Origin of the sequence: Faecalibacterium sp. OF03-6AC, assembly GCF_003478175.1 — a bacterium.
Lineage (GTDB): Bacteria > Bacillota > Clostridia > Oscillospirales > Ruminococcaceae > Faecalibacterium > Faecalibacterium taiwanense.
On the sequence record NZ_QUEN01000001.1, the window covers coordinates 1 to 57,671 of the forward strand.

The 57,671-nt window shown below is 57.1% G+C and carries 48 protein-coding genes and 1 other annotated feature (1 of these 49 running past the window's edge); of the genes, 10 read left to right on the top strand and 38 right to left on the bottom strand.

Translation table 11 applies throughout. The features are described from left to right. Nucleotides 1–170: 170 nt before the first annotated feature. The 9 genes from pheT to DXA66_RS00045 form a co-directional block, all read right to left on the bottom strand. Complete coding sequence (pheT, locus tag DXA66_RS00005; RefSeq protein WP_118525993.1) at nucleotides 171–2,582, bottom strand: phenylalanine--tRNA ligase subunit beta; 2,412 nt, start codon at nucleotides 2,580–2,582, stop codon at nucleotides 171–173. Between the two features lie 18 nt (nucleotides 2,583–2,600). Next, nucleotides 2,601–3,623, bottom strand: coding sequence for a phenylalanine--tRNA ligase subunit alpha (gene pheS / locus DXA66_RS00010; RefSeq protein WP_097777645.1), 1,023 nt, complete (start codon nucleotides 3,621–3,623; stop codon nucleotides 2,601–2,603). Nucleotides 3,624–3,702: 79 nt separating this feature from the next. After that, nucleotides 3,703–3,941 (bottom strand) — a binding site (T-box leader). Between the two features lie 121 nt (nucleotides 3,942–4,062). Next, a complete protein-coding gene (locus DXA66_RS00015) occupies nucleotides 4,063–5,733 on the bottom strand; it encodes a glucosyltransferase domain-containing protein (RefSeq protein ID WP_243088995.1) in 1,671 nt (556 codons plus the stop codon). A gap of 46 nt (nucleotides 5,734–5,779) precedes the next feature. Next, a complete protein-coding gene (locus DXA66_RS00020; protein ID WP_118525997.1) occupies nucleotides 5,780–7,405 on the bottom strand; it encodes a glucosyltransferase domain-containing protein in 1,626 nt (541 codons plus the stop codon). Nucleotides 7,406–7,524: 119 nt separating this feature from the next. Next, nucleotides 7,525–8,706: an FprA family A-type flavoprotein gene (locus DXA66_RS00025; RefSeq protein WP_118525999.1), complete on the bottom strand. Its 1,182-nt coding sequence runs from the start codon at nucleotides 8,704–8,706 to the stop codon at nucleotides 7,525–7,527. 99 nt (nucleotides 8,707–8,805) lie between these two features. After that, nucleotides 8,806–10,140, bottom strand: a complete 1,335-nt coding sequence (locus DXA66_RS00030) for a DNA recombination protein RmuC (protein WP_118526001.1) — start codon at nucleotides 10,138–10,140, stop codon at nucleotides 8,806–8,808. Nucleotides 10,141–10,202: 62 nt separating this feature from the next. Further along, nucleotides 10,203–11,273: an alpha/beta hydrolase gene (locus DXA66_RS00035; RefSeq protein ID WP_243088996.1), complete on the bottom strand. Its 1,071-nt coding sequence runs from the start codon at nucleotides 11,271–11,273 to the stop codon at nucleotides 10,203–10,205. A 15-nt stretch (nucleotides 11,274–11,288) separates the two neighbouring features. Next, nucleotides 11,289–12,365 carry an alpha/beta hydrolase gene (locus DXA66_RS00040; protein WP_243088997.1) on the bottom strand — a complete coding sequence of 359 codons (1,077 nt, stop codon included), beginning with the start codon at nucleotides 12,363–12,365 and terminating at the stop codon, nucleotides 11,289–11,291. Between the two features lie 21 nt (nucleotides 12,366–12,386). Beyond that, on the bottom strand, nucleotides 12,387–13,454 hold the full coding sequence (locus DXA66_RS00045) for an alpha/beta hydrolase (protein WP_243088998.1): 1,068 nt from the start codon (nucleotides 13,452–13,454) through the stop codon (nucleotides 12,387–12,389). A gap of 206 nt (nucleotides 13,455–13,660) precedes the next feature. On the opposite strand from DXA66_RS00045, the gene DXA66_RS00050 reads away from it, so the two are divergent. Beyond that, nucleotides 13,661–14,179: a GNAT family N-acetyltransferase gene (locus DXA66_RS00050; protein ID WP_005945939.1), complete on the top strand. Its 519-nt coding sequence runs from the start codon at nucleotides 13,661–13,663 to the stop codon at nucleotides 14,177–14,179. Nucleotides 14,180–14,258: 79 nt separating this feature from the next. Here the strand turns inward: DXA66_RS00050 and DXA66_RS00055 are convergent, their stop codons facing one another. From DXA66_RS00055 to DXA66_RS00065, 3 genes are all read right to left on the bottom strand, one after another. Continuing rightward, a complete protein-coding gene (locus DXA66_RS00055; RefSeq protein WP_044954220.1) occupies nucleotides 14,259–14,789 on the bottom strand; it encodes an HD domain-containing protein in 531 nt (176 codons plus the stop codon). A 35-nt stretch (nucleotides 14,790–14,824) separates the two neighbouring features. Continuing rightward, nucleotides 14,825–15,265, bottom strand: a complete 441-nt coding sequence (locus DXA66_RS00060) for a hypothetical protein (protein WP_005945935.1) — start codon at nucleotides 15,263–15,265, stop codon at nucleotides 14,825–14,827. A gap of 114 nt (nucleotides 15,266–15,379) precedes the next feature. Then, nucleotides 15,380–16,159: an alpha/beta hydrolase gene (locus tag DXA66_RS00065; RefSeq protein ID WP_118526003.1), complete on the bottom strand. Its 780-nt coding sequence runs from the start codon at nucleotides 16,157–16,159 to the stop codon at nucleotides 15,380–15,382. Between the two features lie 202 nt (nucleotides 16,160–16,361). On the opposite strand from DXA66_RS00065, the gene htpG reads away from it, so the two are divergent. From htpG to galT, 4 genes are all read left to right on the top strand, one after another. Continuing rightward, the gene (gene htpG, locus DXA66_RS00070) at nucleotides 16,362–18,290 is read left to right on the top strand and encodes a molecular chaperone HtpG (protein ID WP_118526005.1); all 1,929 of its coding nucleotides are present in this window, start codon (nucleotides 16,362–16,364) and stop codon (nucleotides 18,288–18,290) included. Between the two features lie 158 nt (nucleotides 18,291–18,448). Then, on the top strand, nucleotides 18,449–19,558 hold the full coding sequence (locus DXA66_RS00075) for a 5-bromo-4-chloroindolyl phosphate hydrolysis family protein (RefSeq protein WP_118526007.1): 1,110 nt from the start codon (nucleotides 18,449–18,451) through the stop codon (nucleotides 19,556–19,558). Nucleotides 19,559–19,893: 335 nt separating this feature from the next. Further along, nucleotides 19,894–21,180, top strand: a complete 1,287-nt coding sequence (locus DXA66_RS00080) for a galactokinase family protein (protein WP_097777636.1) — start codon at nucleotides 19,894–19,896, stop codon at nucleotides 21,178–21,180. After that, complete coding sequence (gene galT / locus DXA66_RS00085; protein WP_097775378.1) at nucleotides 21,177–22,676, top strand: UDP-glucose--hexose-1-phosphate uridylyltransferase; 1,500 nt, start codon at nucleotides 21,177–21,179, stop codon at nucleotides 22,674–22,676. Before DXA66_RS00080 ends, galT begins: the two co-directional genes overlap by 4 nt. A 190-nt stretch (nucleotides 22,677–22,866) precedes the next feature. Here galT and DXA66_RS00090 read toward each other — a convergent pair whose 3' ends face one another. Further along, nucleotides 22,867–23,604, bottom strand: coding sequence for a YebC/PmpR family DNA-binding transcriptional regulator (locus tag DXA66_RS00090; protein ID WP_044954219.1), 738 nt, complete (start codon nucleotides 23,602–23,604; stop codon nucleotides 22,867–22,869). Between the two features lie 181 nt (nucleotides 23,605–23,785). After that, complete coding sequence (locus tag DXA66_RS00095; RefSeq protein WP_118526009.1) at nucleotides 23,786–25,333, bottom strand: RsmB/NOP family class I SAM-dependent RNA methyltransferase; 1,548 nt, start codon at nucleotides 25,331–25,333, stop codon at nucleotides 23,786–23,788. 105 nt (nucleotides 25,334–25,438) lie between these two features. Between DXA66_RS00095 and DXA66_RS00100 the strand changes: the two genes are divergently transcribed. Continuing rightward, entirely contained in the window at nucleotides 25,439–25,621 is a 183-nt protein-coding gene (locus tag DXA66_RS00100; protein ID WP_097777633.1) for a hypothetical protein, read from the top strand. 278 nt (nucleotides 25,622–25,899) lie between these two features. On the opposite strand, the gene DXA66_RS00105 is transcribed toward DXA66_RS00100, so the two are convergent. The 13 genes from DXA66_RS00105 to DXA66_RS00165 form a co-directional block, all read right to left on the bottom strand. Beyond that, nucleotides 25,900–26,304: a Mini-ribonuclease 3 gene (locus DXA66_RS00105; protein ID WP_097775375.1), complete on the bottom strand. Its 405-nt coding sequence runs from the start codon at nucleotides 26,302–26,304 to the stop codon at nucleotides 25,900–25,902. Between the two features lie 9 nt (nucleotides 26,305–26,313). Next, nucleotides 26,314–27,597: a GTPase ObgE gene (obgE, locus tag DXA66_RS00110; RefSeq protein ID WP_097777632.1), complete on the bottom strand. Its 1,284-nt coding sequence runs from the start codon at nucleotides 27,595–27,597 to the stop codon at nucleotides 26,314–26,316. A 243-nt stretch (nucleotides 27,598–27,840) separates the two neighbouring features. Continuing rightward, a complete protein-coding gene (gene rpmA, locus DXA66_RS00115; RefSeq protein WP_005945908.1) occupies nucleotides 27,841–28,092 on the bottom strand; it encodes a 50S ribosomal protein L27 in 252 nt (83 codons plus the stop codon). Between the two features lie 14 nt (nucleotides 28,093–28,106). Further along, a complete protein-coding gene (gene rplU, locus DXA66_RS00120; RefSeq protein ID WP_044954216.1) occupies nucleotides 28,107–28,418 on the bottom strand; it encodes a 50S ribosomal protein L21 in 312 nt (103 codons plus the stop codon). Nucleotides 28,419–28,566: 148 nt separating this feature from the next. Continuing rightward, nucleotides 28,567–29,619, bottom strand: coding sequence for a prolipoprotein diacylglyceryl transferase (gene lgt, locus DXA66_RS00125; protein WP_118526011.1), 1,053 nt, complete (start codon nucleotides 29,617–29,619; stop codon nucleotides 28,567–28,569). After that, nucleotides 29,616–30,926 (bottom strand): EF-P 5-aminopentanol modification-associated protein YfmH, encoded by a 1,311-nt coding sequence (gene yfmH / locus DXA66_RS00130; RefSeq protein ID WP_118526013.1) that lies wholly within the window; start codon nucleotides 30,924–30,926, stop codon nucleotides 29,616–29,618. Before yfmH ends, lgt begins: the two co-directional genes overlap by 4 nt. After that, nucleotides 30,913–32,208, bottom strand: a complete 1,296-nt coding sequence (locus DXA66_RS00135) for a pitrilysin family protein (protein WP_243088999.1) — start codon at nucleotides 32,206–32,208, stop codon at nucleotides 30,913–30,915. Before DXA66_RS00135 ends, yfmH begins: the two co-directional genes overlap by 14 nt. 39 nt (nucleotides 32,209–32,247) lie before the next feature. Further along, the gene (locus tag DXA66_RS00140) at nucleotides 32,248–33,060 is read right to left on the bottom strand and encodes a D-alanyl-D-alanine carboxypeptidase family protein (protein WP_118526017.1); all 813 of its coding nucleotides are present in this window, start codon (nucleotides 33,058–33,060) and stop codon (nucleotides 32,248–32,250) included. Nucleotides 33,061–33,402: 342 nt separating this feature from the next. After that, nucleotides 33,403–34,602 (bottom strand): aspartate kinase, encoded by a 1,200-nt coding sequence (locus tag DXA66_RS00145; RefSeq protein ID WP_005945897.1) that lies wholly within the window; start codon nucleotides 34,600–34,602, stop codon nucleotides 33,403–33,405. 92 nt (nucleotides 34,603–34,694) lie between these two features. Continuing rightward, nucleotides 34,695–35,600, bottom strand: coding sequence for a homoserine kinase (gene thrB, locus DXA66_RS00150; protein WP_005945895.1), 906 nt, complete (start codon nucleotides 35,598–35,600; stop codon nucleotides 34,695–34,697). 28 nt (nucleotides 35,601–35,628) lie between these two features. Next, entirely contained in the window at nucleotides 35,629–36,864 is a 1,236-nt protein-coding gene (locus DXA66_RS00155; protein WP_005945893.1) for a homoserine dehydrogenase, read from the bottom strand. Nucleotides 36,865–36,894: 30 nt separating this feature from the next. Then, nucleotides 36,895–37,335: an ACT domain-containing protein gene (locus DXA66_RS00160; RefSeq protein ID WP_005945891.1), complete on the bottom strand. Its 441-nt coding sequence runs from the start codon at nucleotides 37,333–37,335 to the stop codon at nucleotides 36,895–36,897. 180 nt (nucleotides 37,336–37,515) lie between these two features. After that, the gene (locus DXA66_RS00165; protein ID WP_118526019.1) at nucleotides 37,516–40,041 is read right to left on the bottom strand and encodes a transglycosylase domain-containing protein; all 2,526 of its coding nucleotides are present in this window, start codon (nucleotides 40,039–40,041) and stop codon (nucleotides 37,516–37,518) included. Between the two features lie 269 nt (nucleotides 40,042–40,310). Here DXA66_RS00165 and DXA66_RS00170 point away from each other — a divergent pair, with 269 nt between their 5' ends. Both DXA66_RS00170 and DXA66_RS14190 read left to right on the top strand, forming a co-directional pair. Then, nucleotides 40,311–40,685: a hypothetical protein gene (locus DXA66_RS00170; RefSeq protein WP_097775368.1), complete on the top strand. Its 375-nt coding sequence runs from the start codon at nucleotides 40,311–40,313 to the stop codon at nucleotides 40,683–40,685. 132 nt (nucleotides 40,686–40,817) lie between these two features. After that, nucleotides 40,818–40,988 carry a hypothetical protein gene (locus DXA66_RS14190; protein ID WP_154255643.1) on the top strand — a complete coding sequence of 57 codons (171 nt, stop codon included), beginning with the start codon at nucleotides 40,818–40,820 and terminating at the stop codon, nucleotides 40,986–40,988. A 54-nt stretch (nucleotides 40,989–41,042) separates the two neighbouring features. Here DXA66_RS14190 and DXA66_RS00175 read toward each other — a convergent pair whose 3' ends face one another. Together DXA66_RS00175 and DXA66_RS00180 are read right to left on the bottom strand one after the other, a co-directional pair. Then, the gene (locus DXA66_RS00175) at nucleotides 41,043–42,821 is read right to left on the bottom strand and encodes a Na/Pi cotransporter family protein (protein ID WP_118526021.1); all 1,779 of its coding nucleotides are present in this window, start codon (nucleotides 42,819–42,821) and stop codon (nucleotides 41,043–41,045) included. A gap of 588 nt (nucleotides 42,822–43,409) precedes the next feature. Further along, complete coding sequence (locus DXA66_RS00180; RefSeq protein ID WP_097777622.1) at nucleotides 43,410–43,862, bottom strand: CBS domain-containing protein; 453 nt, start codon at nucleotides 43,860–43,862, stop codon at nucleotides 43,410–43,412. 439 nt (nucleotides 43,863–44,301) lie between these two features. Here DXA66_RS00180 and DXA66_RS00185 point away from each other — a divergent pair, with 439 nt between their 5' ends. Then, nucleotides 44,302–44,652 carry an Asp23/Gls24 family envelope stress response protein gene (locus tag DXA66_RS00185; RefSeq protein ID WP_005945874.1) on the top strand — a complete coding sequence of 117 codons (351 nt, stop codon included), beginning with the start codon at nucleotides 44,302–44,304 and terminating at the stop codon, nucleotides 44,650–44,652. A gap of 60 nt (nucleotides 44,653–44,712) precedes the next feature. Then, a complete protein-coding gene (locus DXA66_RS00190) occupies nucleotides 44,713–46,407 on the top strand; it encodes a DAK2 domain-containing protein (protein ID WP_097777621.1) in 1,695 nt (564 codons plus the stop codon). Between the two features lie 116 nt (nucleotides 46,408–46,523). Here DXA66_RS00190 and DXA66_RS00195 read toward each other — a convergent pair whose 3' ends face one another. The 9 genes from DXA66_RS00195 to DXA66_RS00235 all read right to left on the bottom strand — a co-directional run. Further along, nucleotides 46,524–50,777 carry a PolC-type DNA polymerase III gene (locus tag DXA66_RS00195; protein WP_118526512.1) on the bottom strand — a complete coding sequence of 1,418 codons (4,254 nt, stop codon included), beginning with the start codon at nucleotides 50,775–50,777 and terminating at the stop codon, nucleotides 46,524–46,526. Between the two features lie 112 nt (nucleotides 50,778–50,889). After that, nucleotides 50,890–51,963, bottom strand: coding sequence for a flavodoxin-dependent (E)-4-hydroxy-3-methylbut-2-enyl-diphosphate synthase (gene ispG, locus DXA66_RS00200; protein ID WP_256372179.1), 1,074 nt, complete (start codon nucleotides 51,961–51,963; stop codon nucleotides 50,890–50,892). After that, complete coding sequence (locus DXA66_RS00205) at nucleotides 51,960–53,072, bottom strand: RIP metalloprotease (protein WP_118526023.1); 1,113 nt, start codon at nucleotides 53,070–53,072, stop codon at nucleotides 51,960–51,962. The genes ispG and DXA66_RS00205 overlap by 4 nt, the downstream gene beginning before the upstream one ends. Before the next feature lie 15 nt (nucleotides 53,073–53,087). Then, the gene (dxr, locus tag DXA66_RS00210; RefSeq protein ID WP_097777617.1) at nucleotides 53,088–54,239 is read right to left on the bottom strand and encodes a 1-deoxy-D-xylulose-5-phosphate reductoisomerase; all 1,152 of its coding nucleotides are present in this window, start codon (nucleotides 54,237–54,239) and stop codon (nucleotides 53,088–53,090) included. A gap of 14 nt (nucleotides 54,240–54,253) precedes the next feature. Beyond that, nucleotides 54,254–55,114: a phosphatidate cytidylyltransferase gene (locus DXA66_RS00215; protein ID WP_118526025.1), complete on the bottom strand. Its 861-nt coding sequence runs from the start codon at nucleotides 55,112–55,114 to the stop codon at nucleotides 54,254–54,256. 117 nt (nucleotides 55,115–55,231) lie between these two features. Continuing rightward, nucleotides 55,232–55,945 (bottom strand): polyprenyl diphosphate synthase, encoded by a 714-nt coding sequence (gene uppS, locus DXA66_RS00220; protein WP_118526027.1) that lies wholly within the window; start codon nucleotides 55,943–55,945, stop codon nucleotides 55,232–55,234. A gap of 92 nt (nucleotides 55,946–56,037) precedes the next feature. Then, on the bottom strand, nucleotides 56,038–56,592 hold the full coding sequence (frr, locus tag DXA66_RS00225) for a ribosome recycling factor (RefSeq protein WP_005945866.1): 555 nt from the start codon (nucleotides 56,590–56,592) through the stop codon (nucleotides 56,038–56,040). Nucleotides 56,593–56,673: 81 nt separating this feature from the next. Next, a complete protein-coding gene (gene pyrH / locus DXA66_RS00230; RefSeq protein ID WP_097801719.1) occupies nucleotides 56,674–57,384 on the bottom strand; it encodes a UMP kinase in 711 nt (236 codons plus the stop codon). Between the two features lie 131 nt (nucleotides 57,385–57,515). Further along, nucleotides 57,516–57,671, bottom strand: the 3' portion of a protein-coding gene (locus tag DXA66_RS00235) for a DNA alkylation repair protein (RefSeq protein ID WP_118526029.1). Its footprint extends 540 nt past the window's final position; 156 of the gene's 696 nt are visible here — the last part of the coding sequence; the start codon falls outside the window, past its right edge — the gene reads right to left on this strand; it ends in the stop codon at nucleotides 57,516–57,518.

Genomic DNA, 57,671 nt, shown 5'->3' on the forward strand with positions numbered 1-57,671 from the left:
ATAATACCACACCCCCGCCTCCTTGTCAACACTTTTTGACAGATTTTTTCATCTTTTTTCTTGCGCTGCTGAAAAACGTTCATTTTCTTGTATTCAACGTTCTCTTTTTACGCAAAAAAGCCGCCTGCACATTCCTGCACAGACGGCCTTATATTACTTCTATAATAGAGTTAGCGGATCTCGATGCCCAGCTTGAACTTCAGGTTGCCGAGGATCTTCTTGACCACGCGCTCCACTTCCTCAGCGGAAACTTCCTTCTTCGGGTCGGACAGAGACAGGGTGAACGCCATGCTCTTCTTACCCTCGCCCAGATTTGCGCCGCGGTAGATATCGAACAGCTTGATCTCACCCACCAGAGGGCTGGCCTTCTTGATAGTCTCTTCGATCTCGCCGCAGGTGGTCTTTTCATCGCAGACCAGTGCCAGATCACGCTTGACAGCAGCATAGGGACTGAGCGGCTGATAGCGCAGCTCACCGTCCACGCAGGACATCAGAGCCTCGTAGTCCAGCTCACCCAGATAGATATTCTGGCTGTCCTTCTGATCCTTTGCAATTTCCAGCTCGCCGTTGATCTCGTTGGACAGCTTGCCAAACGCGCCCAGACGCTTGTCACCGCAGTAAACAGCAGCGCTGATGCCGGGGTGCAGCCACGGGGTCGTCTCGCGCTTATAATCAAAGCTCAGGCCAAAGCCGGCTGCCAGTGCTTCCAGTGCACCCTTGACCGTGAAGAAATCTTCTTCGGGGCCGAATGCACCAATGCAGAGGGTCTGGCGCTCGTGCGGATGCTCGTTGATGGGCAGTTCCTTGGCAAGATACACCGGTGCCATCTCGAACAGACGGCCCTCCGTGTTGCCCTTCTTGAGATTGTCCACAATGACATTCAGCATGGAGGGAGCCAGCAGGGTGCGCATGATGGACAAATTCTCGCTGATGGGGTTCAGGATGCGGATGGCCTTGCGGGCTTCATCATCCGCCGGAATGTGCAGCATATCCAGTTCTGCGTTGGAGTAGAAGGCCAGCGTGGAGGCCTCATAGAAGCCCTGTGCGGCCAGCAGACGCTTGGTCTTGAGCTGCTGCTTCTGGTCGTAGTTCAGACCGCCGTTTGTAACGGAGGCGGTGTTCAGGAAGGTGGGCACGATGTGGTCGTAGCCGTACTCACGGATGACCTCCTCGGCCAGATCCGGGAAGCTCTCCACGTCCTCGCGGTACAGGGGTGCGGACACGTCCCAGCTTCCATCGGCCTGTACATCCACCGTGAACTCCAGACGCTGCAGAATGTCGATCATGGTCTGATCCGGCACGGTGATACCCAGCACGCCGCAGATCTTAGCCGGAGTGGTAACGATGTGCTTGCGCTCCATCGGGCGGCCATCGGTCAGGTCATATTCCAGTGTGGTGATGTCGCCGCAGTCCAGCTCTTGGATCAGGTGCAGGGCACGGGCAAGGCCCAGTTCAGGAGAGTGACGGTCCACGCCCTTCTCGTAGCGGGCAGAAGAGTCGCTGTTCTGGCCCAATGCGCGGCTGGTCTTACGCACGCAGTCGCGGGCGAAGGTGGCACACTCAAACAGCAGGCTGGTGGTGTTCTCATCCATGCCGGAGTTTGCGCCGCCCATGATGCCGGCAAGTGCCACCGGCTTTTCGGCATCACAGATGACCAGATTGTTGGGGTTCAGAGTGAACTCCTTCTCATCCAGCGTGACGATCTTTTCGCCCGCATGGGCGCGGCGCACATCGATGGTGCGGCCGGCGACCTTGTTCAGGTCAAAGGCGTGCATGGGCTGACCCATTTCCAGCAGGGTGTGGTTGGTGATATCCACCACGTTGCTGATGGAGCGCAGGCCGCACAGAGCCAGATGGCGCTTCATCCAGCGGGGAGACTCGCCCATGCGGATGTTGCGCACATAGTGTGCCATATAGCGGGGGCACAGGTCCGGAGCCTCCACCTTGACGGTGATGGGCGCATCCGGCTCGCAGACGGCCTTGTAGTCCATGGCGGGCATGTGCAGGGGCTTGCCCAGAACGGCAGCCACCTCACGGGCAATGCCCAGGACAGACTGGCAGTCCGGGCGGTTGGCGGTGATGGAGATATCAAAGATATAGTCGTCCAGACCCACCACCGGCGCAATGTCGGTGCCGGGGACAGAATCCTCGGGCAGGATGAGCAGGCCGTAGACCTCAGAGCCCGGGAACAGGTCGTCGTTCAGGCCCAGCTCTTCGCCGGAGCACAGCATACCGTTGGACTCCACGCCCTGCATCTTGCGGGCCTTGATCTTGATGCCGCCGGGCAGGGTGGAGCCATCCAGAGCAGCGGGCACGCAGTCGCCCAGCTTCATGTTAGCGGCACCGGTGCTGATGCGGATGTCGTGGCCGTAGTCGCCACAGTCCACCACACACTTGGTCAGGTGGGTGCCCTCCTGCTTTTCCATCTCCACGATCTTGCCGACGACCACCTTGCTGATGCCGGCATCCAGCGGGATCAGCTCTTCGACCTCAAAGCCGCAGGAGAAGAGCTTTTCTTCCAGTTCCTGCGCAGTAACGTCGATATCTACAAATTCTTTTAACCAGCTGAAAGGTACTTTCATTGTCTCTTCTCTCCCCTCTTATTCGTGGAACTGCTTGAGGAACTGCAGGTTGTTCTCGAACATCAGGCCGATGTTGTTGATGCCATACTTCAGCATGGCGATACGCTCGATGCCGATGCCGAAGGCGAAGCCGGAATACTCGTCCGGGTCGATACCGCAGTTCTCCAGCACCTTGCGGTTGACGACACCGCCGCCCAGCACCTCGATCCAGCCGGTGTGCTTGCACAGCGGGCAGCCCTTGCCGTGGCACTCGAAGCAGCTCACGTCCACCTCCACGCTGGGCTCGGTGAACGGGAAGTAGGAGGGACGCAGGCGGGTGCGGGTGTCAGCGCCGAACAGCTTCTGCACGAAGGTATTCAGTGCGCCCTGCAGGTCGCCCAGCGTGATGCCCTTATCCACCACCAGACCTTCCATCTGGTGGAACATGGGGCTGTGGGTGGCATCGGAGTCAGAGCGGAACACACGGCCGGGCATCAGGATCTTGATGGGCGGCTTCTGAACGTCCATGGTGCGGATCTGGCCGCCGGAAGTCTGGGTACGCAACAGGAACTCCTCCGACAGGTAGAAGGTGTCCTGCATGTCGCGTGCCGGGTGATCCTTGGGCACGTTCAGGCGGGTGAAGTTGTGGTCATCGTCCTCGATCTCCGGGAAGGTGCCCACCGAAAAGCCCATGCCGGAGAACACGTCGATGATCTGGTTGGTGATCAGGGTCAGCGGGTGCAGGCCGCCCATGGGGCGGGTCTTGGCGGGCAGCGTGATATCCACCGTCTCCGCAGCATTGCGGGCAGCAAGCTCTGCCTGCTTCACCTGTTCTGCAGCAGCATCATAATCTGCCTGCACCTTTGCCTTGAGTTCATTGATGATCTTGCCCATAGCGGGGCGTTCTTCCGGCGCGACGGTGCGCAGATTCTTCATCAGGGCAGGGATCTTGCCGTTTTTGCTGAGGTACTCCTGCCAGAAGGAGGCCAGCGTTTCCTTGCCGGACACCTGACCAAGGCTTTCAGCGGCCTGTTTTGCCAGCTCGTCGATCATTGCTTGCATGGATGTTCTCTCCTTTATTCTTCGTGTTGATGAGCGGAGTGCAACAAAAAAGCTCCGTCCCCTGCCCGATTTCTCAGGCAAAAGGGACGAAGCTGTTGATTCTTAGCTCCGCGGTACCACCCGGTTTCCACCCGTGCACAGATGCCGGGCGGCTCTCAGAACGCCGTAACGGGGCGTGGCCGTTCTGTACTACTGCTGTTTCGCACAGACCGCTCAGGAGCGAACTTCAGCACAGATACACCCGGAAGCCCTCTCAGCCGGTGAAGCTTCTCTCTTTGCCGTGTACGCCATGCCTACTCTCTCCGTCGCTGCGTTTGGGAGTATTCAGGTTTTATAACCAAGAACTATGTTACCACATTTTGCGGTGGTTTGCAAGGGCTGTGCAGTCGCTTTCCGCAAAAATCGCGTTCGGTGGAGGTTTTTCACAAAGCCGCAGCCATTATGAATCGTTTATGTCATCCATTATGAGCTGAAACAATTCTCCCAGGTCGATCAGTGGCGCAAACTCTTTATCAACTTTGTAATCATCTGAAATTTTTACCACGACCACACCGTCGATCTGCTGGATATATCCTTCCTGCGGATAGACTGGCATCTGTTCCAGCTCTGTTCTGCTGTACAGTTCTCCGTACTGTTCCACCGAGCAATGCTTGAGTTTTGCCGGAGTAATATCCCTGAAAACCGCTTTCCAAGACGCTCTGGCCGAGTAATCGTTCAGCCAGAAGCGGCCCATCTGCGCATACGGATTTGCATAGAGGTAATACTCCCTCTTCATAAAACTGGAGTTCGAGCTGGGTCTGCCCACAAACAGTACCGGCAGCTGCTCGTTATCGTCAAAATATCCGCTGCTCATCAGGTCGTCCGCGATGTGATCCGACATGCTCTTGAGTGTTTTTCTTCCCTCATACATAGCTTCCTGATCGATCACAGCAGAGCAGACATTGCCATAGACGACCAAAACCGCAAGTACTACAGCCCCTGTCCGGGCAGCACGTACATACTTTTTTACCATATGCTGATTTGTGCGCGTCCCTTCAAGCAGCAGCAGACATACCGGCACGAACAGATTCAATCCTTCGCCCATCTGCAAAAGCCAGACCGCCTCGCTTGTGATCAGCATGATGGCATTGCACATGATGGGCAAAACGATCAGCGCTGCCACTCCCAGAAGGATATATTCCCAATTTTTCCGGTGAAGCATTTTTCTGAAGCGGTTCAGCAGTCCGATGCTCAGCGCCAGAAATACCAAAACGAAAAAGCCCACCGGCTGCAGAATGTTATGCCGATAGTAATTCTGAAAAAAGTAAGCTCCAAACAGTTGGTAGGTCTCTGCAATGGCATTGGGCAGATTTTTCAGTATAGAAAGTACCGAAACATCCGCTCCTCCATTATAACTTGCCATCTGCCATCCACATGCCCATACGATCAGCTTTGTGAGCAGGAAATACAAAACCATTCCTGCAGCTGCGCTGCAAAGACTTCTTCCAATGTGGGCATGGACCTTTTCTCTGTCCACATTGCGGAACAGAAGCAGCAGAAGATATGTCAGCAGGAGCAGACAAAAGTTATCAAGGCTCGTCTGATAGCACGCAAGGCTCATGACCAGAAGCAGTGCTCCCTGTACGACCGCTTTTCTAAAATCTGCGGCACGAACCACACGCTCTGCCGCCAGAACAGAAAACAAAAAAGAGCAGCCAAACACCGGCGACTGAAACCGATATGACAGCTGTATTCCAGTGACCGTGCTGGCCAGAACAGCCATACCCGCCAGATAGGTCACGACAGAATCCTTCTCTGTAAAAAACTTCCGAAGCAGGGTAACAGCCAGCGCCGACATGGAAAGCGTCAGCAATGAATTGAAAGGTTCCGTCTGGATGCCAAACCGCAGCGCATCGATCACCGGCCAGAGCCATCGGCCCGTGACTACCTGCCAATAGCCGCCGAAGAACCATGTATTGTTCCACAATCCGTCAAATGTATTGGTCAGCCGCTGGCTGATCAGCAGGAAAAACACTACCGCCGAAAACAGCAGCATCACCAGAAAATATCTTAGATCCGATATATCCAGCCCAAGGTCGTCCGGTTTCTGTACATCGATTTTTTCTTTCATCGTTATTTTCTCCATCTGTCCTGTTTTATGTTCTCAGGCTCATTTGTTATTCATCGATCAGATAATCCTCTGAAATTTTGATCACATATACGCCGTCCATTTCCTGCATGGAGCCTTTCTCAGGGAATGTCGGCATTCGTTTGATTTCTTCTGTCCGGATCAGTTCGTCATATACCTCATCACTGCACAGCTCCAACTGCATCGGTGTGAGGTCACGAAACACCGCATTCCATGAATAGCGCATTGTGGCAGCATTTTCTTTTTTGAAAAGGCCCACCTGTGCGTAGTCGTTTGCATCCCAGTAGATAACGTGTGTCCGGAACAGTGGGTTTGCACTGGGGCGGCCTACCAGCATCACCGGCAGTTTTTCCGGCAAATCATAATAGCCCTCTGCCACCAGCTCACTGGCCACAAGGTCCGCGATTTGTTTTGTTGCCTTGCGTCCCTCATACATCGCCTGCTGATCGATAGCCGACATGAATACGCTCCCGTAAACGACAGCAGCCGCCGTAAGCAGGATCAGTGCTTTTTCTGCTTTATTCCAGCATTTGCGGAACGCATCACAGGCTGTTTCTCCCTCCTGGCTGCTGTCCAATAGCCAGAAACAGACCGGCAGGAACAAGGCCAGACCTCCGGACATGGGAATATAAAACGACGCCTGCGAGGTTGCCACCATAAATACCGTGCACATCATGGGCAGCACCAGCAGCGCTGCTGTGCCATAGAAAGTGTTTTCCCAATCTTTCCGGCGTATGAGCCGAACCAGTCTGCACGCAAGCGCGGCACCCACCACACAAAAAATCAAAGCAAATACAACTGCAGTTTCCTGCAGCATATTGTGTTTTACAAGGGTGCCAAAGAAATACCGATAAAAAAGCTCATAGCACTTTTCAACGCTGGAAGGAAGATTTTTCAGAATTCCAGACACTGAAATATCTGCACCACCCTGGTAATCGGCCATCGCCGTTCCCGTCGCCCACAGTGTAATCTTTAAGATCATCAGATACAGCACTGCGCCGGATGCAGCACTTGCCAGGCTTTTGCAAATATATTCCCGAATCTTTTGTTTTTCTCCATTCTGGAAAAGCAGCAGGAGAAAATAGGCCAGCAGCACCAGACAGAAACAGGCAAGGTTCGTCTGGTACAGGCCAAGGCTCAGTGCCAAAAGCACCGCTGCCGGCACAATGCTGCTTACGGCTGATTTTCCCCGGATCACGTGCTCTGTAGCCAGCATTGCAAAGAAAAACGAAAATCCGTACTCCGGTGCAATGAAGTGAAACGAAAGATAGCACCCGACCACAACATTGGAAACATAGCATAAACCTGCGAGCCAGTCAATGCAGGATGTTCTCATCCATGCCGGTTTGAAGAGCATATGAAGCCTGGTGACTCCAAGAGAAACCAGCACCAAGCACACCACCGCATTGATGGGTTCTAGCTGCAGACTGAAACGCATAAAACTGGTCACCAGCCAGAACCATCGCCCATTGGAAAGCTCCCATGCTCCCGCCATGTACTCAGCCGTTGTCCACAGACCATCCACTGTGTTCGTCAGCTTCAAACTGATCAGCGGAAAATAGACCATCACCGCAAAGCCCAGCATCACAAAGAAATATTTCTTATCCAACTCCCGCAGCCAGTGTCTGATATCCGCTTTTATTTTTACAGACATGATATTCCTCCATCCATAAACTTCTGCTTTTCAGTATATCAAACTCTTCCACATGGTTCAATAAAAAAATCCCCTGCCGGGCAGTCGGCAGAGGATCTTGCGTTTTTTTCCAGAGTGCTTTATTTTGCCACGATTTCTGCAGCCAGTGCATCCATCTGCGCTTCGGCAGCAGCATTGGCAGCACTGCGGATGGTGACCACAGTATCACACACGGTGATGTTCTTCATGCTTTCCAGCTCGGCGCGCATGAGCTTTGCGGCCATGGGTGCCCATGTGCCATTCTCCATCAGACCCACCGTGCGGTTCTGGAAGTTCTTGGTCTTGAGGTGGGTCAGCAGATTTTCCATCGGCGGGAAGAGGAAGCCGTCGTAGGTGGCGCAGGCCAGCACGATCTTTCCGCAGCGGAAGGCTTCGGTGACGGCATAGGACACATCCGTGCGGGTCAGGTCCACCTCCACGACCTTTGCGCCCTTTGCACGCAGCTTTTCGGCCATGAGGTGGGCTGCTGCACGGGTGTGGCCGTGGATGGAAGCACTTGCCACAAGGATCTTTTCCGGCTCCTCAGGCTTGTAGCTGGACCAGATGTCGTAGTAGTTCAGGTACTTGCCCAGATCTCCGGTCAGCACCGGGCCGTGCAGCGGGCAAATGGTCTGGATGTCCAGAGCCGCGGCCTTTTTCAGCAGCGCCTGCACCTGCGGGCCGTATTTCCCCACGATGTTCAGGTAGTAGCGGCGGGCTTCGCTGGCCCAGTCGGCCTTTTCGTCAAACTTTGCCACAGCGCCAAAGCGACCGAAGCCATCCGCGGAGAACAGCACCTTTTCGGTGGATTCATAGCTGACCATGACCTCCGGCCAGTGCACCATGGGGGCAAACACAAAGGTCAGGGTGTGGGTGCCAAGGCACAGGCTCTCGCCGTCCTTCACCACTACACGGCGCTCCTTGGCAATGGCATCAGCGCCAAAGAACTGCTCCATATACAAAAAGGTCTTGGCGTTGCCCACCACCTGCATCTCAGGGTAGAGTGCCGCCAGCTTTGCAATGTTGGCACCGTGGTCCGGCTCCATGTGGGAGACTACCAGATAATCCGGCTTACGGCCTGCCAGAGCTTCGGACAGGTTTTCCAGCCACGGCTCGGTAGCGCGGGCATCCACCGTATCCAGAACGGCGGTCTTTTCGTCCAGAATGACATAGGAATTATAGCTCACGCCGGTGGGCACCGGATACTGGCTCTCAAACAGGTCAATGGTGGTATCGTCCACGCCCACACCCAAAATGGCTTCGCTGATTTTCTTCACACTCATAGCTTTCCGTCTCCTTTTTATGATATGCCGCAGACTGCAGCAATTATTTCTAAGAACAGTTCCTATTATAGCACATTGTTAGAAATTTCGCAAGAGATATTATTCTTCTCCATTTTCCGGCAGCTTTGCCGTTACCGGCCTGCCCGGCTCAGCATCCAGTTCCAGCAGAGCGGCAGCAGCGCTTTCGTCCATGGTCTGCACCGCGCGCAGCTTGCGGCTGATGGCACGGCTGCGCACGCCAATGAGATTATCCAGTTCTTCGTCGGTCTGGCGCAGGCGCTGCTGCATCTTGGAAAGCCCCTGCCCGAACTTGTCAAATTCGGTCTTCACTGCACCCAGAAGCTGCCATACCTCACCGGAGCGCTTCTGGATGGCAAGGGTCTTGAAACCCATCTGCAGGCTGTTGAGCAGCGCTGCCATGGTGCTGGGGCCTGCAATGTTCACCTGATAGTCCCGCTGCAGCACTTCCAGCAGGCCCGCGTTCACCACCTCGGCATACAAACCCTCGAAGGGCAGGAACAGGATACCGAAGGCCGTGGTATAGGGCGGCTCCACATATTTTTCCCGGATGTCTTTGGCCTCGGCCCGCAGCACCAGTTCCAGTGCGTGGCGGGCGTTCTCCACAGCCTGCGCGTCGCCGGATGCCTGCGCGTCCTGCAAATGGGCATAGGTATCGCCGGGGAACTTGGAGTCGATGGGCAGCCAGACCGTGCCGCCGTCCGCGCCGGGCATCCGGATGGCGTACTCCACCCGCTGGGTGCTGCCCGGAATGGTGGCCACGTTGGTGTCGTACTGTTCCGGGGCAAGGATTTCTTCCAGAATGGCTCCCAGCTGGATCTCGCCCAGAATACCGCGGGTCTTCACACCGGAAAGCACCTGTTTCAGCCCGCCCACATCAGCGGCAAGGTTCTGCATTTCGCCAAGACCCTTGTACACCTGTTCCAGTTGGTCGTTCACCGCCTTGAAGCTTTCGGTCACCCGCTTCTGTAACGCATCCTGCAGCTGTTCGTCCACAGTATGGCGGATCTCGTCCAGCTTCTGGGCGTTCTGGGCCTGCAGGGCAGTCATGCCCTCGGCAAGGGTGCGGCGCATCTCTTCCAGCTTGCGGGCGTTGGAGGCTTCCAGCCCCTGCAGGCGCTGTTCCATGGTCTGCTGCTGGGTACCCTGCCCTGCGGCAAGGGCGGTGCTCATGCTCTGCACCGAAGCCTGCAGTGTTTCACTGATGTGGCCCATAGCGGCAAGGTTCTGCTGCGCCATCTCTGCCAGCTTCGCGTCCATCTGGCGGTTCTGCGCTTCCAGCTGCTGACGCAGCCATTCCTTCCGTTCTGCATCGTCCCGGTTTGCGGCAGGCTTTGCCGAGCGGTACAGCAGCAGGGCCATCATCAGGCAGATGGCCACCAGAAGCACCGTGTAAAGAAACGCTAAAAATTCCATAATGTCTCCTATTGCAAAATCCGGGCTGTGCAGCTGCAAAGCCCGGATCTGCGTACTTTATATTATTTTGTCTGTTCTTCCCAGAAGGCAGCGGCTTCGTCCAGCCAGCCATCCGCAGCCGTGCCGCGGCCAAGGCTGATGCCATGGGCTGCGTGGTCATATACCACTTCTTTGTAAGGTACGCCATGCGCGGCCAGTGCCTTGCTGAGGGCTGGCCCCTGCAGCGGCCAGCACAGCAGGTTCAAGGTCAGGTCATCCCTGCCATACCAGAAATACACCGGCGGATAGTCCTCTGTGATCAGGTCGGCAAGGCTGTATTCATAGTAGAACCGGCCGCACACAAAGGGGTCTGTGCCCACACGGTAGATCGGTGTGATCTCGGCAAACTGCACGATGGGATACGCCAGGATCACTGCGCCGGGCTTGGGCAGGCCATAGTTTTTATAGCCCAGAGCGTCCGATGCAAACAGGCCCGCCAGATGTCCGCCGGAAGAATAGCCGATCAGGGCATAACTTTCCGTCTGCACGCCGAACCGCTGTGCGTGGCCGGTGATGTACTTCACCGCCCGTGCAATGTCCTCCACGGGTCCGTTGTTGTCGTTATCCGGGTAGGCGCGGTAGCGCATCACGAACACCGCATAGCCTTTCTGGTGCAGCTGGTAAGCTGTGGAGATGCACTCCTTTAACTCCGCCGTGCGGTTGAGGATGTTGCCGGAGAGCACCAGCGCATACTTTGCATCCGGCGTGCTGGCCGGGTAGTAATAGAACTCCACATTGTTGCGGGAGCTGTCCTCGGCGATCTCCTGCTCCGAGTAGAGCTTATAGGTGATCTGCACGCCCGCATTGTAATTGCGGATAAGCAGGTTCAGACCATCGGCACAATCCTGTGCCACATAGCTGCTCACATATTTTTCCAACGTCTGGTCATTGCACCAGTCCTCAGTGCCGGGCAGGTTCTGCTCCTTGGAATAGGTCCAAACGCCTGCGCCAAGGATGCTGGGGTTCGAGCGGATCTCGCCCATGGTGGTCTGCGGCGTGATATCCGGCTCGCCATACTCTGCTGCAAATGCAGGCAGCGCCATCATCAGCAGCAGACAGATACAGGCTGCTGCGGTGCATATCCTGTGTTTCAACTCAGTATCTCCTTTTCAGCCGACCTGTTCCTCCCAGAAGGCAACTGCTTCATTCAGCCAGCCCTCCGCATCGGTGCCTTTGCCTGCGGCCACTGCATGGGGAGCATCATCATACACATGGTAGATATGCGTCACATGGTTGCGGGCCAGTGCCTTTTCCAGCACAGGCCCCTGCGCCGACCAGCACATGGTCATAAGGGTCATATCGTTTTTGCCGTACCAGTGATAGGTAGGCGGGTAATCCGGTGTGATGTAATCCGACAATGTCATTTTATAATACCGCTGCTTGCACACGCCGGGGTCCAGCAGGATATTATAGACCGGTTTGAACTCCAGAAAGGTGTTTACCGGGTAGCCCAGCAGCATGGCACCGGGCTTTGGCAGGCCGTAATTTTTGTAGCCCACCGCGTCGGTGCCGAACAGTCCGGCGATCTGCCCGCCTGAGGAATAGCTTACAATGGCATAATCCTCCGCCTGCACGCCAAACTGTCCTGCATGTTCCGTGATATATTGCACCGCGCGGACCACATCCTGCAGCGGCGCATTGTTGGAAGCCTTCATGCCGATGCGGTAGCGCAGCACGAACACCGGGTAGCCCATTTCGTGCAGGTTCCATGCAGTGGAAATGCCCTCGCGGATCTCCGCACTGACCACGATCGCATTACCGCCGATCACCAGCGCATATTTCTGGTTCGCCTGCGCCCCTTCTGCCGGCAGATAATACAGTTCCACACCGTCCCGGCTGGTATCCTGCGCGATCTCCTCCGCCGTATAAAGCGGGAAGGTCACCCGCTGCCCAGCGTTATAGGTGCGGATCAGATAGTTCAGTCCATCCGCCGCATCCTGTGCCGTCCAGTGATTGGAAAGGCGGCTCAGCGGCTGCGCGTCCCAGTACATCCGGTCCAGCACACGGTCCTGATCCAGCGAGTAGGTGTAGATGCCCGCACCCACAATGCCGGGGTTGGAGCGGATCTCTGCCATTTTGGTGTGCGGTGTGATGTTGGCCTGACCAAGCTCCTCCGCAAACGCCGGCTGTGCCAGCAGGATCATCAGGCCAATACCAAACATCACCGTGCTCAATCGTTTTCTCACAGCAATCCCCCGTTTATCTCTTTATTTGCACTGTTTTTCCCAGAATGCCGTTGCCTGCCGGATCCAGCCGTCCGCATCGGTGTGGTGGCCCGGGCCAATGGCGTGGGGTGCGTTCTCGTACACATGGCACTCATAAACAGCCCCGCTCTCCCGGAGCTTGCGCTCCAGCAGCGGCCCCTGCTGGGAGTAGCACATGCGCTGCATATAAAGATCATTTTTGCCGTAGAAGAAATAGGTAGGGGTAAAGTTTTCGTTCACCACATCCGAAATATCGGTCCAGTAGTAACGCCAGCCAAGCACCAGCGGGTCAATGGCCAGCTGATACAGCGGCTTCACCTCAAAGAAATCGTTGATGGGGTAACCCAGCAGCAGCGCTGCAGGCTGTGGGAGGCCAAATGCCTTATAGCCGAACTTTTCGTTGTCCGAGCCGATCAGGCCCACGATGTGTCCGCCGGAAGAAAAGCCCATCAGCGCATAGTTTTCGCGCTGAACGCCAAACTGATCTGCATTTTCGGTCAGGTACTTTACGGCGTTGGCAATATCGTACAGTGGCGCATTGTCGGATGCATTCAGGAAAGAGCGGTACCGCAGCACAAAGGCCGCATAGCCCAGCTCGTGCAGCTGGTTGGCAATGGAAGCACCCTCGTTCAGCTCTGCGGTGGTGTTGCCGCCGTTGCCGGGCACCACGATGGCGTACTTTGCGTTGGCTGTTTTAGCCGGGAAATAATACAGCTGCACCATGCCCAGAGAAGAATTTTCCGCAATTTCTTCCGGGGTATACACCTGCCATGTGATCTGTACGCCCCTGTTGTAGTTTTCGATCACAAGGTTCATGCCTTCGGCGGCATCCTCGGCAGCCGCGTAGCTTACATAGCCCTCAATGGGCGTATCATCGTACTGCGTGCTGCCCTCGATCCATTCGTTGCAGTAGGTATAGTAGCCGGAGCCTTTGATGCTGGGGTTCTCCCGCAGCTCTTTCATGGTCGTCTTTGTTGTGATGTTCGGCTCGCCGTACTCTGCAGCAAATGCCGAAAGCGATACGCACGCCAGCATTCCCAGCGCGCACACCACCGTTCTGATCCACTTCATTTTGGGACATCCTCCGTTCTGCAGCGGCGTATCCTGCCGTGCTTTTCTTTGTTATGATTTATTGTATCACAAACCTTCCGCTTGTCAAAGAAATTTCTGTGCAGTACGGCGCTTGTACCGCACCGCAAATTCTGCTATACTGGAGCCGGATATTTTTTGAGAGTTGAGGGCGCGGAAAGCTATGCACTTTCTGCCGGGATCGAAATATGAGCAAAATCGAGATCCGGCCCATGGAGCCGGAAGACTGGAGCGCTGTTTCCAGAATCTATTTAGAGGGCATTGCTACAGAACATGCCACTTTTCAGACCACCTGTCCGCCGTATTCTGCGTGGGATGCTTCCCACGCAAAAGAATGCCGACTGGTACTGCTGGCCGACGGCGTGATCGCCGGGTGGACGGCGTTGCGCCGGGTGGACCCGCGCTGGTGCTACCGCGGCGTTGCCGAGGTGAGTATTTACGTGGGTGAGCAGTTCCGGGGCCATGGCCTTGGCTATCACCTGCTGACCGAGCTGTGCCATCAGGCAGAAAAGGCCGGCTACTGGACACTGCAGTCCACCGTGCTGCAGGACAACGCTGCCAGCCGCGCCCTGCACACAAAATGCGGCTTTCGCTTAGTGGGCCGCCGGGAACGCATTGCCCGCGACTGTCACGGCCGCTGGCTGGACACATTCTTAATGGAATACCGCGCTGCTGCCAATGAACCGGAAGGCTATAAAAAGCTGTAAGATACAAAAGAACTCCGCGCCCTGTGAGGTGCGGAGTTCTTTTTTGTCCATTGATAAAATGATAAAGGTAAAAACAGGCTTACCACTCTTCGCCGTCGATGTCCACGCTGCCGTCCACCACGGCCCCGGCGCGGGAACGCTGGAACATGCTTTCTACCACAGCGCAGTACTTATCGGCCAGACAGACGATGACTGCTTCGCGGCAGGTGGGCACATGACGGAAGGTCAGCGGCCACATGTGGCTTGCAATGATGCTCTGTTCCTTTCTGGTAATGCTGAACACCCGCTTTGCATTGACGCAGGCATAACCCGGATGGGAGAAGCCGTGCATCTCAAACAGGCGGCGCAGGCCGTGAAAGGTACCGGTGGTGTGCCAGTCGTACAGATAAAAATCATGCAGCAGGGCACCCACTGCCAGCGAGGTCTCGTCAGCGTGCAGATGCAGACGGCGGTTGAGCCAAAAGCTCACCAGCGCCACATTCTTGCAATGCTGGTAGGTGGTGACAGAACCGTGCTGGATGTACTCCCGCATCCGCTGCACATCCGGGTGATGATCATATTTTTCTACGATGGCATAAAGCTGTTCGCGCTCGATCTCAGAAAGCTGCATGCTGCAAAATTTCCTTTCGCTTTAAGGTGATGTTTTCAGGAGCGGAGCTGGACCGGATTGGAATTACCGAAGTTCTCTGCACTGGAAGGGTTCTCCCGCTTGAGGGAAAAATCTACCAGATACTGCTTGCCGTCGCCCAGTTCTTCCAGCTGGGCCAGTTTTGCCTTTGCGGCGGCTTCGTCCGGGTACCACTGGATCAGGAAGAAATTTTCTTCCTCTACACCGTAGTACAGCCACTGGCCGTCGGCACGCAGCCAGTCGTCCAGATGATCCACCTCTTCGCCGTCCGGCAGGCCAAGGCCTTCTTCGGCATAAAGGTTTTCCGGTTCCACCTGCAGCATTTCGATCACCTGAATAGAGCTTTGCAGGTATTCGTCCTGCGAGACCGTCTTGTCCGAAAGCTCCCATCCGGTGAGAAAAGCCTGCATCATCAGGTCGCGCACAGAGATGCGCGGCAGGGTCGGGTCCATAACCATAGGTATTTCCTTCTTCCTTTAGTTTGTCCCTGCTGACCAGTATACGTCAAAGGCTTATGCAAGTCAACAGTTTAATTGTGAATTTTTTGTAGGTTCGTTCAAATATATCCAGACTTAACAGACGGAAAAGGCAAAAGTGTCTCCCAGCCATTCCACTGCCAGTTCCACCCAGTGATGCCGGTGGCGGCTGGGCTGGTCCACCTCTGCCGTGCTGATGCTGGTACCGTGCACCCCCTTTTCAAACAGATGCGCCTCGCAGGGCACACCCGCCCGGTGCAGAGCGTTCACCAGCATCAGGGTGTTCTCCACCGGAACGGTGGCATCCTCCATGGTGGTCCATACGAACACCGGCGGCGTCTGCGGCGTGATCTTATCCTCCAGCCCGAACACCTGCTGTGCCGCCGGGTCAGTGCTGCCCGCCAGCTGCACAAAGCTGCCGCAGTGGGCATACTGCCCTGCCGTGACCACCGGATAGCCCAGAATGACCGCATTGGGCCGGGGCTGGGCCGCTTCGCCGGGAATGTCCAGCACAGCACCGGAAAGGGCCAGGTGGCCGCCCGCTGAAAAGCCGCACACGGCAATTTTTTCCGGCAGGATATGCCACTGGGCCGCGTACTGTCGCACAAGACCGATAGCCTCGGCCAGCTGGCGCAGCGGCATGTAGTCCTTTGCCTTTTCGCAGATGGCGTAGTCCAGCACAGCGGTGTGGTACCCCGCCGCCGCAAACTGCAGCGCCACCGGGTCGCCCTCGCGGGCACTCACATGGGTATAGCCGCCGCCGGGCACCACCAGCACCAATGGCCGGTCAAGCACATTCGGCATCCGCTCACAGCAATCACGCAGATAAACGGTCAGCGTCCCACCGCCGGCCAGTTCCAGCTGCTTCAGCTGCATGATATTTCCTCCTTTTACAGCATCCTTTGCGGTTCATTATAGCACAAAACGAACCATTTTTTAAACTTTTTATGAAAGCTCTTGATTTTTGCTTTTTGTCGGTGTATATTAGCACTCGAAAGTCACGAGTGCTAAGCATTCAAAAGTAATATTCTCTTCCGAGTGCTTGGTATCGAATACAGATAAAAAGAGGTTTTGCATTATGGCTAAGAAAGAATTTCAGGCTGAAAGCAAAAAGCTGATGGATATGATGATTAACTCCATCTACACCAATAAGGAAATTTTCCTGCGCGAGCTGATCTCCAACGCATCGGATGCCATCGATAAGCTCTATTATAAGAGCCTGACCGATCCTTCTGTGGGCATGAACAAGGGCGATTTCCGTATCCTCATCACCCGCGATAAGGAGAACCGCATCCTGACCATTGAGGATAACGGCATCGGCATGACCAAAGAGGAACTTGAGCAGAATCTGGGCACCATTGCTCACTCCGGTTCTCTGGATTTCAAGAAGTATAACAAGGACGAGAACATCGATATCATCGGCCAGTTTGGTGTCGGCTTCTACTCTTCCTTCATGGTAGCCGATAAAGTCACCGTCATTTCCAAGGCTTATGGCTCGGATGAAGCATGGCAGTGGGAGTCCTCCGGTGTGGACGGCTACGAAATGACCCCCGCCCAGAAGGACACTGCAGGCACCCAGATCATCCTGCACATCAAGCCGGATACTGAGACGGACCACTACGACAACTTCCTCGATGAATACGGCATCGTGGCCATCGTGAAGAAGTACAGCGACTATGTGCGCTATCCCATCCAGATGGAGCGCCAGCACGAGCGCCAGAAGCCGGAACCCGATCCCAAGCCGGAGGACTATAAGCCCGAGTGGGAGACTTACACCGAGCTGGAAACTCTGAACAGCATGGTGCCCATCTGGAAAAAGCAGAAGAGCGAAGTGACCGACGAGGAGTACGCGAACTTCTATAAGGAAAAGTTTGGTGATTATACCGACCCCGCCCGCGTCATCGTCAGCCGCACCGAGGGCACTGCAAATTATAATGCCCTGCTGTTCGTGCCCAGCCACCGTCCCTACGACTTCTACACCAAGGATTATGAAAAGGGTCTGGCCCTGTACGCATCCGGCGTGCTCATTATGGAGAAGTGCGCCGACCTGCTGCCCGATTACTTCAGCTTCGTCAAGGGCATTGTGGACAGTCAGGATCTGAGCCTGAACATCAGCCGCGAGATGCTGCAGAAGGACAACCAGCTCAAGCTGATCCACAACGCTCTGGAAAAGAAAATCAAGAACGAGCTGCACGCCATGCTGGCCAATGACCGCGAGAAGTACGAGGAATTCTGGAAAGAGTTCGGCCGTCAGATCAAGTTCGGTGCTTACTCCGACTACGGCATGCACGCCGAGCTGCTTCGCGACCTGCTGCTGTTCTGGTCCGCCAAGGAGCAGAAGATGGTCACTCTGCAGGAGTATGTGGACAAGATGCCCGCTGAGCAGAAGTATATCTACTTTGCTGCCGGTGATTCTACCGACCGTCTGGCAAAGCTACCCGCCGCTGAGCTGGTCATGGATAAGGGCTATGACGTCCTGCTGCTGACCGAGGACGTGGATGAGTTCTGCCTGCAGATCCTGCGCACCTATCCCCGCAAGGATGCCGAAGGCAAGGATAGCACCGTGGAGTTCAAGAACGTCAACAGCGGTGATCTGGGCCTTGAGACCGAGGAAGAGAAGAAGGCCGCCGAGGACGCTACCGCTGAGAACAAGAACCTGTTCGATGCCATGAAGGACGCTCTGGACGGCAAGGTGAAAGAGGTCAAGGTCTCTACCCGCCTGAAGGATCACCCTGTGTGCCTGAGTGCTGACGGCCCGCTGTCCATTGAGATGGAAAAAGTGCTGTCCAAGCAGCCCGGCAGCGAAGGCGTAAAGAGCGATAAGGTTCTGGAACTGAATGTCAACCACCCCGTGTTCGCCGTGCTGAAGGCCGCACAGGAGGCCGGTGACACCGACAAGCTCAAGAAGTACAGTGCTCTGCTGTACGCACAGGCTCAGCTGATCGAAGGCCTGCCGGTGGATGATCCCGCCGCCTACGCCGAGGCCGTCTGCAGCCTGATGAAGTAACTTTTTCCGGCAGGCAGCAGACTTACTCTCCTGCCGCTTCCACGCACATCAATATTTACCCCTTAACAAAAAGGCCGTGCTCCGCTATAATAGAGTGGAACGCGGTCTTTTTCTGTTCTTTTGCCGGACAGTCAGGATAAATTGAGAGGTTTTTGCTCATGCAGCCCAAAAAACATTATTTTGCCCACATCCCCACCATTGCCATCTTTATTGTGTTTGCCATGTCGGCACCGCTGGGCGTGCTGCTGTTCATCTTAAAAAGCATCGATGAAAACGCCGAAAAAGAGGAAAAGGCTGCTGCACAGGCGCAGGCAGACTATCGTTCCGACCTCGGCCCCGCATCTGCGCAGACGGCCCCCCAGCAGGAAAACGAGCCAGCCTACGGCCACGATGTTCCCACCAAAGAGCAGAAGGACGCTCAAAACTGGCACAAGACCATTGCCGTGATCTGCACCATTCTGGGTGCTATCTTCCTGTTTACCGGTGCGGAGGAACTGATCGACTGCCTGTTCGACTTTCCGGACTTCGACGATCTGCTCCCTGCATTGGCCACGACCATTGGCGGAGCCGGCGCACTGTGGACCGGCCTGCGCATGGACCGCACCCGCAAGCTGGAACGCCTGTTGGACAAGATCGCAGGCGACCGCGACAATATTCCGCTGGACGAGCTGTTTGCTGCCGCGGGCATCGATGCCGCAAAGGGCCGCACCGTGGTGGAAAGTGCTATTTCCCACGGTTACTTCGGTGCAGATGCTTACATTGATAACCGCACCAATACTCTGGTAGTGCGCGGCGCGGCTCCCCAGCCGCCCCGGAAACCGAAGCCTGCGCCCGCCCCAGAACCTGCACCAGCGGACCAATATACCGCAATTCTGCAACAGCTGCGGCAGGTCAACGATGCCATCCCGGACCCCGTGATGACCACCAAGATCAGCCGTCTGGAAGCGGTCAGTGCCCGCATCTTTGAGCTGGCAAAGCAGGACCCCGGCAAAAAGGCTCAGCTGCAGAAATTCATGGACTACTATCTGCCCACCGCCCTCAAGCTGCTGAACACTTACGCCAGCCTTCCTGCGCAGGATGTGCAGGGGGAAAACATCGCCGATGCCAAAAAGAACATCGAGCGCAGCATGGACCTGATGGTGACCGCCTTTGAAAATCAGCTGGACAAGCTGTTCCAGTCCGACGCACTGGACGTTTCGGCAGATGTGGCCGCGCTGGAAGGGATGCTGAACATGGACGGCCTGACCGGAAACGAGTTTACAAAATAATATTTTCGGAAACAGGGAAAAGGCCCATGAGCTTTTTCCCTGTTTTTTCAAAGCGCAAATCTCCATGTTGTGCAGGCCTCGTCCGTCCCACGCAAAACCGCGGATTTGCAGGCATTTTTGCCAATGGTTTTTCCGTTTTATATCTAATTTTATTTCAACCGTCAAATTCCACTCTGTGCGCCAATTTCAGTCTTTTTGCAACTTTTCATCCAGATGCAACAATAACACATGGTTTTTTCTGTCCGGATTTTATATGATAAGGACAGAAGTGTGCAGAGCATCCTGTATGCGGCTCTGCACTGCAGTTCCAACCCGCTCAAAAGGAGGATTATCCTATGATGAAATCTGTTTCCGCATGGAAGCAGGAGCTTTCCAGCGGCGCTCACGCTGCCCGGCTGGCAGCACTTTACTGCTGTGCGCCCGAAGAAACTCCTGCACAGGCTGCCCGCTACGAAGCTGTTCTGAATGGTCTGGATGCCACCTTTGGCCCCCATGCTGAAGCTGGCCTTTACAGTGCCCCCGGCCGCACCGAGATCGGCGGCAACCACACCGACCACCAGCATGGCCGCGTGCTGGCCGGCAGCGTGAATATTGATATGATCGCTGCCGCCGCGCCCAACACCCTGAACCAGCTGCGCGTGCAGAGCGAAGGCTACGACCTGTGTGTGATCGGCCTTGATGACCTTGCTGCCCGCAAGGAAGAGGAAAACACTACCCTCTCTCTGTTGCGCGGCGAATGCGAAGCCTTCCGTCAGCGCGGCGCAAAGCTGGCCGGTCTGGATGTGTACATTTCCTCCAACGTGCCCAAGGGCAGCGGCGTTTCTTCCTCCGCCGCCTTTGAAGTGCTGATCGGCGTGATCCTGAATGACTGCTTCATGACCGATAAAGTCTCCCCCATCGAGATCGCGCAGATCGGCCAGTGGGCAGAGAACGTCTACTTTGGCAAGCCCTGCGGCCTGATGGATCAGATGGCTTCCAGCGTTGGCAACATTATTACCATTGATTTTGCGGACCCTGCCCACCCGGATGTGGAGCCGGTGGCCGTGGATTTCTCCAAGGCAGGCCTTGCCCTGTGCATTCTGGATTCCTGCGCAGATCATGCCGACCTGACCGACGAATATGCCGCTGTGCCCGCCGAGTGCCGCGCTGTGGCTGCTGTGTGCGGCGGCGAAGTGCTGCGGGATGTGCCGTTCGAGACCTTCCTTGCAAAGCTTCCGGAGTGCCGCAAGCAGTGCGGCGACCGTGCTGTGCTGCGCGCCTTCCATATCTATGCCGATAACGACCGTGTGGCAAAACAGGTAGCTGCCCTGCGCGAGGGCGATTTTGACACTTTCCTGCGTCTGGTCAACGAGTCCGGCCACAGCAGCTGGGAATACCTGCAGAACGTGATCCCCGCCGGTTACAAGGAGCATCAGGAGATGGGCGTGACCATTGCAGCTGCCAAGCATTATCTGAACGGCAAGGGCGCTGTGCGCGTGCATGGCGGCGGCTTTGCCGGTACGGCTCAGGCCTTTGTGCCGGTGGAAATGCTGGCCGACTTCAAGGCCCACATGGAAGCCATCCTTGGTGAGGGCCGCTGCCATGTGCTGAGCATCCGCCCGGAAGGAGGCGCAGTGCTGTGATCTCTACCGCCATTCAGCAGCTCGTGAATTACGGGCTGGACACCGGCCTTATCCTGCCCGATGATGAAATTTACATCCGCAACCAGCTGCTTATGACCATGCAGCTGGACGACTTTACCGCGCCGGAGGGCGAGGTGTGCTATACCGATCTGGAAAGCATCCTCAAAACGCTGGTAGATGATGCCGTTGCCCGCGGTGTGTGCGAGGACAACTCCACCGCCCGCGACCTGTTCGACACAAAGCTCATGGGCGTATTGACCCCGCGGCCCAGCATCGTGCGCGCCAATTTCGAGGAGCGCTACGAAAGCGAAGGCCCTCAGGCCGCGACCGACTGGTTCTATAAATTCAGTCAGGACACCGATTATATCCGCCGCTACCGCATCAAGCGCGACCTGAAATGGGTCACCAAGACCCCCTACGGCGATCTGGATATCACCATCAACCTCTCGAAGCCCGAAAAAGACCCTAAGGCCATTGCCGCCGCCAAACTGGCTCCCCAGAGCGCCTACCCCAAGTGCCAGCTCTGCGCCGAGAACGAAGGCTATGCAGGCCGCATGAACCATCCCGCCCGCGAGAATCACCGCATCATCCCTCTCACCATCAATGACAGCGCTTGGAACCTGCAGTACAGCCCCTATGTCTACTACAACGAGCACTGCATCGTGTTCAACAACCAGCACACTCCCATGAAGATCGAGCGTGCTACCTTCCGCAAGCTGCTGGATTTCGTGGGCCTGTTCCCCCACTATTTCGTGGGCAGCAACGCCGACCTGCCCATCGTGGGCGGCAGCATTCTCAGCCACGACCATTTCCAGGGCGGCCACTATGAATTCGCTATGGCAAAGGCTCCCGTCGAGAAGAAGTGGGTCTTCCCCGGTTTTGAGGATGTGGATGCCGGTATCGTGCACTGGCCCATGAGCTGCATCCGCCTGACCAGCGAGGATGATGCCCGTCTTGTGGAGCTGGCCGATAAAATTCTGACCGCATGGCGCGGCTACTCGGACGAAAAATGCTTCATCTTTGCCGAGACCGACGGCGAGCCACATAACACCATCACCCCCATTGCCCGGATGCGGGACGGCAAGTATCAGCTGGATCTGGTGCTGCGCAACAACATCACCACCCCGGAGCATCCGCTGGGCGTGTTCCATCCTCATGCAAAGCTGCATCACATCAAAAAAGAAAACATCGGCCTGATCGAGGTCATGGGCCTTGCCGTGCTGCCCAGCCGCCTGAAAAAGGAGCTGTTTGAGCTGGCCGATGCACTGGTGGCCCGCACCCCGGTGAGCCAGTACCCGGAAGAACTGCAGAAGCACGCCGAGTGGGCCGAGGATATTCTTGCCCGCCACCCGGAACTGAACGGCGACACCGTGCACCTCATCCTGCAGGACGAGGTGGGCCATGTGTTCGCTCAGGTCTTGGCCGATGCCGGTGTCTATAAAATGGACGAGGCTGGCCGCGCAGGCTTTGTGCGGTTCCTTGCAAGCGTGCAATAATCTATTAAAAACGCTCTCCCCCTTTCCCCCGCCGGTATGCCTTGCCGACGGGGGATTTTTGTTGTTCAGTGGAGGTCCCAAGCCGTTTTCAGTCCCGTAACACAGCACAAAAAAGCCGCCTTTCGTGCCAATTAGCACAAAAAGCGGCTTTTTATCGTCTTATTTCAGGAGCAAAGGGCCTTGCGGAAGGTTATTCCGGCAGATCCTCTTCGTTCTCCAGGCTGTGCCAGACGTTCTGGACATCATCATTGTCTTCCAGCGCATCCAGCAGCTTGCCCATCAGCTTCAGCTGGTCGGGGTCGGTCAGGCGGGTGGTGGTCATGGGCACCATGGCCAGATCGTCGGAGAGGATCTCGTAGCCCTTCTCCTCCATGGCCTTGACCACAGCAGAGTAGTTCTCGGGATCAGTGGTGATCTCGGCTGCATCCTCGCTGGCATCGAAGTCCTCGGCACCAGCATCCAGAGCATCCATCATAGCCTCGTCGGCATCCTTATCTTCCAGAGAGATGTCAATGACACCCTTCTGGCTGAACAGGAAGCCCACGCAGCCCATAGCACCCAGATTGCCGCCGTTCTTGTCGAAGTAGTGGCGCAGGTCGGCAGCGGTACGGTTGCGGTTGTCGGTCAGGGTCTCCACCATGACAGCAACGCCGCCGGGGCCGTAGCCTTCGTAGGTGATTGCTTCGTACTCGGTCTTATCGCCGCCCTCGGCCTTCTTGATGATGCGCTGGATGTTATCGTTGGGCACGCTCATGCGCTTTGCCTTGGCGATCAGGTCAGCCAGCTTGCTGTTGGAAGCAGGGTTCGGGCCGCCGGTACGCACGGCAACGCTGATCTCGCGGCCGATCTTGGTAAAGACCTTTGCCTTTGCGCCATCGGTCTTTTCCTTCTTGCGCTTAATATTGTTCCATTTGCTATGTCCAGACATGGGAAAGAGCCTCCTGTATATTCTCAAATCTCCGCCTGCGGGCAGACGGGCTGTGGTCGCCCGCATTGTGGCAGCACACAAAATCTAACTCTATTATTGTAGCACAACCGGGCAGAGCGTTCAAGCCTTATCCGCCCGGTTTTCAGCATTCTGCGCGGAAAAATGCGCTTTTTCTGCCCGTTCACAGCAGCCGCAGCGCCTTGGGATAATGGTTTTTCACCCGCCCGCCGGACACCTTGCCGCCGCCCAGCGGCCAGCCGTCCACCGTCACGCAGCACCAGCCGTCAGCAGCGATGCGGGCTTCCACCTCACGGCCGGAAAGATACTCCACGCAGCGCGGGTCATCAAGAGTGAGTTCTTCGCGGTTTACACACTGTGCGCCAAATGCCGTGAACAGATGGTGCTCCGGCACAAAGCGGCCTTTCTGCACGCTGCCCACAAATACGCCCGCCCGCAGCACATGCAGGTTCGTCTGCGGGAACGGCACCGGCAGCAGCACACCGCCGCCGTGCACCACAGCCGGGCGGTCTGCCAGCGCCGGGAAATACTGCCCGGCAAACGCGTGCCATGCTGCAAGGCTCTGGGCAGGACTTGTCTCCCCTGCCTGTGCTTCGCGGCTGCGCTTTTCACCCTGCACCGCTTCCCGGCAGGCACGGACATTCTCGCGGCGGGATGCACGGGCATCCGCAGCCTTGGCAGGCTTGCCGCCCTTCCCCTTGGCCTTTTTGCCCGCAGTTTCCGCTGCTGCCAGCCAGAGCTGTTCTTCGGCAGTGTACTCGCCCTCTGCGGGCAGAACGCGCGGAGTGCCAGCTTTGACGAGCCGGGCCATAAAGTGGCCCTCGCCGCCCTGACAGGGCCAGATACGGCGCACCTTGCTCACATCCAGCGGCAGACCGCCGGTGCGGTTGGCTTCGCCCTCACTGCCAAAGGTGTAGTCCACATTGCCAAGCGCATCCGCAAGGGTGAACTCCGGGTGGCGCTGCAGGAATGCCGCCACCTGTCCCTCGTCCTCCTCAGGTGCAAAGGTGCAGGTGGAATACACCAGCTGCCCGCCCGGGGCCAGCACAGCGGCTGCACAGTCCAGAATTTCTGCACCCAGCTCAGCACACTGCTTCACCAGCGCTTCACAGTGCTGCTGACGGGCCACCGGCTCCTTGCGGAACATTCCCTCGCCGGAACAGGGCGCGTCCACCAGCACCCGGTCAAAAAATTCCGGCAGCGCATCCGCAATGCGGGCAGGTGCTTCGTTCAGCACCACTGCATTGGGCACGCCCATGCGTTCCAGATTGCTTTTCAGGATATCCGCACGAGCTGCAACGTATTCGTTGCTCACCAGCACACCCCGGCCCTGCAGCGCCGCCGCCAGCTGGCTGCTTTTGCCGCCGGGCGCGGCGCACATGTCCAGCACACGCATCCCGGGCTGCACGCCCAGCAGCGGTGCCGCCGAGGACGCAGACGGCTCCTGCGAGTAGAACGCGCCCGCATGGTGGTACGGATGCCGCCCGGGCCGGAATTTCAAATCATCCGGCTGATGCACCACGAATGCCGCCTTGCAAAAGGGCGATGCTTCCAGTGGGAAATCGGCTTTTGCGGCAAACTGCTCCGGTGAGCTGCGCAGGGCCGACACCGTTACGCCGCGCTCCGCCGTTTCCTGCGGGGCTGCATACAGGACATCGAACCGGTCTCCCAGCAGAGCGCGCTCCCGCTGTTCAAAATATTCCATGGGCATTCTGCATTCCTCCTGTGGGATGTATAAAGCCGCCGTCTGCGGCCAAACTAGGTCTTGTGAGGGGCACACCGCCCCGCACGGAAAACCGAAAGGAGATCATTCACTATGGCAACCGAAAACCGCAGCAATAACTGCAAGAATCAGACCTCGAACCGCACGTCCAACCAGACCACTAACAGCGCCACCAACGAGCACAAGCACCCCAACCAGTACACCAAGGGTGCCGACGATGAGAGCGCCAAGAACTCCACGAGCAACCGTTCCAGCAACGCCAAAAACAGCCGCTAACGCTGCCCTTCGCGCCTGATGGACCATGGGCGCGAACCTCTGATCTTTCTCAAATCGCAAAGCCCGCTGCCCTCCGGCACTGTTTTCCAGTGCGGAAAGCAGCGGGCTTTCGCGTCAGAAGTTGTTTTTATAGTCAGGGTGCGCCGAGTGGGCGCGGCTTTTTGCCGCCAGACAAGGCGGTTTTCCGCAGCAATCCTGATGGATTGCAAGGAAGAGCAACGCAGTATGGCAGCAAAAAGACCGTTCAGGCGGTGTGCAATGATTATGAAAGCAACTTCTCAGGTCTCGTTGGGGTCGAACTGCTGCCACAGTGTTTCAAACAGCTCGTGCACACGGCCCAGCTGACCGTTCAGATACAGCCAGCCCAGCAGGCACTCGAAGCCGGTGGAAGCACGGTATTCCTCCGGGGAAGCGTGCTTTGCCACGCTGGCCTTGCTGGCGTTGCGGCCCCGCTTGAACACGGCCAGTTCGTCCTCAGTGAACAGCGGCTCCAGCAGCTGTTCCTCCCGGAACTGTGCCCGGGCCGAGACATATTTGACCTTTTCTGCGTTGAGCTTTCCGGCAGACAGGCGGTGGTGCTCCACCAGACGCTGTCGCACCAGCAGTTCCAGCACGCTGTCGCCCACAAAGGCCAGCGCCAAGGGGCTAAGCTCCCGCGGGTCGATCTTTTCAGGTTCGTTCATAGTGACCTCTTAGAAGATATAATCGAACTGGTAATCGCCAATGAGAATGGTATCGTTCTCCTGCACGCCCTTTGCCACCAGAGCGTCCAGAATGCCGCTCTCGCCCAGCTGGCGCTGGAAGAACTGCAAGCTTTCGTAGTCGTCCACATTGCTGCCGGCCAGAATGTATTCCAGCCACGGGGCTTCCACGCTCCACACATGGGCTTCCATGCGCTTGATCTCAAACGCACGGTCGTTGGCCTTGGGTTCGGGCTTCTTGTACTCGGGAGCAAACACCGGCACCGGCGGGATATCCTTCAGGCGGTTATACACGAGGCCCGGCAGTTCCTTCACGCCCTGCATCGTAGCGGCAGAGATGGGCACAAAGGTCAAGCCCTTGCCCTCCACATACTTGCGGAAAGCTTCGATCTGCTCCTCGGTGGCCAGATCGCACTTGTTGCCAATGACGATCTGCGGACGCTCAGCCAGCACAGGGCTGAACTTTGCCAGCTCCTCGTTGATCTTTTCAAAATCTTCAATGGGTTCACGGCACTCGCTGCCAGAAACATCCACCACATGCAGCAGCAGGCGGCAGCGCTCCACATGGCGCAGGAAGTCGTGGCCCAGACCGATGCCCTCGCTGGCACCCTCGATCAGGCCGGGGATGTCGGCGCAGACAAAGCTTGCGCCCTCCGCCACGGACACAACGCCCAGCGTGGGCACCAGCGTGGTGAAGTGGTAGTTTGCGATCTTAGGCTTGGCTGCGCTGATGGTGGAAATGAGGGTGGACTTACCCACATTGGGGAAGCCGATCAGACCCACATCAGCGATCAGCTTCAGCTCCAGCGTCACCTGAATGTCTTCGCCGGGCATACCGGGCTTTGCAAACTTGGGGATCTGTCGGGTGGGAGTGGCAAAATGCGCATTGCCGTAGCCGCCGCGGCCACCCTTTGCAATGGTGACTGGGGTGTGGTCGGACAGGTCCGCAATGACAAGGCCGCTCTCGGCGTCCTTGATGACGGTGCCCAGCGGCACCTTGATGACAAGGTTCTCCGCGTTTTTGCCGTGGCACAGGCTTGCACCGCCCTTGCCACCCTCCGGGGCCACATACTTGCGCTTATAGCGGAAATCCATCAGGGTGGTCAGGTGATCGTCCACCACAAAGATGATATCGCCGCCGCGGCCGCCGTCGCCGCCGTCCGGGCCGCCAGCGGCCACGAATTTTTCACGGTGAAAGCTCACCGCACCGTCGCCGCCCTTGCCCGCGTGGAGCCATATCGTGGCGATGTCGATAAAGTTGGTTTGTGCTGCCATACAGCCCCTCCTTAGTTTTATATGTTCGTTTATTCCCCTTCCCTTGCCGGGAACTCCTTCCGGCATCGCTGCACGATGCCGCCTCCCTCAAGGAGGGAGGCTTTAAGGCCCCCTCCCCGAGGGGGCTGTCGCCACAGGCGACTGGAGGAGTTTCTGCCAGACAGTCAAAAAGAGAATTCTTCATCAAAAAGAGCCGGGCCACGAGGGTCCGGCTCTCTACGTTTTGCAGTTATCCGAAAGAAGTTACTGCTTGACGCTGCACTTCTTGCCGTCTTTACCCACGCGCTCGAAACGGACGGTACCGTCCACCAGAGCAAACAGGGTGTCATCGCTGCCCTTGCCAACGTTCTCACCCGGCATGATGTGGGTGCCACGCTGACGAACCAGGATGTTGCCGGCCAGAACGAACTGACCGTCTGCACGCTTGGTGCCCAGACGCTGTGCTGCGGAATCGCGGCCGTTCTTGGTGCTGCCTACGCCCTTTTTATGTGCCATTGTAATTTACCTCCTTAGCCGTTGATTGCAGTGATCTCAACCTTGGTGAAGGGCTGACGATGGCCCATACGGCGAGCACTGTGCTTCTTTGCGCGATAGGTGATGATGTTCAGCTTCTTGCCCTTGCCATTTTTGATGACCTTGGCAGTAACGGTAGCACCCTCAACAACGGGAGCGCCAACCTTCACAGAACCCTCCTCGCCAATAGCGAGAACCTGATCAAACTTCACTTCGGAGTCGGCCTCAACGTCCAGCTTTTCGATGTAGACGATGTCGCCCTGCTCCACGCGGTACTGCTTACCGCCGGTAACAATGATTGCGTACATTTTGTTCATTCCTTTTCGTTGTACTCGCTGGTCGTAAAGGCAGGCCCTTACACTGGGCCATTTCAGGCGCCCACACCACGCGGCTAGAATAGTATAGCAAAAAAACGATGGAAATGCAAGAGGAATTTTCCTCTTTCCGAAAGATTTTTTATTGTTTCGCCTTCCCGCTTTCCGCGATGGTGCGTTTTACTTCCGCATTGTAGGCTTCGGTGCGCTCCACGAACAGCTTACGCGGGCTGGAGGCCAGCAGTTCAGTATCTGCATCCGTCATCAGACCGATAACAGCTTTTTCTTTGCTCAGCTTATTGACTGCAGCTTCGTTGTCCGCCGTCATTGCCAGCTTTACCATCAGGGGCTTGTCCTTGAACTTGTGGGTAAAGTAAATTTCCGCAGCCATACCGACTACCACAGCGATACCTGCCACCAGCTGGGATGCCCGCAGACCAATGGAGGGCACCAGCATCAGACTGTCGGTGCGCAGGGCTTCGATCCAGAAGCGGCCCGCGCCGTACCAGATCATATACCGCAGGGCAATGTCACCGTTGAACTTGCGCTTTTTAATGTAACGGAACAGCAGGAGAAAGCCCACGAAGCACCAGATGCTTTCGTACAGGAAGGTGGGATGCACCGGCAGATTCGGGTCAATGGTCACGCCGCTCTGGGCCGTGACTGTGCTGCCCATCAGGTAAGCGCGGGTCGTTTCGCTGAACATGCCCCACGGCAGCGTGGTGTTGCAGCCAAAGGCTTCCTGATTGAAAAAGTTGCCCCAGCGGCCGCAGCCTTGTCCCAGCAGAAAGCCCATAGCGGTCAGGTCGAACATGGGCAGCACCGGCACGCCCCGCCTTTTGCAGGACAAGCCACCGAACAGAAAGGCGCCGATGATGCCACCGTAGATGGCAAGGCCGCCATCCCGAATGGCGATCATCTCCCAGATGCTTTCGTATTTAAAGGGTGCCATGGCCACATAGTAAGCGCGGGCGCTGGCAATGCCCAGCACGATGCCAATCAAGATCACGTCCACCATGCTGTCCGGGTCCACGCCGAACTCGATGCTGTGGCGGAACGCAAATACCAGCGCCAGACAGATGCCAAAGGCAATGCACACGCCATACCAGTAAATATTGAACCCGCCAATGGAAAGGGCCACGCGGTTGATCTCAAAGCTCAGGCCCAGCCCCGGGAACTGCACCAGATTTGTCATTCTGCTTCCTCCTCGTTCTCGGCCAGCGGCGCAGTGCCATCTGGCAAAATATCCATCACAGCCATGCGGTCGGTGCTGAGGATGTGCTGCAGCGCAGCGTCCGCATCCTCGGCAGTCAGCCCTGCCAGCATGGTGATCTGCTGCGCCACCGTCTGGCCGGAGAGGGCAAAGTCTGCCATCTGGCTGGCCGAGTCCTCCACATTTTCCAGATTTTCGATCAGCTGACCGTACTTTTCGTTCTTGCACAGGGTAAAGATCTCCCGGTCCACACCTTCTGCGCGGATGCGGGCGATCTCGTCCAGCAGCAGCTTCCGCACGGTATCCGGTGCATCGCTCTCGCCGGTGAACAGGATGCAGCAGCAGCCGTCCACCCGCAGCACTTCCCCGCCAAAGCCGGGGTTCACAAGGCCTCCGTCGTACAGGCGGCGGTACAGCGGCGACATGCCGCCTGTGATGCAGCTCAGGATCAGATCATACAGCGCTTCAGTACGCAGATCGTTCGGGGGCAACGGCTTCTCCTTGAAGCCCACGCCAAAGCAGGGTTTGGACACCGGCATTTTCAGGGTCTTATGGGCTGCCGCCAGCGTCATGGGTTCCGGCTTCCACAGCCGCTGCACCCTTTCGGTGCTGCGCGGTCTCATCAGGCCGTGGCGCTCACAGGCAGCCAGGATCTGCTCCATGGTAGTGTCGCCGGCAGCCGCCAGCACCATATTGCCCGGTGCATAGAAGGCTTTGCAGCTGTCGTAAAGCATCTCCGGCGTGATCTCAGCAATGCTCTCCACCGTGCCCGCGATATCGCTGCGGATGGGATGCTCGTGGTACAAGCACTCGAACAGGCCGGTGATGAGCCGCCAGTCCGGGCTGTCATCGTACATTTTGATCTCCTGCCCGATGATGCCCTGCTCCTTGGCGATGGTCTGCTCGGTAAAGTACGGATGCGTCACCATGCCCAGCAGCACGTCCAAGCTTTCATCCAGCTGCTGGGTCGCAGTGAACAGGTAGCAGGTGCGGTCAAAGCTGGTAAATGCGTTGGCATTGGCACCGGTCTTGGCATACTTTGCAAAGGCATCGCCGTCCTGATCTTCAAACATCTTGTGCTCGAGGAAGTGTGCCACGCCTGCAGGCAGATGCACCTCTTTGCCGTCCAGTCGGAAATCCCGGTCAATGGAACCAAAGCGGGTAGCAAAAATGACATGGGTGCTGGAATAACCCGGCATGGGCCGCACGATAACGGTCAGTCCGGAGGGCAGGGTCTGCCACTGGTCAGCCACGGTCTTTTCCAGCAGGGTCTGGTTATTCTGCGGCATGAGCGGCCACCTCCTTTGTGAGCAGATAGCTGACCGAGAGGGTCAGTTTGCGCAGGATGGCGCGCACATCGTCCTTGGTCACGGCCTGCAGAGCGGCGCGGGCTTCGGCGGGTGTCTGCACCTTGGCCGGGTCGCCGCCGCGCAGCACTTCAATGTAATACCATGTCTCGATGCCGCCCAAGGTATCCTCTACCCCCTGCATCCCGCTCAGCAGACCCCGACGGCAGTCCTCAAATTCATCGTCGGTGATGGGGCCATCGCACAGGTCGGCCAGTTCCTTCAAGATGGCCCGCTCAGCCCGGGCAGCGTCGGCGTGCTCCACGCCGCTGTTCACAGCCATGCTTCCGGTAAAGCTCTGGAACGAGGACGAGCAGTAGTAGCACAGGTGGTCACGCTCGCGCACATTCAGGAACAGGCGGCTGGTCACGCTGCCGCCATACAGCGCCATGGCAAGGCGGACCGCTGCCAGCTGCTCGGTGCGCATGGGTTCGCCCAGCGTGAACAGCATACAGAGCTTCGCCTGCACCATATCATAGGTTTCGGTTTTGTGCACCGGCTCCCGGCGGGGCATGGCAATGTTTTCCGCCAGCGGCAGCGGTGCGCGGTCAATTGCCGCAAGCTCTGCCAGCAGTGCATCCTTTACCGCAGCGGTCTGCTCTGCCGTGCAGCCCAGCACGATCAGTTCAATGTTGGCGGTGCGCAGCATCTCGTAATAGGCTGCGGTAAGCTGTTCCGGTGTCAGGCCTTCCACCTCTTCCAGATAGCCCTCCTGCCGCACACCCGCCGGGCTGTCGCCAAAGAATTCCCGGTTGGCCTGATGCAGGCAGTAAAGGCGCTTATCGTTGATCTCATCTTCCAGCGCCTTTTTCAGCATCTGCTTTTCAATGCCCACGGCTTCCGGATCAAAAGTGCCGCCCACAAAATACGGGTGAAAGGCCGCACCCAGTGCAATGGATGCATATTCCCTTGTAAGGCTCTCCCCTTCCAGCGCAAACTGATCCTTGATGCCGGTAACACTAACACACAGATTGTGGCTGCAGCCCATGGGCCGGGCATCCACTGTGAGGTCTGCACCGTAGAGCTTGGCCAGCTTTTTAGTCAGGCGGGTCATATCCGGGCAGTCGGCATAGCCGCGCTCCAGCACCAGCGGCAGCAGCGCATGTGCTGTGGCCGTTTCCCGCTTTGCCGGAAAGGCAAAGTGGACGCTGATGCGGCAGCGGTTGAATTTTTCCGCCGGGTCACAGGAAAGATGCACACCCGGCGCAATGAGAGTACGTTTCAATTTGTTCCTCCGCCCTGCTTTCACAGGGAGCTTTTATTTTTATGATGCCTTCTGCAAGGCAAGAAATTCTTCCAGACTCAGGCCGCTGGCACGGATGGCAAGGGCATTTTCAACGCCCACATACCGCCAGTGCCACGGCTCAAACACCACGCCGGTAGCAGCCTGCCTGTCCTGCGGATAGCGCAGGATAAAGCCGTATTCGGCGGCGTAGGCGGTGAGCCACTCGTAGGCGCGGGTCGTATCAAAGCCGGTATCACGGGTCGGGTAGTCCGTACTGAGGATATCCGCCGCATAGCCGGTGCCGTGATCATTGCATTCCGCAGGCGGCTGGATATCTGCCGCAAGGCTGGCGGCTTCTTCCTCGGTTTTGCCCTTTTCCAGATACTGCTGCTTCTGCGTCTCATAGGCCGCGCTGCGGACATCTGCGTCCTGATAGCCTGCCGTCAGCACCAGTGCAACGCCGTCCTCGGCCGCAGCCGCAGCCATTTTCTGGTAGGCTGCAGCTGCTTCGGCTTCCAGTTGGATACCGCTGGCTTCATCGGCATCGGCAAGGGCCGGAGAGGGTTCCTCGGTAAAAGGCAGATTGGTGTTCACCAGCACAAAGCGCTCATCGTCAGCATCAAAGCTGTAGCCGGTGCCATCGTAGCTGGCCGCATCAAAGCTCTGCGGCCCTGCAAGCATGGCGTTCACCTTTGGCAGCAGCCAGAGGATGCCTTTGGTCATAAGCGCCACAATGGCGGCGCAGACGAGAATGAGAATGGCCCAGTTGCGGGCCAGACGCAGCCGCTTGCGGCGCTTCCACTGAGCGCGGGTCAGGCGGGGCTTTGCTGCATTTCTATCAGTCGGTTCCATGGTGCGTTGCAGCTCCTTTTGCAGAATTTGCAGCGCACTGCGCCGCACAGATACAGTGTATATTATACACCCCTTTGCATTTTGTGTAAACGCCGGAAGTGTAAAATAAGTATGACCGTCCTCGTCAGCGGCCTTGCCCTCTCCGTCCGCTCACACTGTTCGCGTCCACCTCTCCCAAAGTGAGAGGCCTTGGCAGAACCAGAAAGTTTTTCTCTTCGCCAGAGGCTCTCCCTTTGGGAGAGCTGTCGCGTAAGCGACTGAGAGGGCGAGGCCGTCAACAAAAAGAGCGCCGTACAGCTTCCAAAGAAACTGTACAGCGCACAAAATTCATTTTTTTACAGATCAGTCAAACAGCATATCGTGGATCGCAGAAACAGCCTTGTCGGCATCGTCGCGGTTGATGATGCAGGAGATCTTGATCTCGCTGGTGGAGATCATCTTAATGTTGATGTTGTTGTTGGACAGTGCCTCAAACATCTTGGAAGCAACGCCGCTGTGGCTCTGCATACCGGCACCCACAATGGAGACCTTGGCGCAGGTGGTGTCCACGCTCACATCGTTGAAGTGTGCACTCTCCTTCAGCACGCGCATGGCCAGATCGGCTTCGCCCTCAGAGCAGGTAAAGCTGATATCCTTCTTGCCGTCACGGCCGGTGGACTGCAGGATGATGTCCACGTTGATGTTCTTCTGGGCCAGCAGACCGAAGATCTTGAAGCTCATGCCCGGCTCATCGGGAACGTTCAGAATCGTGATAACAGCAACATCAGTGTCTTTTGCGACACCCTTGATCAGCATACCTTCCATGTCTTTTGTAACCTCCTTGACCACCGTACCGGGCACGGGATTCAGGCTGGAGAGCACCTCCAGCTCCACATTATACTTTTTGGCCAGCTCCACGCTGCGGTTGTTCAGCACCTGTGCGCCCAGAGATGCCAGCTCCAGCATCTCGTCAAAGGTGATCTCATCCAGCTTGCGGGTGTTGCGCACCTTGCGCGGGTCGGCCGTGTAAACGCCTTCCACATCGGTAAAGATCTGGCAGCGGTCTGCGTGCAGGGCTGCTGCAATGGCAACAGCGCTGGTGTCGGAGCCGCCGCGGCCCAGAGTGGTGATGTCATCCATCTTGTTCAGGCCCTGGAATCCCGCCACAACGACCACACGGTTGCGCTCCAGCTCAGAAGAGATGCGCTCTGTCTCCAAGCGGGTGATGCGCGCCTTGGTATAGGCGCGGTCGGTGCGGAAGCCAGCCTGCCAGCCGGTCAGGCTGATGGCATGGCAGCCCAGCTCATTCAGTGCCATGGCCAGCAGCGAAATGCTGATTTGCTCGCCGCTGGCCAGCAGCATATCCATTTCACGGGCCGAAGGGTTGTGGGTGATCTCCCCAGCCTTGGCGATCAGGTCATCGGTGGTATCGCCCTGAGCGGACACCACCACAACTACGTCATTGCCCGCGTTGTGGGTGTTTGCCACAATGCGTGCCACGTTGAAGATACGGTCACGGTCCTTCACCGAAGAACCGCCGAACTTCTGTACGATCAACGCCATATCTTGTCACTCTCCTCTTTTTGTCCCTTTGTCAAAAGGGGTACACCGGGCGGAAGCGGTCAGCAGCGCCTTGCACTTCCCTTACCCATTTATCATTCCACCGTTGCGCCGGTGTTATCGGCATCCAAACGCAGCAATGTAAATGCTTCACATCCGTCCAGACCTTCCAGAAGCTCCAGACCCTTCTCCAGCTTGGAATAAAACTTTTCGGCCTCCGCCTTTTCCGCTACAGCCATCACGGTGCTGCCCGCACCGGAAACGTAAACAGCCTTTGCCCCGCACAGGCGTGCCATATCGAACACTTCCTTGGAGCCGGGCATCAGCGGCATACGGTAGGGCTGGTGCAGCTTATCCTCGGTGGCAATGGCCAGCAGGTCGTGTCTGCCCTCGCAGAAGGCGGCGGGCACCAGCGCAGCGCGCGAAAGGTTATATACCGCGTCCTTGTGGGAGACCTCTTTGGGCAGGGCCGCACGAGCGGCTTCCGTCAGCAGCTTGTAGTCCGGCACGATGGCGGCAAAGCACAGCGTTTCATCCACATTGCGCTTGACCGAGTACACCTTGCCATCCTCGAACACGCTGCTGGTCAGGCCGCCCAGAAGAGCCGGGGCCACGTTATCCGGGTGGCCCTCAATGGAGGTGGCCAGCGTGAGCAGCTCCTGCGTGTTGAGCACATCGCCCAGCATCCGGTTTGCACCCAGCAGGCCCGCAATGATGCAGGCCGAGGAAGAACCAAGGCCGCGCGCCATGGGGATGGGATTCGTCTGGGTGATCTTGAGGGGCGGGATCTGCTTGCCCACCTTCTCAAACAGACCCTTTGCCGAACGGTACACGAGGTTCGATTCACCGCGCGGGATGCGGGTACCGTCCGCAGACGAGATATCCAGCACTTCGCTCTCTTCAAAGGTGACCGTATTATACAGCGTCACCGCCAGACCCAGCGCATCAAAGCCGGAGCCGATGTTTGCACTGGTGGCCGGGACAGAAACCTTGATCTTCATAGCCGCCGCACCTTTCCTTATTCCGTTATCAGTTTTCTTCCGGCAGACGCTTGAGCACCAGCTTCACGCTGCCGCCCACGGCTTCCACCTTGCGGGCTGCTTCGGCCAGTGCCTTTTCGTCGGCGCGCTCCACAAAGTAAGCGCAGCCTTCGTATCGTTCGTCCACCACCCTGCCATAGCCGTAGATGGCTTCCACCACTGCCGGAGCAATGCCTGCTACACGCACATAATATGCAGCAGGAGCCGGGTCGGTGAGCATTCCCTCCACCGGCTCAGCAGGCTGCCAGAACAGGCTGTCGTGCACCTTGGAGCCATGCTTCAGGGCATCCACAACGTCGGCCACCACGGCGCTGGCGGTGGGCAGCTTGCCTGCGCCCTTGCCGTAGAACACCACGTCGCCCAGCATATCGCCCTTGACCAGCACTGCATTGAACACATCGTCCACGCTGGCCAGCTGGTTTGCCTTGGGCACCAGACACGGCTCCACACCGGCAGCCACGCTGCCGTCCTTGCCGCGCTTCATCCATGCGATCAGCTTGATCACACAGCCCAGCTTTTCCGCCGCTTCCACATCTGCCGTGGTAATGGCACGGATGCCGCGGGTGGGAATGTTCTGGGGGTAGATCTGATGGCCGCACACCAGCGAAGACAGAATGGCGATCTTGCGGCACGCATCACGGCCGTCCACATCGTCGCTGGGGTCCTTCGTCTCGGCGTAGCCCAGCTCTTGCGCGATCTTCAGCGCATCGTCAAAGCCCAGATTTTCGCGCACCATCTTGGTGAGCATGAAGTTGGTGGTGCCATTCACGATGCCCTCCACCTCGGTGATGACGTTTGCCGCCAGACACTGGTGCATCGGGGTGATGATGGGCGTACCGCCGCCCACAGAAGCCTCGAACAGGAAGGCACATCCGTGTTCTTTGGCAAGGCCCAGCAGCTCTGCGCCGTAGGTGGCTACCATCTCCTTGTTAGAGGTGCATACGCTGCGGCCGCTCTCAAGGCAGGCCTTTACATACGGATACGCAAAGCGGGTGCCGCCGATGGTCTCCACCACCACCTTGATCTCCGGGTCTTCCAGAATGGTATCGAAGTTCTTTATAAACAGGTGTGCATCCGGATGGTTTGAAAAATCCTTCGGGTCAAGGATGTACTTGACCTCCACCGGCTCACCTGCACGGCGGGAGACACCCGCAGCGTTGCGGCACAGTACCTCGTACACGCCGCTGCCCACCGTGCCAAAGCCCAGAATTGCAATTTTAGCCATTGTTGTTCTCCCTCGTTTTCTGAAGACTGCTTACAGATTGTACCCGCAGTGCACGCCTACCACCATACGCTGACGCGAAAGTTTTTCGGTCAGCTCTTCGGGAGTCATCTGCATGGTATCGGTGCGGATGGTGACTGCCACCAGTGCGGCACCGTTTTCCGGTGTGGACTGGTTGATGGTCACAATGCTTGCACCTGCGGCGCTGATGCCGGCCAGCAGGCTCTGCAGTGCACCGGTCTCGTCCCGCAGAGTAGCCATGACGGTGATCACCTCACGGCCATTCTCGGAGTCAAAAATGCAGTCCTTATACTTATAAAAAGCACTGCGCGAAAGATCGACTGCGCGGGTGGCAGCGGAAATGCTGCGTGCCTCCCCACTGGCCAGAAGTTCCTTGGCGCGTACCACCTTGAGAAAAACCTCAGGCAGCACCTGCGCATCTACCAGATAAAAGCGGCGTTCCAACTTGTTCACCTCACAAACACAAGTGTTCTTGCAGTGAATATAATAGCATCCGGCCCCCTGCAATGCAAGAGGTCGGATGCGTTTTTGTCAGATTATCCAGTTTTGCTGCGGCAAGCGCGGTATTTCCTTGCCGGATTCACCCCGCGCCGGTGCCGATAGTACGCCTTTTGTCCTTCATATGGCTACAGATCAGTCTGTATCCTGATTACCTGTATCCGCAGGAATGACATCCTGCTCCGGTGCCGCAGTCTCCGCAGGTGCAGCCGCTGCAGGAGCTGCTGCATGGGAGTAGTTGCAGGTACCAGGCAGATCATCGGCGCGGTAGTAGCCCACGGCGGTACTGGGGCAGGAGCCGCCTGCCAGCAGGCCGCTCTGGGTGCAGTAGCGGCGCTCCACCACACCGGCAGAGGTCGGGAATGCCTTATACGGCAGGTCTGCCTGCACCTGTTCCATCAGCGCCTTCCACGCCATAACACAGGTACGGGTCTTGGCCTGCTGCTTACCCAGCGTCTTGGTCATATCATAGGGTGCATCGTAGCCCCACCACACGGCGGTAACGTAGTACGGCGTGCCGCCCACGAACCACAGATCCTTTTCGTCGCTGGCGGTACCGGTCTTGCCAAAGGCTTCCATGCCGTTGGAGTTGGGGTAGCGGCCACCGGCGGTGCCCACGCTGGAGTACAGAACGTTCTTCAGCAGGCGGTTCATCACATAAGCGGTATCCGGGGTCAGGGCCTGATAGCTGGTGGAGTTGTTCTCCAGATAGATATTGCCGTCACGGTCCAGCACGCGGGTATACAGATGCGGGGTGGTGTACTGGCCATCGTAGAAGATCTGGAACGCAGCTGCCAGCGCCGTGGGCGTAACGCCATGGGTCTGACTGCCCATGACCATCTGCGCCAGACCCACATCGTTTACCGGGTCCAGCGTGTTCAGCTGTAGGGTGTTGTACACAAAATTGAAGATGTTGCTTGCGCCCACCAGATCACCCACACGCACCGCAATGGTGTTCAGCGAGCGGGCCAGACCGTTCCACAGCGGCACATCACTGTTGTCGCCGTAGTTGCCGCCATAGTTGCGGGGCCAGCTGCGCCATGCGTTGGGATAAGCGCGCAGCTGCTTGTCGGAAAGGCCCATCAGGCCGTTTTTGCGGCAGTAATCTTCATCGCGGATCACCATATCCTGCTTCTGATACAAGGGCGAGTTGTTGAGCATGGTGGACCAGTTCACCAGACCATACTCTACACCCAGTGCATACGCACCGATAGGCTTGATGGTAGAACCCGTCTGACGAGTGACACTGTAGGCACGGTTCAGCGAGAGGCTCTTGTTCTTTTCGCCCAGACCACCCACAATGGCGATCACATTGCCGTCATAGTCCAGCGTGACCATGGCTGCCTGAGTACGCACATTGCGGTAATAGTAAACGGTACCGTCGTCGCCGGTGCGGGTCTTGGGCGTACCGTCCTCGTTCATCACCTGTACATCGTCGTCCGAGATAGAGGTCACCTCTTCCTCATGCCAGCCGGCCGGGAAGTAGGCATCATCCGTGTTGAGCATCAGGTTTTCCATGGCGGACTGCACCTTGGTGTTCACAGTCGACTCAACGGTAAAGCCGCCGGTGTACAGCAGCTTCTGTGCCTCGGATTCCGAAATGTTTTCCTTGTCCATGATGTCCTGCACCAGCTCGGTGAACAGTGCATCGGTAAAGTAAGAGGTAACAGAAGAATTCTTCTTGGTATCCTCTTCCTCGGCCAGTACCAGCGGCTGGGCCGCTGCGTTGCGGTAGTCCTCTTCGCTGATCACGCCCTGCTGCCACATGTTGTACATGAGGAAGTTACGGCGGTTGATCAGGTTTTCGGGGTTGGTGTAGGGGTTATAGTTGGTGGGGTTTTTGGTGATGGACGCAATGGTCGCACACTCCCACAGGGTCAGCTGGCTGACATCCTTATTAAAGTATTCGTTGGCCGCAGTCTGCACGCCCTGAATGGTGCCGGTAAAGCTGATGGTGTTCAGGTACGCTTCCAGAATGGTCTCCTTGGAATAGCTGCGGCTCAGGCAGAGGGCGCGGTAGATCTCGCGCAGCTTGCGCAGTGCGCCTTCAATGCCGCTGGCGCTCTTGTCGTCGGTCAGGTTCTTGATCAGCTGCTGCTCCAGCGTGGATGCACCCTGCTTGGAGCTGTAGATGGGCAGCAGGTATTCGTTGACCATTGCGCCGATGGTGCGCTTGAAGTTGACGCCGGGCTCGTTGTAAAAGTCCTTATCCTCGGTGCAGATGAACGCATACTGCAGGTTCGTGGGGATCTGCTCCAGATCCGCCCACACGCGGTGGCTGTTGGAAGAGCGCAGCGTGGCATACTCCACCTGTGCACCGGTGTCCGGGTCGGTGGCCATCACCACACTGGACTGGCTCAGCTCAATGTTGTCCAGATCCAGCAGGTCGCCGTCGTTGGCGGTAGCCTGCACCACGTAATACACAGCACCCACTGCCACCAGACTGCCTGCCATGATGCCCAGACAGATCAGTGTAGCAATGGTTCGGCCAATGAAGCGCAGAATGGGATGTCTGCCCTTTTCACGGGGTTCCTTTGGTTCTTTGGGTTCCCGGCCGTGTTTGGATCCCGGCTGGGACTCCCGGCGGCTGTTGCTCACATTTACCTTCCGCCCCGCCGGTGCCGGGGAATGCCCCTCACCGGCACGGTTGATCTTTCTCATATCGGAGATAGAAATCGCCTCCTAACATTCAGGCTGCTTTTTCAGCGCCATGCGCTGGTACTTTTCCATCAAAGCGCACAGAACTGCACGCAATACCATATTATAGCACGTGCACAGAACGCGGGCAAGAACCAATCTTCGGCCCTGATAGGTCTAATCATCTGTAGTATAACACAATCTGCCGGACAAAGTACAGCATTCCCGTGTGAAAATTGACTGTGTCCCCCCGTTTTGGGGCATACTTCAGCCGGAAAGGAGCGTGTTTCTCCATGCGCAAACTGTGCACCTGCCTGTTCTACGGGCTGTGCGTATTCACCATCGTATTCAGCCTGTTCTGGATGGCCCTGCCCAAGCTCAGCCTTCCGGTGCCCGACCCCGGCAGCGAAGCACCGCCTTCCTCCGCAGCAGACCTTGCCGCACAGGCCATGCCGGAGCTTGCTGCCCAGAGCTACCGCCTGTGCGACAAAGGCGGGCGCGTGGCCGTTTACCGCTGCGGCACCAATGGCCAGCCGGATGTGCTTGTCACCGTCACCGGCATCTACACCAATCTTCTGCCGGAGAACGATGCCGTGCGCATCAAGCGCGGTGTGACCGTGTACAGCGAACGGGAACTGGACCTGCTGCTGGAAGATCTGGGCGGTTGAGTGCAGAATGCTCAATTTTTGTCGACTTTTACCGATTATTTTTATTGACATTCCGATGTAAAAATTATATAATGATAATAGAAGTAAAGTTTCTTAACCGCCTGCAGCGATCATAAAAGGAAGTGCGTCCTCATGTCAGAACAGATCACCCTCCATTACCAGTGCCGTCTTTGCGGCAAGCAGCTGGACCGCGGTATCCACCTCGGCCCGCCCAGCCCCGGCACCTGCAGCAAAGCCGCCAAGGTGGACGGCTTTCACGGGCCGCACCGCTGGGTCATTGTCTCTTTGCCCAAAAGTGCCTGATTTTTAACGCAAAAAAGACCTCCGGGAAAAGTGCCCCGGAGGTCTTTCTTAGTTTCAGGCTTCCATTTCTTCCAGCGGAACAAGGTAGGCCTTGCGGCACTCCTCGTATTCCAGCATGTAGTCCTTGGTGGGGTTGTGGTGCATGATGCTCTTGAGGGTGTGGGAGTCGTAGTCCTCGCCGGCATCCATGCCGATCAGGCGGGCAGCAACGTTGGAGCAGTGATCCGAGATGCGCTCTGCATTGTTCAGCACATCCAGGAACACGACACCCGTATCAATGGAGCACACGCCGTCCTTCAGGCGCAGGATGTGCTGGTCGCGCAGGCGCTCCGCCATCACATCGATCACCTCCTCCAGCGGTTCCACCTGAGCCGCCAGACGCATATCGTTGTTTTCAAAGGCATCGTTGGTCAGGTTCAGGATGCGGTTCAGTGCATTCTCCAGCAGCTGCAGCTCCTTGGTGGCGCTTTCACTGAAGGACGCTTCCTTTTCCTGCAGTTCTTCTGCCTTTTCCATAATGTTCACCGCATAGTCGCCGATGCGCTCGAACTCGGTAACAAAATTCAGCAGTTCGGTCACAGTGTGGCTCTCATCGTCGCCCAGCTCCTGATCGGTCATCTTGATCAGATAGTTGGAGATTGCCACCTCCATGCGGTCGATCAGGTTTTCACGCACCCGGATGGCGCTGACGGCATCCTCGTCCATCTTCAGCAGCAGCGGTGCAGCCAGATTCACATTGCGGGCAGCACGACGGGACATCTTGATCACAGCGCTCTTAGCCTGCTGCAGGGCCACAGCCGGGCTTTTGAACAGACGTTCATCCAGCACCGGCATGCTCAGCTCCTGTGCTTCCTCGGCACTGTCCGGCACGGTAAGCATGGCCAGCTTGGAAAGCACGCCGCTGCAGGGCAGGAACAGCAACATGGCGCACACGCTGGAAAGGGTGTGGATGTTTGCGATGGTGCTCTTGTTCATCACATCGTTCCACATGGGGATGCCAACGGTAAACTGCACCGCATACACCAGCGCCAGCAGGATCACGCTGCCAATGATGTTGAAGTACAGATGGATCAGTGCAGCGCGCTTGCCGTCCTTAGAGGAGCCGCCAATGGTGAGCAGCGGCGTAAAGGCCGTGCCGATGTGTGCGCCCAGAATAATGGGGATGGCAGAGCTGAAGGTGACCAGACCCGTGCTGGACAGTGCCTGCAGGATACCCACCGATGCCGAGGAAGACTGGATGATCACCGTGACCACCACGCCCACCAGAATGCCCAGAACGGGATTCGTCATGGTAACGAACAGATTCTGGAACACGGCGCTCTCACGCAGAGGAGCCACACCGGTGTCCATCAGGCTCATGCCGGTAAACAGGATGCCGAAGCCCAGCATGATCTGGCCGATGTTCTTCTTTTTAGCGCTGCGCAGGAACACATAAAAAATGCAGCCGATAAACGCCACCACGGGCGCAAAGGTCTTGGGCTGGATCAGTGTCAGCCAGAGACTGTCACCGGAGATATCCGCCATGCGGATCAGCTGGCCGGTAACAGTGGTACCAATGTTTGCACCCATAATGACACCTACCGACTGCGTAAGGGTCATGATGCCGGAGTTTACCAGACCGACACAAATAACGACCGTGCCGGCCGAGGACTGGATGACACCCGTGATGAGGGTGCCGAAAATAACGCCCTTGAGCGTTGAGGAGGTCAGCTTTTGCAGCACGCCCTGCATTTTGCCGCCGGCCAGCTTTTCCAGACCAGCGCCCATAATGGACATGCCGTACAGAAACAGCGCAATTCCACCCAACAGAGAGGTAATGTGTGTGATATCCATAACGATACTCCTAAAAATGATCTTCCTTTTGATCCTTGTACATCTGCCCTGCCCGCACACCGGGCCTGCTTTATCCGGCAGATGCTGCGGCCTGCCGCTCTGCTGCACAGAACGGCGCACAATGACCGCGCTTGGATTTATTATATCATTTTTTATCCTGTCACAACAAGGTTTATTTTACAAGAAAATCACTTTTTCTACACAATTTTCCGTCTCTTAATGAATTCGTGCTCTTTCTTTTTCAATTATTTTACATCAATTTTACATTTGCGCCGAAGTCCCTGCCTGTTTGCGGGCGCTTACTCTGCCAGTTCTTCCATTGCTTCCCGCACCGTATCGGCCGAAAACAGGAACACTCCGCTGCCGGTGTATACTTCCACATGGCTTCCAACATAACGCAGTTCAAAATCTTTCATCTGTGTTCCCTCCTGTATCTCGTTTTTTGCAGCTTTTCAGAACGTTTTTGTTCCATGGCTGTATTATCGCACACAACAGGTACCATAAATCGGATCTTCAACGCATTTTGCAGACAAAAAGCCGCCCGGCTCCAGATGCGGAACCGGACGGCTGGCCACCTATTTATATCGTTCAATGCACAGCGGCATATTCCGGGATGCGCTGCTCATGGGCCTGCTGCTCCGTGCGGGCCTTCTCATAGCAGTAACGGATGATTGCCTGCCTGCGCACGATGCCAATGAAGATGCCGCGGTCATCCACAACCGGCACAAAGTTCTGGTTCATGGCCGCTTCGATCAGCTGATCCATGCTGGTGGTCACGGTGACAGCCTTGTAGTCGCGCTTGTGCGGGAAGGCCGAAATGGGGATATCCTCAGCCGCTTCCAGATCCAGACCATGGAACTTTTTCAGCCCCCAGAGAATGTCGCCCTCGGTCAGGGTGCCCACATATTTTCCCTGCCGGTTGAGCACCGGAATGGATGCGTAGCGGTTATTCTCCCACTTTTCCAGCGTCTGCCGAAGGGTAAAATCGTCGTAAACATACATCAGATCCTGCTTGGGTGAAAGGAAAAACAAAATATTCATGACAACAGCTCCTAAACATTGTTCCACGCGCCGTGCGCAAAAAATAACGCAGTTCGTCCGCACAAGCGGGACCCTGCGCCGCAGTCCCTATCCTTGTTTTTATTTTAGCACTTTTTCATAGTCAGATAAAGAGTTATCACCCACCTTTTATATTTTTTTAACAGATTGTTTGCTTTCTTTCGTCATACTTTCGGTTTTGATAAAAAGCAACCAGCGTCCGTTATGCTATCACCTTCCCGGTGCGAAACCGCCCGAACCATGCCGCCAATGCAGAAACCTGCGCAAAAAGTTGATATACCAGCATTTTGCGCTGTACAAGCGCGCCCCAAAGTTGTATAATAATGTGGGTGTTTTTCGGCGCAGTATGCGTATCTGTCCGTCGCTGCGCCCCAGACCTTGAATGTGTTTTATGAAAATAACATAAAGGAGCAGAGCGACTATGATCACTTCCCGTTTCCCTCTGGGGGATGTCAGCTTTACGTCCGGGTATTTTGCTACTCTGGTAGGTGAAGCAGCCAAACAGTGTTACGGTGTTGCCGCAATGGCACCCCGTGATATGACCGATGCCGTCAGAAGCATGGTGCACGGTTCTGATTACCCGGAAAAGGGTGTCCGTGTCACGCAGGAGGATGGTCGTCTGGTGATCGAACTGCACATTGCAGTGAGCTATGGCCTGAACATTTCTACCGCTGCACGCAGCATCTCTCACCGCGTCAAGGACGAGGTAGAGCAGGCTACCGGCCTGAAGGTTGCCCGCGTTGTGGTTTCGGTAGACGATGTGATCGCCTGATTTTTGTTGGTTCATCCGAATGCGCCGGGCTTTTCCGGCAAGTACAAGGAGTAAAAAAGAATGATTTCTGGTAAGATTTTGCGTGACGCCATTATCTCTGGCGCCAACAACATCAACAATCAGCGCTCCCGCGTGGACGAGCTGAACGTTTTCCCTGTTCCTGATGGCGATACCGGCACCAACATGGGCATGACCGTGGGTGCTTCTGTGCGCGAGCTGGAAGCATTGGACGACAGCTGCACCGTGGGTGAGGCTTCCAAGACCGCTGCTTCCGCCATGCTGCGCGGTGCACGCGGCAACTCCGGTGTTATCACCAGCCTGCTGTTCCGCGGCTTCTCCAAGGCGCTGGAAGGCAAGAAGGAAGCCACCGCTGCCGACATTGTCGAGGCCCTGAAGAAGGGTGTCGAGGGCGCTTATAAGGCCGTTATGAAGCCCACCGAGGGCACCATCCTCACGGTTGCACGCATTGCCTCTGAGGAAGCTGCTGCCTGCGGTGCCGAGGATGTGCCCGCTCTGTGGGATGTGGTGATGACCGCCGGCCAGAAGGCTCTGGAGGACACCCCCAACCTGCTGCCTGTTCTGAAGAAGGCCGGCGTTGTGGATGCCGGCGGTCAGGGCATCATGGTCATCTTTGAGGGCATGGGCAAGGTGTTCCATGGCGAAGGCATCGTGGCAGGCGGCGAGGCTGCTCCCAACAAGGCAAAGCTCTCCACCGAGAACGCCGGCAAGGGTGTGTTCACCGACGACCTGATGAAGGTGGAGGACATCAAAAACGGCTACTGCACCCAGTTCCTGATCAACAAGTATGAGGGTGCAAGCGCCGCAAAGATGCGTGCCTTTGCAGAATCCAACGGCGACAGCGTGGTGTGCATCGAGGATGACGATGTGATCAACCTGCATGTGCACACCGCTGACCCCGGCAAGATCCTGAGCGAAGCCATCAAGTATGGCTACCTGACCAACTTCAAGATCGAGAACATGCACGAGCAGTTCCTGGCCCGTCAGAAGCAGGGCAAGAGCCTGGAAAAGCAGGCTTCTGCTGAGAAGGCCCCTTCTCAGTCCAGCGAGTTCGTCTACGCTGCTGTGGACCCCAGCCGTGACTATGGCTTTGTTGCCGTTGCCGCCGGTGAAGGCCTGAAGTCCGTGTTCACCGATCTGGCTGCAGACGCAGTGGTCTCCGGTGGTCAGACCATGAACCCTGCCACCGAGGATATCCTCGCCGCCATCCAGAGCGTGCCCGCAAAGACCGTGTTCGTGCTGCCCAACAACAAGAACATCATCATGGCTGCTGAGCAGGCCCAGAAGCTGGCCGACCGTCAGGTGGTCGTTCTGCCCACCCGCACCGTGCCCATGGGCATCACCGCCATGCTGAACTTTGATCCCTCTGTGAACGCCGAGACCAACACCATCAACATGATGGCTGCTGCCGACAAGGTGTCCACCGGTCTGATCACCTATGCTGCCCGCGACAGTGAGTACGACGGCAAGCGCATCAGGAAGGGTGAGATCATGGCTCTGGAGAACGGCAAGATCGTTTCCACCTCCAACGATATCACCAAAGCTACCTACCGTCTGGCACGCGGCATGTGCAAGAAGGATTCCAGCTTCGTCACCATCATTTCCGGCTGCGACGTGAGCGATGAGGATGCCGAGAAAGTGACCGAGATCGTAAAGGCAAAGTGCCCGAACCACGTTGAGGTCAGCCACATCCGCGGCGGCCAGCCCGTTTACTATTATATGATCAGCGTGGAGTAAACACTCCCCCGTTCTGCTGAATTTTTAAGCACCTGCGATTTTTGCCGCGGGTGCTTTTTTAAAGCAAAAGTGCCTGCACAGCTAAAGCCGTGCAGGCACTTTTGCTTTCAGGATCCTCAGAAGAAGCTCACCTGACTGCTCTCCGGCAGGTCGCCCAGAGCGCCCACCTGACGCAGACGGTCCAGAATGCTGCTGCCGACGCCGGAAGCCTGCTGCAGCTCTTCCACCGAGATATATTCTTCGCCGTGGATGGTCACCTTTTCCAGTGCATCGGCGGCAGCACCGCCAAGACCCTTCAGCGAAGAGAAAGGCAGACGTACCTTGCCGTCCTCCACCACATACTTGGAGCCGCGGCTCTTGCCCAGCTCAATGGGCAAAAACTCGTAGCCGCGCACCAGCATCTCGTTGACGAGCTGCAGGCTGACCAGCACATCCTCGTCCTTGGCGTTCTTCTCTTCCTTCAGGCGGCGCTTGACTTCTTCCATGTGGGCGCGGGCCACTGCCGCACCGCCCACAGCGGCTTCGTAGTCGATGTCGTCGCCGCGTACGGTAAAGTATACCGCATAGAACTCCGGCGGACGGTAGATCTTGAACCACATCAGACGAATGGCCGACATCAGGTAGGCCACGGCATGGGCCTTGGGGAACATATACTTGATCTTGCGGCAGCTCTCGATGTACCAGTCCGGCACCTCGTGCTCCCGCATGGCTTCCTCCCAGCCATCCTTGAAACCGCCCTTGGCCACCTTGCCCTTACGCACGGCCTCCATGATATCAAAGGCCATCTTGGGTTCCAGACCCTTGCGCAGCAGGTACAGCATGATGCTGTCACGGCAGCCAATGACCTCCGCAATGGTGCAGGTGCCGCTGCGAATCAGCTCGTCCGCGTTGCCGGTCCACACATCCGTGCCGTGGGACAGGCCCGAGATCTGGATCAGTTCGGAGAAGTTCTTGGGGCGTGCCTCCACCAGCATACCGCGCACGAAGTTGGTGCCCATTTCCGGGATGCCGAAGGTTCCGGTCTGGCTGTCGATCTGTTCCGGGGTCACTCCCAGCGCTTCGGGGCTGGTCAGCAGGCTGTACACCTTGGGGTCGTTCATGGGGATGCTGTCGATGGGGATTCCGGTGTACTCCTCAAAATACTTGTAGAAGGTGGGCATATCGTGGCCCAGTTCGTCCAGCTTGAGCAGGGTATCGTGCAGGTACTTGAACTCGAAGTGGGTGGTCAGCAGGCCGCCTGCCACATCATCCGCCGGGTGCTGGATGGGACAGAAATCGTAGATCTCGTAGGTGTCCGGCACAACGACCATGCCGCCGGGGTGCTGACCCGTGGTGCGCTTGACACCGGTGCAGCCCAGAGTCAGGCGGTTCTCCTCCGCATGGTTCACCGTGCGGCCGCGCTCATCCAGATATTTTTTGACATAGCCGTAGGCGGTCTTGTCCTGAATACCGGACACGGTGCCTGCCTTGAACACGTTGGCTTTGCCGAACAGCTCCTCTGTATAGCGGTGCACATTGGACTGATATTCGCCGGAAAAGTTCAGGTCGATATCCGGCTCTTTATCGCCGTAGAAGCCCAGGAAGGTCTCGAAGGGAATGTCGTGGCCGTCCACCAGCATCCGGGTGCCGCAGTTGGGGCAGTTTTTATCCGGCAGGTCAAAGCCGTCGTCCACGCTGCCGTCGGTGATGAACTCGCTGTGCTTGCACTTGGGGCAGCGGTAGTGGGGCGGCAGGCTGTTCACCTCCGAGATGCCGGAGAAGTGGGCCACGGCCGATGAGCCGACCGAGCCACGGCTGCCCACCTGATAGCCGCCCGCGTTGGAATAGGCCACCAGTTTGACTGCAATCACGTACAGCACGGCGTAGCCATGGCCGCAGATGGAGTCCAGCTCCTTCTGCAGCCGCTTTTCCACAATTTCGGGCAGCGGGTCACCGTAATCGCGCTTGGCGTGTTCCCACGTAGCATCGCGCAGCTGCTGCTCTGCGCCCTCGATGCTGGGCGGGTAGGTGCCGCGCGGGATGGCACGAACATTGTTGTCGATCATCGCCGCGATCCTGCGGGGGTTCTTCACCACTACCTCGTAGGCTTTTTCCTTGGGCAGATAGTAGAACTGCGCCAGCATATCCTGCGTGGTGCGGAAGAACAGCGGCGGCTGGTTGTCGGCATCTTTAAAGCCGTTGCCCGCCTGCAACACAGCGCGGTAAGTCGCGTCCTCCGGCTCGGTAAAGTGCACGTCGCCGGTAGCAATGACCGGCTTGTGCAGGTCCTCGCCCAGCTTGATGACCGTGCGGTTGAAGTTTTTGATGTCCTCTTCGCTGTCCACCTTGCCGTCCCGCACCATGTAGGCGTTGTTGCCCAGCGGCTGGATCTCAAGAATATCGTAGTAGGACGCGATCTTTTTCAGTTCTTCATAGCTGGTGCCATCCACGATGGCTCGGTACAGCTCGCCGGCTTCGCAGGCGGAAGTGAGCAGCAGGCCGTCCCGGTATTTGTTCAAAAGGCTCCGGGGCACCCGGGGCTTTTTGAAAAAGTAGTTCACATGGGCTTCGCTGACGATCTTGTACAGATTTTTCAGGCCCATCTGGTTCTTGACCAGAATGATGAGGTGGTAATACTTCTTTTTCAGCACCTCGCGGTTGCCGCCAAGGCCGGTGTTGATCTCACTGACCTTTGCTACCTGCTTTTCTTTCAGGTCGTTCAGCATGACCCCGAAGATGCGGCCCAGCGCGGCAGAATCCTCACAGGCACGGTGGGCTTCGTAGGCAGGCAGCTCCAGATGCTTGTTGATGGTGCCCTGCTTGTAATTGTGCAGGCCGGGATACATGGCCTGCGCCATGGTTAGGGTGTCGATATAGGTCGGCTCCAGCTTGATGCCGCTGCGCTTGGCGGCGGCGCGCAGGAAACGCATATCAAAGGCGTGGACGTTGTGGCCCACAAGGATGCGATCTCCCGCAAATTTGAGGAAGGCTTCCAGCGCTTCCTTTTCGCCGGGGGCATCCGCCACCATTTCGTTGGTGATGCCGGTCAGCTCGGTGATCTTGGGGGTGATGGGCTTGCCGGGCTTGACAAAGGTATCAAATTCCTCCACCACTTCGCCGTTTTTCACGATGACGGCACCGATCTCGGTCATATACTCCACGCCGGGGTCAAGGCCTGTGGTCTCGGTATCAAAGACGCAGAACTCCCCGTCTAGCGGCTGATCCTTCACACCGTATACACAGGGGATCATGTCGTCCACGAAGTAGGCTTCGCATCCATAGATCAGCTTGAAGTCCGGGTCTGATTTATGGATATCGTCCGCTGCCAGCATGGCTTCCGGGTAACCCTGACACACACCGTGGTCCGTGATGGCAACGGCCGGATGCCCCATGCGGTGGGCCAGCTTGACGATGCCGCCGGGGTCACAGAAGCCGTCCATGCTGGAAAGCTTGGTGTGCAGATGCAGCTCCACACGCTTGACCGGTGCGGTATCCTCCCGCTTTTTGCGCTCCACGATGAGCACATCGTAGGGGTAGACGATATAATCGTGTTCGTACTTGTCGTAGGAGCAGTCGCCGCGCACGATGAGGGTGGTGCCTTTGCCAAGGCTCTCCCACTTGGAGCAGTCCTCACCTTCCTGCGCGCGGATCTTCAGGTTGATGGAGCCCTGATAGTCGGTGATGGATACGGTATAAATTTTGCGGAAGTTTCCCTTGACCTCCGAGAAGAACACATCGCCCCAGATCGTGCACTTGCCGCCCTCGCCGCCAAGGTCTTTCAGCGGGGTGAGGTTCTTGGGGGTGAACATCTTGCCGTGGAAAATGGTGACGGGCTTATCGGTCAGGTCCAGACCATCCACCTTAATGGACGGTGCTGTGTTCTTTTTCTCAAACTTGACCACCGGTGGCGCAATCTTGCGCTCCAGCTTTTCTTCCATCTGGTGCTGCTCGGCTTCGCTTACAGCGCTTTGCAGCGTTACCTGCGGCGTTACCCCGGTGTGGGCCGCAATGCGCTCTGCAAGCAGCTTTTCAAAGTGCATCTCCTGCAAAAACTTGGTGCCATGGCATACGCCGATGGTGATCTTCTGTCCGATGATGTTGATCTTGCACCGGTCCAGAAAGCCGTTGATGGGCACGCCGTCCCGCTTCATCTCTTCCATCAGATCGCGCAGGGCCGCTTCGTCCAGCATGGCATAGCCAAACAGGTTCTGGATGCGCAGCTCAAAGCCCTCATAATCCGGCTGCAAGGATGCCAGCAGCCGGGCACAGAGATTTTTGTCCAGCGGCGCACCGCTGCGCAGGGTAAAGATGACCTGCCGCTCCTGCCGCAGCATCTGCGCATGCTCCACAATGACCTGCCCGAAGCAGGCCGCAAATGCCGGGTCCACCATGAACTGCGGCCACAGGTTGGATACGAGTGGTGTCACAAATGGTACTCCTTTTTATACAGCACAAACTGCCGCACCCGTTTTTGCAGGTGTGGCAGCTGTGAAAAAAGCCAAATTACAGTTTATAGATCTCATCCATGAACTGATCCAGGATGTTGTCTCCGGTCAGCTTTTTGATGGGCTTGCCGTGGATGAACAGCACCGCCTCGCCCTTGCCGCCGGCAATGCCGATGTCTGCTTCGCGGGCTTCACCGGGGCCGTTGACCACGCAGCCCATCACGGCCACCTTGATGGATTTTTTGCAGCCCTGCAGCCGCTTTTCCACCTCATTGGCGATCTCGGTGCAGGGATACTGGGTACGGCCGCAGGTGGGGCAGGTGATGACCTCCGGGCCTGCTACCGGGAAGCCCACGGCGCGCAGGATGTTGTAGCCCGCTTCCACTTCCTTTTCCGGCTCTGCGGCCAGCGAGACGCGGATGGTATCGCCAATGCCTTCCAGCAGCATTCCGCCGATGCCCATGCCGCTTTTCAGCAGACCCATCTGGTAGGTACCCGCCTCGGTAACACCCACATGGAGCGGGTAATCCGTGACAGCGCTGAGCTGGCGGTAGGCCTCCATCATGCGGGGCACATTGGAGTTCTTGATGGAAATGACGATGTTGTTGAAATCGAATTTTTCCAGCAGGCGCACATGGTACAGTGCACTCTCCACCATGGCCTCCGGCGTGGGTGCGCCGTATTTTGCAAGGATGTGCTTTTCCAGACTGCCGCCATTCACGCCGATGCGGATGGGAATGTTCTTGCGCTGACAGGCATCCACCACAGCCTTCACCCGGTCATCGTCGCCGATGTTGCCGGGGTTGATGCGGATCTTATCCACGCCCACATCTGCGCAGGCCAGAGCCGCCTTGTAGTCAAAATGGATGTCTGCCACAATGGGGATGTTCACCGCATTCTTGACGGCTTCGATGCACTTTGCATCCGCCGGGCTGGGGCAGGTCACGCGCAAGATCTGACAGCCAGCAGCTTCGCACCGCTTTGCCTGCGCCACATTGCCCTCAATATCCTCCACCGGCACGTTGAGCATCGTCTGCACCGCAATAGGATTCTTGCCGCCGATGGTCACATTGCCGATCTTCACTTCCCGTTTTAACTGCCTCATAAAGCTCCCCTTTCTGTTTTTGCTCACATTGCACCGGTCACAAGCCGGATGATATCATTATAGGTTGCAAAGAGCATCAGGCCAAACAGCAGTGCAAAGGCCGCAATGGTCAGTGTGCCCTGCAGCTTTTCCGGCACTGCATGGCCGGTAACGCCCTCAATGATCAAAAATACCACCTTGCCGCCATCCAGTGCCGGGAAGGGCAGCAGATTGAACACGCCCAGATTGATGGTGATGAGGGCCAGCAGCTCCAGCAGATCCTGCCAGCCGTAGCTTGCCGCCTGACCGATCGCTGTCACGATACCCACCGGGCCGGACAGATCGTTGATGCTCTCGCGTCCGCGCACAAGGTCTTCCAGCGAGGTAAACACGATGCGTCCGTAGTACAGGGTGCTGTTCCACGCTTCTTTTAACACATTGAGCGGTGTTTTTTTGATGCCGTACACCGTAAAGCCAAGGGTCATATGGGTCTGGCCGTCCTCGTCCTGCCAGGTGTTGAACTGCACGTCCGACAGTTTCACCTTCTGGCCGTCCCGCTTGACCGTAAAATCGGCGCGATAGGCTTCGGTGCGCACCAGCTCATAAAGGATGTCGTTGGCCACAAAGCAGCGCCTGCCGTTCACGGCAACGATCTCGTCCCCCGCCTGCAGGCCGGTCTGGCCGCAGAGGGCATCGTTCTCAATGGAATAGATGGTCTTGCTGGTGATGGCTCCTTCCTGTGCTGCCACAAGAATGACCAGCACCACAAAGCCCAGCACGAAATTCATGAAGGCACCTGCCACCATCACAAGCACACGCTGCCATACCGATGCCTCGTTCAAAGGGATGCCGGTGCGCTGCTCCGGCGGGACAGGGTTTTCGTTCTCTGCTTCCCGTTCGTCGCGGGCCGCTTCGGCCTGCTGGCTCTCGGGGCTTTCCTCGCCCTCCAGCGCCACATAGCCGCCTACCGGCAATGCACGCAGGCTGTACTGGGTGCCCTTGTAAATTTTCTTCCACAAAGCCGGCCCCATGCCGATGGAAAACTCGTTGACCTGAATGCCGCAGAGCTTTGCCACGGTAAAGTGCCCGAATTCATGAATGGCGATCACAGCGCTGAACACGATCAATGCGGCGATCAGGGTGATAAAAATTGACATTGCGTCTCCTAAAGATCAAAGATGTGCGCGCACGAACTCTCGTGCCATGCGGTCGCACTCGTACACATCGCTGAGGGTATACTCGCCGCCAAAGCTGTCGCTGTCCACGACTGCTTCCACCAGACGGCCAATATCGAGGAAGCCAATTTTGTCCTCAAGGAAGAGCTTGACAGCTTCCTCATTGGCACCGTTGGCGGCGCATGGGCCGAGACCTCCCTTTTTGATGGCCTTTTTGCAGGCGGCAAGGCAGCGGAAGGTCTCGTCGTCTGCCACATCGAAGGTGAGCACCTTGAGTGCGGCAAAGTCCAGCTCCGGCACAACGCCGGGTACGCGCTTTGGGTAGGTGAGCGCATACTGGATGGGAATGCGCATATCCGGCACACCCAGCTGAGCAATGACCGAATGATCGCTGAACTGCACCGCCGAATGCACGATGCTCTGGCGCTGCACCACGATCTGGATCTTCTCCGGCGGCAGGCCGAACAGCCACACTGCCTCGATCAGCTCCAGACCCTTGTTCATCAAGGTGGCAGAGTCAATGGTGATCTTTGCGCCCATGTTCCAGTTGGGGTGCTTGAGGGCATCCGCCTTGGTCTTACCGCGCAGCTCCTCGGTCTTCATCCCGAAGAAGGGGCCGCCGGATGCCGTGAGCAGGATCTTGGTCAGGCTGGGGGCACTCTCCTTATCCTGCAGGCACTGGAAGATGGCCGAGTGTTCACTGTCCACCGGCAGCAGCTTTACACCATGCTTTGCCACGGCCTGTGTGACCAGATGGCCGCCAGTGACAAGACTCTCCTTGTTGGCAAGGGCCAGATCATGCCCGCTTTCGATCGCGCACAGGCTGGCACCAAGGCCTGCAATGCCCACCACGCTGTTCAGCACCACATCGGTGCCATCCAGTGCAGCCAGCTGCTTAAGACCCTCCGGCCCTACCAGCAGCCGGGGCGCATCTGCACGACCGGAAAGCTCCGCATCCAGCCTGCGGGCCGCATCCGGGTCGGTCATGCAGACATAGCGCGGATGAAACTCTTCGATCTGCTGCAGGATCTTGTCTACATGGCTGTGGGCAGAAAGACCGAACACCTCATAGCCCTGTGCACGGATCACATCCAGACTCTGGGTGCCAATGGAACCGGTAGAACCCAGCAGAGTGATTTTTTTCGACATCACATATTCCTCCCTTAATAGTAGAACACCGCCGTAATGACCATGGTCACAAAGGGCGCAATGAACATCACACTGTCAAAGCGGTCCAGAATGCCGCCGTGCCCCGGGAAGATGGTGCCGTAATCCTTGATGCCGCACTGGCGCTTGACCACGCTGGCAAACAGATCGCCATAAATGCCCAGCACCGCCGCCACGCAGCCCAGCAGCGCAATGATCACATACATGGAAACGCCAATGTTGGAGCGGGTGAAGGCTTCCATCCGGTTTGCTGCCACCGAGTATACCAGCGTGATGATCACACCAAACGCCATGGTGCCCAGAACACCGCCAACAGCACCTTCCACGGTCTTTTTGGGGCTGACCACCGGGCAGAGCTTATGCTTGCCAAAGGCACGGCCTGCAAAGTAGGCACAGGTATCGCCGCCCCAGGCAAAGCAGAGGATGAGCAGGATAAAGAACACCGCATCGTAGCCGTACTGCTCCACCGGCAGCAGCTCCTTGAGCCGGATAAAGGAATAGAAGCAGAAGATCACGATGCCGGAGAACATCAGCAGGCCGCTGGCCTTCTGATAGCTGATGGTGCCGTTGCGCACCACCAGATAGATGGCATAAAATGTGACCAGCAGAAAGGACACCGGCATCACCAGCCGCCGCATGACCTGATAGTTGCTCGTCATGACCAGCAGTGTATACGGCACCAGAACCGCATACATCAGCCAGTCCTTCTTTTCAAAGCCGAGGGCACTGTAGATCTCGTGAACGGCGATCAGCGTAATAGCTGCGATGACCAGATTAAAGAGCAGGGTGTTGAAGGTGAACATCACGCCGATCAGTACAATGATGCCCACGATTGCAGTAATAACACGTGTTTTCATAGATTGGATCTCCTTTTCACCGGTCGGGTGCCGCACCTTTCTATCTTTCAGTTTGGCCCCGGCAGCAAAGCCGCCGGGCCGTCCGGTCCCTGCACCGTGTGCAGGAGGTCTTGGATTTTACAGTCCGCCAAACCGGCGGGAACGATGATTGAACTCCTCAATGGCAGCGTCCAGATCGCTGCGGGTGAAATCCGGCCACAGAACGTCCATTTCTACCAGCTCCGAGTAAGCTGCCTGCCAGAGCATGAAGTTGGACAGCCGCTTTTCTCCGCTGGGACGCAGGATAAAATCCGGGTCCTTCTGGCCAGCGGTATACATGGCATCGCTGAGCAGCTGTTCCGTGATCTCTTCGGGCTTTATCTCCCCTGCCGCCGCCTTTGCCGCAAGCTGCTGCGCTGCCCGCACGATCTCCGGGCGGCCGCCGTAGTTGATGGCAATGTTCAGGGTCATGCCGGTCTTGACCGAAGAATCTGCTTCCAGCTTGTTCATCAGCTGCTGCAGCTTTTTATCCAGCACCGTGCGGTCACCCATGAACTTGATGCGGATATTGCGGTTCTTGTAGTCAAAGCCCTTCAGCAGATATTCGCCGAACAGCCGCATGATGGCGTTGACCTCTTCCAGCGGACGCTTCCAGTTCTCGGTGGAAAACGCATAGAAGTACACCGACGAAACGCCCAGCTCATCGCAGTAATCTGCAATATCGCTGAACACCTCTGCGCCTTTTTTGTGCCCGGCAGTGCGGGGCAGGCCGCGGTTCTTTGCCCAACGGCCGTTGCCGTCCATGATGATGCCGATGGAAAGGCCCTCGGCAAATTCTTTCGGATGCGCCATTATTTCCTCCCGGCAGCAATGCCACCTTCAACAAAAGTGCCGCGCACTCTTCTTCAGCGCACGGCACCTCCAGTCTATTGCATCTGCGCAGATCAGACAGACATGATCTCCTTCTGCTTTTCTTCCACCGCAGCATCGATGTTCTTGATATACTTGTCGGTCAGCTTCTGGACATCCTCTTCCATGGTCTTCTGGCTGTCCTCGGTCAGCTCGCCGGCCTTCTTCATGGCCTTGGCCTTATCCATAGCCTCGCGGCGGATGTTGCGCACTGCCACCTTAGCCTCCTCGCCCAGCTTGGAAACTTCCTTTGCCAGCTGCTTGCGGCGCTCCTCGGTGGGAGCCGGGAAGTTCAGGCGGATGGTAGAGCCGTCATCAATGGGAGTGATACCCACATCGCTGGCCATGATGGCCTTGCTGATGGGGCGCAGCAGGGTGCGGTCCCACGGGGTAATGGTCAGGGTGCGTGCTTCGGCCACAGCCACGGATGCCACCTGCTGGATGGGAGTGGGGGCACCATAATAATCCACGCTGACCTTATCCAGCACAGCGGGATTTGCGCGGCCTGCGCGCACAGCGCCCAGTTCGCGGCCCAGATGTTCGACCGAGCTCTTCATCTTGTCTTCGTAAACCTTGGTGTTGCTGCTCATTGCGGTAGTCTCCTGTTCCTTTTTATCTTGGGGCTGCGCTGCAATGCGTCTGCCCTATAATGTATGTCGGCTGCAGGCGTTTCAGCCCTCGTAAACCAGTGTGCCCACATTCTCGCCCTGCACGGCACGGGCAATGTTGTCCGGGTCGGCCAGATCGAACACGAGGATGGGCAGCTTGTTGTCGCGGCACAGAGTAGCAGCAGTGCCATCCATAACAGCCAGCTGGTCTTCCAGCACCTTGGTAAAGGTAAGGGTATCGTATTTCTTTGCATCCGGGTACTTGTGGGGGTCCTTATCGTAGACGCCATCCACCATGGTAGCCTTGAACATCACATCGGCGCTCACTTCCACAGCGCGCAGAGCGGTTGCCGTATCCGTGGAGAAGAACGGGTTGCCGGTGCCGCCGCCGAACACGGCGATCTTGCCCTCGTCCATGGCGCGCAGGGCATCCTTGCGGGTAAAGGGCTGTGCCACCTGTGGCATGGTGATGGAGGTGAACACCTCAGTGGGCACACCCAGCTGTTCCAGCTTATCGGAAACGGCCAGTGCGTTCATCACGGTTGCCAGCATACCGATCTTATCGGCCAGTGTGCGCTCCATCTTGCCGCTGGAACGGCCGCGCCAGAAGTTGCCGCCGCCCACAACAATGCCGATCTGCACACCGAGGTCGTGTGCTTTCTTCACGCCGCCGCAGATTGCGTCCATGGTGGGCTCGTCAAAACCCATGCCCTTTTCGCCGCCCAGTGCTTCGCCGCTGATCTTCAGAAGGATACGCTGATATTTCAATGCCATAATCCAAACACCACCTGTTTTTTATCTTCCGTCAGGGCATAGGCATACCCTGGCATTTTTTACTATAGCTTATTTTACAATAAAACATTCATAAAGTAAACAGGAAATCTGCGCGGAAATTGCTTAAGCTTTTATGAACGGCTGCGCAGACCGCGCAGCAGCTGCTTCATTCCGGGCGGAATGCGGCGGCTTTCCACCGCTTTCTGGATGGCTTTGTTGTGGGTCCACAGATCCAGCCGCTTTTCTGTGAGCCACGGCAGCGCGGCATCTGGCTGCTTTGCTAGTGC

Bases quoted from the DNA above. Each gene is read 5' to 3' on its own strand.
- rplU (WP_044954216.1), bottom strand. From the start codon at position 28,418: ATGTACGCAATCATTGTTACCGGCGGTAAGCAGTACCGCGTGGAGCAG.
- DXA66_RS00155 (WP_005945893.1), bottom strand. From the start codon at position 36,864: ATGGCTAAAATTGCAATTCTGGGCTTTGGCACGGTGGGCAGCGGCGTG.
- DXA66_RS00215 (WP_118526025.1), bottom strand. From the start codon at position 55,114: ATGAAAACACGTGTTATTACTGCAATCGTGGGCATCATTGTACTGATC.
- DXA66_RS00025 (WP_118525999.1), bottom strand. From the start codon at position 8,706: ATGAGTGTGAAGAAAATCAGCGAAGCCATTTTGGGTGTGGGCGTGGAC.
- DXA66_RS00090 (WP_044954219.1), bottom strand. From the start codon at position 23,604: ATGTCTGGACATAGCAAATGGAACAATATTAAGCGCAAGAAGGAAAAG.
- DXA66_RS14190 (WP_154255643.1), top strand. From the start codon at position 40,818: ATGTCAGAACAGATCACCCTCCATTACCAGTGCCGTCTTTGCGGCAAG.
- pyrH (WP_097801719.1), bottom strand. From the start codon at position 57,384: ATGGCATTGAAATATCAGCGTATCCTTCTGAAGATCAGCGGCGAAGCA.
- DXA66_RS00205 (WP_118526023.1), bottom strand. From the start codon at position 53,072: ATGTCAATTTTTATCACCCTGATCGCCGCATTGATCGTGTTCAGCGCT.
- DXA66_RS00055 (WP_044954220.1), bottom strand. From the start codon at position 14,789: ATGCAGCTTTCTGAGATCGAGCGCGAACAGCTTTATGCCATCGTAGAA.
- DXA66_RS00095 (WP_118526009.1), bottom strand. From the start codon at position 25,333: ATGCCCATGGAATATTTTGAACAGCGGGAGCGCGCTCTGCTGGGAGAC.
- lgt (WP_118526011.1), bottom strand. From the start codon at position 29,619: ATGACAAATCTGGTGCAGTTCCCGGGGCTGGGCCTGAGCTTTGAGATC.
- DXA66_RS00015 (WP_243088995.1), bottom strand. From the start codon at position 5,733: ATGAAAGAAAAAATCGATGTACAGAAACCGGACGACCTTGGGCTGGAT.
- DXA66_RS00170 (WP_097775368.1), top strand. From the start codon at position 40,311: ATGCGCAAACTGTGCACCTGCCTGTTCTACGGGCTGTGCGTATTCACC.
- DXA66_RS00145 (WP_005945897.1), bottom strand. From the start codon at position 34,602: ATGGCGTTGATCGTACAGAAGTTCGGCGGTTCTTCGGTGAAGGACCGT.
- DXA66_RS00075 (WP_118526007.1), top strand. From the start codon at position 18,449: ATGCAGCCCAAAAAACATTATTTTGCCCACATCCCCACCATTGCCATC.
- DXA66_RS00190 (WP_097777621.1), top strand. From the start codon at position 44,713: ATGATTTCTGGTAAGATTTTGCGTGACGCCATTATCTCTGGCGCCAAC.
- DXA66_RS00180 (WP_097777622.1), bottom strand. From the start codon at position 43,862: ATGAATATTTTGTTTTTCCTTTCACCCAAGCAGGATCTGATGTATGTT.
- rpmA (WP_005945908.1), bottom strand. From the start codon at position 28,092: ATGGCACATAAAAAGGGCGTAGGCAGCACCAAGAACGGCCGCGATTCC.
- DXA66_RS00105 (WP_097775375.1), bottom strand. From the start codon at position 26,304: ATGAACGAACCTGAAAAGATCGACCCGCGGGAGCTTAGCCCCTTGGCG.
- thrB (WP_005945895.1), bottom strand. From the start codon at position 35,600: ATGAAGATCAAGGTTTCTGTCCCGGCCACCAGTGCAAACATCGGCTCC.
- DXA66_RS00020 (WP_118525997.1), bottom strand. From the start codon at position 7,405: ATGTCTGTAAAAATAAAAGCGGATATCAGACACTGGCTGCGGGAGTTG.
- DXA66_RS00195 (WP_118526512.1), bottom strand. From the start codon at position 50,777: ATGGTGGACCCGGCATTTGCGGCCTGCTTCGGGCAGGTCATTGTGGAG.
- DXA66_RS00060 (WP_005945935.1), bottom strand. From the start codon at position 15,265: ATGGTTATGGACCCGACCCTGCCGCGCATCTCTGTGCGCGACCTGATG.
- uppS (WP_118526027.1), bottom strand. From the start codon at position 55,945: ATGGCGCATCCGAAAGAATTTGCCGAGGGCCTTTCCATCGGCATCATC.
- obgE (WP_097777632.1), bottom strand. From the start codon at position 27,597: ATGGCAGCACAAACCAACTTTATCGACATCGCCACGATATGGCTCCAC.
- dxr (WP_097777617.1), bottom strand. From the start codon at position 54,239: ATGTCGAAAAAAATCACTCTGCTGGGTTCTACCGGTTCCATTGGCACC.
- DXA66_RS00175 (WP_118526021.1), bottom strand. From the start codon at position 42,821: ATGGATATCACACACATTACCTCTCTGTTGGGTGGAATTGCGCTGTTT.
- DXA66_RS00050 (WP_005945939.1), top strand. From the start codon at position 13,661: ATGAGCAAAATCGAGATCCGGCCCATGGAGCCGGAAGACTGGAGCGCT.
- htpG (WP_118526005.1), top strand. From the start codon at position 16,362: ATGGCTAAGAAAGAATTTCAGGCTGAAAGCAAAAAGCTGATGGATATG.
- DXA66_RS00185 (WP_005945874.1), top strand. From the start codon at position 44,302: ATGATCACTTCCCGTTTCCCTCTGGGGGATGTCAGCTTTACGTCCGGG.
- DXA66_RS00065 (WP_118526003.1), bottom strand. From the start codon at position 16,159: ATGCAGCTGAAGCAGCTGGAACTGGCCGGCGGTGGGACGCTGACCGTT.
- pheS (WP_097777645.1), bottom strand. From the start codon at position 3,623: ATGCAAGCAATGATCGACGAGCTGGCAAAACAGGCCGCTGAAAGCCTT.
- DXA66_RS00140 (WP_118526017.1), bottom strand. From the start codon at position 33,060: ATGGAACCGACTGATAGAAATGCAGCAAAGCCCCGCCTGACCCGCGCT.
- yfmH (WP_118526013.1), bottom strand. From the start codon at position 30,926: ATGCCGCAGAATAACCAGACCCTGCTGGAAAAGACCGTGGCTGACCAG.
- DXA66_RS00080 (WP_097777636.1), top strand. From the start codon at position 19,894: ATGATGAAATCTGTTTCCGCATGGAAGCAGGAGCTTTCCAGCGGCGCT.
- frr (WP_005945866.1), bottom strand. From the start codon at position 56,592: ATGAGCAGCAACACCAAGGTTTACGAAGACAAGATGAAGAGCTCGGTC.
- DXA66_RS00165 (WP_118526019.1), bottom strand. From the start codon at position 40,041: ATGAGAAAGATCAACCGTGCCGGTGAGGGGCATTCCCCGGCACCGGCG.
- DXA66_RS00100 (WP_097777633.1), top strand. From the start codon at position 25,439: ATGGCAACCGAAAACCGCAGCAATAACTGCAAGAATCAGACCTCGAAC.
- pheT (WP_118525993.1), bottom strand. From the start codon at position 2,582: ATGAAAGTACCTTTCAGCTGGTTAAAAGAATTTGTAGATATCGACGTT.
- DXA66_RS00045 (WP_243088998.1), bottom strand. From the start codon at position 13,454: ATGAAGTGGATCAGAACGGTGGTGTGCGCGCTGGGAATGCTGGCGTGC.
- DXA66_RS00030 (WP_118526001.1), bottom strand. From the start codon at position 10,140: ATGGAATTTTTAGCGTTTCTTTACACGGTGCTTCTGGTGGCCATCTGC.